A 54,578-nucleotide genomic window follows, 5' to 3' on the forward strand; every position below is an offset into this window, starting at 1 on the left:
CGCTGCTTCAGCCGGCGGATCAGGGTATCGGCCAGACCGCGCTTCTGCGGGCCGACGGCGGCGGTGTTCCACTCGTCCGATTCGAAATCGTCGACCGAGACGAAGGTCGGCTCGCCGCCCATGGTCAGCCGCACGTCGCCCTCGCGCAGGGTCTCGTCGACCTTGCGGCCAAGCGCGTTGAGCCGCTCCCAGGCCTCGTCCGAGAACGGCTTGGTGATCCGCGGGTGTTCGGCCACGCGCTTGATCTTCATGTCGAAATCGAAGCTGACCTCGGGCGTGCCGATGGCCGAGAAGCCGCCGACGATCGGCGCGGCGTTGCGGAAATGCGGGGTCGCTGCCAGCGGGATGTGACTTTCGCCGGTGAGCAGCCCCGAGGTCGGGTCGAGCCCGATCCAGCCGGCGCCAGGCAGGAACACCTCGCACCAGGCGTGCAGGTCGGTGAAGTCGTGGTCGGTGCCCGCGGGCCCGTCGAGCGAGACCACGTCGGGCTTGAGCTGAATGAGATAGCCCGAGACGAAACGTGCGGCAAAGCCGAGATGGCGCAGCGCCTGCACCAGGAGCCACGAGCTGTCCCGGCACGAGCCCGAGCGCAGCGCAAGCGTCTCGTCAGGGGTCTGCACGCCCGGCTCCATCCGGATCGTGTAGTTGATCCCGTTCGCGATCCGGGCATTCAGCGCGACCAGGAAGTCGACGGTGCGGGTCTTGCTGTAATCGATCGTGCCGAGGAGCTGGGCCAGCAGCGGGCCTTCGGGTTCGGGCGTGCGATAGATCGACAGGTCGTCACGCAGCTCTTCGGGATACTCGAAGGGCCAGTATTCGGCGCTTTCCTCGACGAAGAAGTCGAAGGGGTTGTAGACCGTCATGTCGGCGACGAGATCGACCTCGATCTTCAGCTCGGTCACCGGCTCGGGGAAGACGAAGCGCGCCAGCCAGTTGCCGTAGGGGTCCTGCTGGTGGTTCACGAAATGGCCGCCGGGCGAGACCTTCAGCGAATGCGAGATCACCCGGGTGCGCGAATGCGGGGCGGGGCGCAGGCGGATGATCTGCGGGCCCAGAGTGACGGGCCGGTCATACTTGTAATGCGTCAGGTGATAGATGGATGCGTAAATCGCCATGGTCGCGCCTTCTTCGTTCGGTGCGGCCAGATTAGGCGATGGCGGCAGGGCCACCACCCTTAACGCATGGCCGGCAGCGATGAAAGCGCGGGCGCCGGTGCTTTCGCCTAAAAAAAGGGCGGCAGGTCGCGGGCAGGGGGAGCCGTTCTCCGCCCCGCCAGGGTTTTCCCTTTTGCACTCAAGGCGCTATATCAGGGGACGGGACAGACCGCGCAAAAGGGGCAGGAATGCAGGAAAAGCAGAAGGCTGTGATCCTTGCGGTGGTGATCGGCGCGGTGGGGGCCGGGGTTTTCACCGGGCTCGGTGTGCCGGCGGGGGCGCTGATCGGGGCGAGCCTTGCCGTCGCGCTGGCGGCTGCGGCCAGCCTGCCGGTCGACGTGCCGGCGCGGCTGCGCGATGTCGCCTTCTGCGTGATCGGGATCTCGCTCGGTTCGGGGATCGACCCCGACATCGGGCACCGGGTGATCGCCTGGGGGATGAGCCTCGGTTTTCTCGTGCTGTCGCTGATCGTCACGCTGGCCTGCGGTGCGCTCGTGCTGACGCGGGGCTTTGGTTATTCGCGCGAGACGGCGGTGCTGGCCACGGCGCCGGGGACGATGTCGAACGTGATTGCGCTGGCGCTCGAGGGGCGGGGCGATGTCAACGCCATCATGGTGCTGCAGATCGTGCGGATGCTGGTGCTGGTGGCGCTGGTGCCGCCGCTCGCCACGCTGCTCGACACCGCGCCGGTGGTGCCGGCCGCGCGCGCGGCGATGCCGCTGCTGCCTTTCGCGGGGCTGCTGGCGGCGGCCTATGGGCTTGGCTTCCTCGGTCAGCGCATCGGGGTGCCCGCCGCCTGCCTGCTGGCCGGGCTGGTGCTCAGCGGCGGGGGCCATGCGGCGGGACTGGTGCAGGGGGCGGCACCGGCCTGGGCGCTGTTCGCGGGCTTCACCCTGACCGGTGCGACGCTTGGCACCCGGCTGACCTCGGTCGGGCTGCTCGCCATCCTGCACATGGCGAAGGCGGGGGCGGCGCTGGTCACCACCACGCTCGCCGTTTCCTTCGTCTTTGCGGCGTTGACCTCGGCCGTCACCGGGCTGCCGCTGGCCGAGGTCTGGATCGCCTTCGCCCCGGGCGGGGTCGAGGCGATGGCGGCGATCGGCCTGTCGCTGGGCTTCGACCCGGCCTATGTGGCGCTGCATCACTTCGCCCGGATCCTGACGCTGATCGTTCTCGTGCCGCTCGCCACCCGGGCGCGCTGAGCCCTTGGCCGGGGCGGACGCTGCGATTCGGCCGTTTCCACAAACGAAAAAGCGCCGCGGGAGGCGGCGCTTGTTTCCGGGCAGCGATGTGGGGCGTTTCAGCCGTTCCAGGTGCGGACCTGGCCGCAATCCATATGCACGAAGTTCGAGCGCATGTATTTGCCGACGCCGCCGGCGTGGCAGGCCGTCGCGGCCGAATAGATCTGCGGCACCGAGCGCGACTTCAGCCGCAGGTCGGCGGCCATGCCCTTCATGTGCAGCGAATTCTGTGCAACCCCGCGCGAGCGGGCGCGCAGCATGGCATTCGTCGCGGGCGAGCGATAACCGGACAGCATCATGTAGGGTTCGCTGGTGTCCATCAGCCGGTGCGACGCCGCGGCGATGTCGACGGTGCGCGGGTCGATGGTGATCTTCTGATCGGTCCGCCAGTCGCGCATGAAGTGGTTGATTTCCTTGAGGGCTTCGGGGATGTACTCGCCCTCGATCCAGTACACGGTGTCGATGCTCTCGCCGGTGCGGCCGGAATACATCTTGATGCGTCGGATATCACCGGCGCCGCGCAGAAAGCCGAAGGCGTTCGATGCGGTCGGCGCGGCCGTGACAGCGGTCGCGGCGAAGGCTGCAAGAAGCCCGCGGCGGGAAAGTGTCGTCATGCTCATATCCAGTTCGCCTGTTCTGTCGTTCGAGGGTGCCGTCATTCGACGTGCGGTTGGGACCTGCCTCCCCCTTACCATGGCTCAGTTATGGCACAGGCGCTGTCTTGTTCCAATCGCGGAATCGGGATCGACAGAACACAAGGGGGAAAATCGGCAGGTTTCTGCCCAATTTTCTTGCCTGTTGCGCCGCCGTCGCACCGCTGTGCCTTCGGCGCCGCAACCCGTGCCGCTTTGTTGCGCAGATCTGGACAGTTCCGGGCTTTTGCAGGACGCTGGGAACATTGATGTTTCAGGGGGAACGGGCAGATGTGGGGTGCGATGCGCGGTTTCGGCGGCGCGGCGCTGCTGGCGGCGTTGATGGCGGGCACGGCGATCGGCGGAACGGTGATGCCGACCGATGCCAGCGCGCAGATGATCGACGGGTTTTCGCAGGCGGTGGCCGAGGGCGTGGCCGGCAACGAGGGACTTGCCGCCTTCTATGCCGCGCGCAGCTATGCGCCGATCTGGACGACCGGCGCCGATGCCGACCGCCGCGCCGCCTTCTTTGCCGCCCTCGACGGGGCCGGGGCGCATGGCCTGCCGGTCGACCACTATGATGCCGCGGGGCTGCGCGCGCGCTTTGCCTCGATCCGCTCCGAGCGCGAGCGCGGCCTGCTCGAGGCCGACATGTCCCGCACCTGGGCGGATTATGCGCATGACGTCTCGAACGGCGTGCTCGAGCCGAAGAAGATCGACCCCGGTCTGGTACGCGAGATCCCCCGCCGCGACACCGCCGAGCTGATCGCGGGCTTTGCCGCGGCCGAGGTGCCGGCGCGCTTCCTGCGCGATCTCGCCCCGGGCGCGCCGCAATACGCCCAGCTGATGCGCGCGCGGCTCGACCTTGCGGCGCAGATGGCGGCGGGCGGCTGGGGCGCGACGGTGCCGGCGAAGGTGCTTCGCCCGGGCGAGAGCGGGGCGGCGGTGATCGCCCTGCGCGACCGGCTTCAGGCGATGGGGTATCTCGGCCGCTCGGCCAGCCCGCGCTATGATGCGTCGCTGCAGAAGGCAGTGCAGCAGTATCAGCTCGACCTTGGTCTCAAGTCCGACGGCGTCGCCGGCGAGGCGACGCTTGCCGAGATCAACCGCAGCCCCGAGGAGCGGATGCGGTCGATCCTCGTCGCGATGGAGCGGCTGCGCTGGATGAACGGGATCGACCTCGGCGCGCGCCACATCTGGGTGAACATCACCGATTTCTCGGCCCGGATCGTCGATCACGGCAAGACCACCTTCGAGACGGTGACCGTCGTCGGCCAGAACCAGACCGACCGCCGCACGCCCGAATTCTCGGACGAGATGGAGATGATGGTGATCAACCCGAGCTGGTCGGTGCCGCGCTCGATCACCGTCAAGGAATACCTGCCGATGATGCAGCGCAACCCGAATGCGGCGGCGCATATCAACCTGGTCGACAGCCGGGGCCGCACCGTGCCGCGCTCGGCGGTGAATTTCGCCGCCTACACCGACAAGACCTTCCCCTTCGCGATGAAGCAGCCGCCGTCGGATGGCAATGCGCTCGGGCTGGTGAAGTTCCTGTTCCCGAACAAGTACAACATCTACCTGCACGACACGCCGTCGAAATCGCTGTTCAGCAAGGACGTGCGCGCCTTCAGCCATGGCTGCGTGCGGGTCGGCAAGCCCTTCGAGCTGGCCTATGCGCTGCTCGCGCCGCAGGCGGCCGACCCCGAGGCCTATTTCCAGCGGATCCTCGCCTCCGGGCAGGAGACGACGGTGCGGCTGGAGACGCCGGTGCCGGTGCATCTGGTCTATTTCACCGCCTGGCCGACGGCGAGCGGACGGATGGAATATCGCGCCGATGTCTATGGGCGCGATGCCGCGCTCTTTGCCGCGCTTGAAAAGGCAGGGGTGGAATTGCCCGTGCTCTCGAACTAGATCGGAGGCGGGCGTTCCTTCGGGCGCCGGATTTCGGGGAGGCAGGCATGGCACAGACCGTTGAAACCATTGCGCGGGCGCTGAACGCGCGGGCGGAGGGCGATCTGAGCCTGCCGATCGACGGCGCGTCCGAGCCTGCGGCCGCCGGCCCGCGCCAGCTTGCCCTGGCGATGAGCCCGAAATACGCCGACGGCATCCGGGCCGGCGAGGCGCGTGCGGCGCTTCTGTTCGAGGGGGCGGACTGGCGCTCCTACGGGCTCGAGGCGGCGATCTTCGTCGAGCGGCCGCGGCTTGCGATGGCGGGGCTGTCGAAGGCTTTCGATCCGGGCCCGGAGATCGCGCCGGGCATCCACCCGATGGCGGTGATCGACCCCACGGCCGAGATCGGCGAGAATGCCGCGATCGGCCCCTTCGTGGTGATCGGGCGCGGCGTGAGCATCGGCCCGAACGCCCGCATCGGGGCGCATGCGGTGATCGCCGAAGGCACCCGGATCGGGGCGGATGCGCTGATCCTCTATGGCGCCAGGATCGGTGCGCGGGTGGTGATCGGCGATCGCTTCATCTGCCAGCCTGGTGCGGTGATCGGCGCCGACGGGTTCTCCTTCGTCACCGCCGAGAAGTCGGGCGTCGAGGAGATCCGCGAGACGCTGGGCGAGCGTGCCCATTTCAACGATCAGCACTGGCACCGCATCCATTCGCTCGGCACCGTCGAGATCGCCGATGACGTGGAACTTGGCGCCAATGCCTGCATCGATCGCGGCACGGTGCGCGCGACCTCGATCGGGCGTGGCACCAAGATCGACAACCTCGTGCACATCGGCCACAACGTGCAGGTCGGCGAGGATTGCCTGCTGTGCGGTCAGGCGGGCGTCGCGGGCTCGACCCGGATCGGCAACCGCGTGGTGCTGGCGGGGCAGGTGGGCGTGTCGGACAACATCTTCGTCGGCGACGACGTGATCGCGGGCGGCGCCACCAAGATCATGTCGAACGCCCCGGCGGGGCGTGTGTTGCTTGGATATCCAGCGATCAACATGAAGACCCATGTCGAGGCCTGGAAAAATATCCGCCGTCTGACAAGATTGTTTGCGCAGGTGGCCGAGCTTCGCGAAACTGTTGCAAAGCTGTCCGAAAAGAAGGGCGGAAATTAACGGCAGATGAGGCCAGACGTGCAAGACCAGATCATTTCCATCATCGCCCGCGAGGCGGTGCTCGAGCCTGCGGAGGTGCGCCCCGAGATGACGCTCGAGGAGCTTGGGCTCGACAGCCTCGGCCTCGTCGAGATGATCTTCGCCATCGAGGAGACCTTCGGCGTCTCCGTGCCCTTCAACGCCAACGAGCCGACGCAGACCGACTTCGACGTCTCCTCGGTCGGCGCGATCGTGCGCGCGGTCGAGCGGCTGATCGCGGGGCCGGCGGCGGCGGTTGCCTGAGCCGATGCGGCGCGTCGTCATCACCGGGGCCGGGACGGTCAACGCCCTGGCCCGGGACCTGCCCGGAACCCTTGCGGCCATGGCCGAGGGGCGCAGCGGGATCGGACCGCTCGACCTGCCCGATGTCGAGAGGCTGTCCATCCGGATCGGGGCGCAGGTGACGGGCTGGGAGCCCGAGGCGCTCTTCGACCGAACGAAGCTTTCCCTCTATGACCGCTTCACGCAATTCGCCCTCGTCGCGGCGGGCGAGGCGATGGCGCAGGCGGGGCTGGCCGCGGTGCCGGGCGATCCGGTCCGCTGGGGCTGCGTGATGGGCACGGCGGGTGGCGGCAACGGCACGGTGAACGACGCCTTCCGCGCCGTCTTTGCCGAGGGCAAGAACCGCGTCCATCCCTTCACCGTGCCGCGGCTGATGAACAATGCTGCCGCCTCGCATCTCACCATGGCCTGGGGGCTGATGGGGCCGGCGTTCTCCGTCGCCACCGCCTGTGCCAGCTCGAACCACGCGATCGGTCTGGCCTTCCAGATGATCCGCGCCGGCATGGCCGACGGGATGTTGGCGGGCGGCTCTGAATCGATGCTGAACTTCGGTGGGCTGAAGGCCTGGGAGGGGCTGCGGGTGATGTCGCCCGAGGGCTGCCACCCGTTCAGCCTGGGCCGCACCGGCATGGTGCAGGGCGAGGGCGCAGCGGTCTTCGTGCTCGAGGAGTACGAGGCCGCGCGGGCCCGGGGCGCCGAGATCCTCGCCGAGATCCGCGGTTTCGCGATGACCTCGGATGCGGGCGACATCGTCATGCCCTCGGTCGAGGGCGCGACGCGGGCGATGCGCGGCGCGCTCGCCGATGCCGGGATCGCGCCCGCAGAGGTCGGCTATATCAACGCCCATGGCACCGGCACGGCGGCGAACGACCGCACCGAGGCCGCGGCGATCCGCACGGTTTTCGGGGATGCGCCGCCGCCCGTTTCCTCGACCAAGGCGGCGCACGGGCATTGCATCGGCGCGACCGGGGCGGTCGAGCTGCTCGCCTGTCTTCTGGCGCTGCGCGACGGGGTGCTGGCACCGACGCTGGGCTTTCAGGCGCCTGACCCGGATTGCCCGCTCGACGTGGTGCCGAATGTGGCGCGGACGGCCGAGGTCTCGGTCGCGATGTCGAATGCCTTCGCCTTCGGCGGGCTCAACGCGGTTCTCGTGCTGAGCCGGGCGTGAAATGCAGGACGCCTCCCCGAGGGGAGGCGTCGCAAACCCTTGCAGGTTTTCAGTGGCTGGTCACTGTTTCGGGGCCGGCGCGGGCGAGGTCGAGGTCTGCGCGCTGACCTTGGTCACCGCGTCATAGGCGGCGGTGAAGCCCTTGAGCGAGATCGCCACGGTCACCGGGTGATCGGGCGCGGCGACCGGAACCACCGTCATCGAGACCTTGTTGCCCTTCTTGAAGGCGGCAAGCTCTTCGGCGGTCAGGCCGACGCGGGCGAAGCAGCCCACCGGAGCGCAGAAGGTGAAGGGGTAGGACCGAGCCTCATTGGTGTCGATCTTCAGCGTCACGCCCTGCGTCAGCAGCGTTTCGAGCGGGGTCATGATCGTCGCGCCGGCCACCGCCTTGGCGCTGCCGGTCAGTGCCACCATCGAGATGTCGGCGACGTTGTTGCCCTTCTCGTCCTTCAGCAGCTGGTACATCTGGCACGGGTCATTGCCGTCTTCGGTGTGCACGCATTGCAGCGCCCAGTCGTCGAAGGTCTTGGCGATGTAGGTCGTGCCGGGGCCGTCGGGCTGCTTGTCGGCGGCGGGCGCCGGGGTCTGCGCCGGGGTGGCGGGGGCGGCCGCGGCCGGAGCCTCGGCAGCAGGAGGAGTCGTAGCGGCGCCGTCGGTCGCGGGGGTGTCCTGCGCGAAGGCGGCCGGGGCGGCAAGGCCCAAGGTCAGCGCGATCGCGAGGCGTTTCGTCAGCTCAGTCATTCTAGCCTTCCATGCTGAACAGGTGTCCCCGTCGACCTAGCACGGCCGCAAGCGCCTGTCAGCGGGCAAAACCGCGCGGGGCGCGCGGGCAGAGGGGCGCGGCCCATTACAGTTGCGTGAGCGGGAAGTGAGGCGGGGCAGAAGAAAAGGGCTCCGCATGCGGAGCCCTTTCCATCTTTCCCCCTGTCGGACCGGGCCGACTTTGTCATTGGGGTGAACGCTAAATCGGAACGAAATTTTCGTCAACTGTCAAATGACGCTTCTGTAAATGCCTGTTTTCATGAAAAAATGCCGCACCTTTGCGGGGTGCGGCCAGTCCGACAGGGAGGAAAGCCCCCGGTGCAGGCCCTGCGCGCCGGGGGACAGGTTCAGGCTGGCAGCGAGAGGTTAAATTTGTATTCTGCCCGGTAACGGTGATGCGCGCCCGGACCGGGGCGCAGGGGTGTGAGGGGCGGATGACGGGTGTTCTGACCGAGGCGGGGATCTTCGTGGGCGGCGGCGGCGAGGGGCATGCGCTGCCGCAACAGCTGCTGCTGAAATACGGCAACCGGCACGGTCTGGTGGCGGGCGCCAGCGGCACCGGCAAGACCGTGACCCTGCAGGTGCTGGCCGAGGCGTTCTCGGCCGCCGGTGTGCCGGTCTTCATGGCCGACGTGAAGGGCGACCTTGCCGGCATCGCGATGGCGGGCACGGCCACGGGCAAGCTGCACGAGGCCTTTGCCGCCCGCGCCGCGACGATCGGCTATGACCTTGCCTTTCGCGATTTCCCGGTCACCTTCTGGGATCTCTTTGGCGAGCAGGGCCACCCGGTGCGCACCACGGTCTCGGACATGGGGCCCTTGCTGCTGTCGCGGCTGCTCGGCCTGACCGAGGCGCAGGAGGGGGTGCTGAACATCGCCTTCCACGTCGCCGACAGCGAGGGGCTGGCGCTGCTCGACATGGCGGACCTGCGGGCGATGCTGGTCAATATCGGCGAGCGCGCCGACGAGCTGTCGCTGCGCTATGGCAATATCGCGCCGCAATCGGTGGGGGCGATCCAGCGCGCGCTTCTGGTCCTCGAGAACCAGGGCGCGGTGAAGTTCTTCGGCGAGCCGGCGCTCGATCTCGCCGACATGATGATCCCGGCGCCCGACGGGCGCGGCCGGGTCAACGTGCTGGCCGCCGACAGGCTGATGGGCAGCCCGCGGCTTTACGCGACCTTCCTGCTCTGGCTGCTGTCGGAGCTTTTCGAGCAGCTGCCCGAGGTGGGCGACCCGGACAAGCCGAAATTCGTCTTCTTCTTCGACGAGGCGCATCTTCTGTTCGAGGACGCGCCGAAGGCGCTGGTCGACAAGGTCGAGCAGGTGGCGCGGCTGATCCGCTCGAAGGGGGTGGGGGTCTATTTCGTCACGCAGAACCCGGCGGACGTGCCCGAGGACATCCTCGGCCAGCTCGGCAACCGGGTGCAGCACGCGCTGCGCGCCTTCACCGCGCGCGACCAGAAGGATCTGCAGCGCGCGGCCGAAAACTACCGCGCCAATCCGCGTTTCGACACCGAGGACGCGATCCGCGAGGTCGGCACTGGCGAGGCGGTGACCTCCTTCCTCGAGGCGAAGGGCGTGCCGGGCATGGTCGAGCGTACCCTCGTGCGCCCGCCGCAATCGCGGCTTGGCCCGCTGACGCCCGAGGAGCGTCGCGCGATTCTGGCCGCCTCGCCCTTCGGGCTGAAATACGACAAGGTCATCGACCGCGAGTCGGCCTACGAGATCCTTGCCGCGCGCGCGGCCGCCGCCGCAAAGGATGCGGCCGAGGCCGAGGAGACGGCCGCGCAGGACAAGGCCGCGACGGCCGACGCGGCGCGCGAGTTCAGGAATGCGCGCCGCTATGACGGGGGCAAGACGGCCAAGGCCACGCCCCCGACCCGGCGCAGCAGCTCCTCGCGCAACGACAGCCTGCTCGAGACCTTCGGCAAGAGCCTGGTGCGCCAGCTTGGCACCAAGGCCGGCCAGCAGATCGTGCGCGGCGTGCTGGGCACGCTGTTCCGCGCCCGCTGATCAGGTGCCGGCGCGCGGCAGAAGCCGCGCCTCGGCCATCATCGCGATCAACAGCTCGATGTGGCGCGTCAGACTGTATTGCGCGCCCCCCTCGCGCCGCTGCGCCTCGAGCGTGGCCTCCTCGACGATCAGCGCGCGCAGCGCTGCCTCGGGCGTGGGCACCTGCGCCAGCCGCATCAGCCGCCGCAGGTCGCGCGCGCGGTTGTAGTCGCCCTGGCCACAGCGCGCGGCGCGGATCAGCAGACGTGGCCGGCGCAGGGTGGCAAGGATCTCGTGAAGGTCGGTCATGGCGGGCCCCCGTGCAAAGACCGGCCCAGCTTCACTCAACCTTTACGGGTGTTGCGCAAAGCCGCACTCAACCGTGCGGCGCATTTGAAGATCTTTAGACTTTCTAAAGAAATCTGGGGGTCGCCCGAGCTGTTAACGGACGGGTAATCAAAACAACCCACGGTTGTTAACGACGAAATGGCGGCACGGCGACGGTGCCGGCGCCGATCCGGGGGAAGACATGACGACGATCAGCCCGTTTCTGACGCCGCTTCCTGCATGGCTGCCGGACCATGCGCGGCTCTATCTGCGCCATGTCGAGGAGGGGATCCCGATCCGGCAGCTGGCGCGGGCCGAGGGCTGCGCGGCCTCGACCGTTCTGCGCCGCGTGCGCCGGGTCGAGGCGCGGCGGGACGACCCGCTGGTCGACGAGGCGCTGGCGCGTCTCGGTCATGGCTCCGCCTTCGTCGAGACGGCCGTTCATCGAGAGGACGAGACCGAGATGACCGCACCGATCCGCACCCCGGGCCTGCCCGCGGACGAGGAGCTTGTGGCGCGCGAGGGGCGCCGGATCCTGCGCCGCCTGGCCGAACCCGCGGCCCTTCTCGTCATTGCCGACGACATGGACAAGGCCGTGGTGCTGCGCGGCACGGTGCGCACCGCGGTGACCGAGCGTGCGCTGGCCCGCGCCTTCGCGCTGAAGGACTGGATCCAGGTGCGCCATGCCGCGCGGGTGACGAGCTATGAGATCACCGTCGCCGGGCGCGCCGCGCTGAAGCGGATGATCGAGGAGGAGAACCTGGCCCGCGGTCTGCCGGCGGGCGAGGATCCGGGCTCGACCTTTGCCGGGCAGCACCGCGACTGGGGCGAGCGCGCGGTGGCCGAGGACGGCGCCCGGCCGCGGCGGCTGCGTGCGAACCTTGCCGAAAGCCCGCTTGCGGTGCTGGCGCGGCGGCGCGATGCGCAGGGGCAGCCCTTCCTTGGCGCGGATCTTGTCGCCGCGGGCGAGCGGCTGCGCGAGGATTTCGAGCTTGCCCAGATCGGCCCGCGCGTTGCGCAGAACTGGGAACGCTTCCTGACCGGGGGCGAGCGCACGGGCTATCGTCCCGATCTCGGCCCGGGGGCGGGCGGGTCGGAGCGCGCCCGCGATCGCGTCGCCGCGGCGCTGCGTGACCTCGGGCCGGGGCTCGGCGACATGGTGTTGCGCTGTTGCTGCTTTCTCGAGGGGCTCGAGACCGCCGAGCGGCGGATGGGCTGGTCGGCGCGCTCGGGCAAGATCGTGCTGCGGATCGCGCTGATGCGGCTGAAGCGCCATTACGACGAGACCTATGGCGGGGCCTCGCCGCTGATCGGCTGAGGGGCAGGGGGGCGCTAGCGCCCCCCCATCTCGATCACCAGATGCGGCACGCCGTCCGAGGTGTGGCTGTGCGACCGCCCCTCGGCGTTGATCGTCGCGCGGATCTGCGTGCGCAGGTTCGAGAAACTCTCGAAGCGCACGACATCGACCGGCGTGTCGAAGCGGATCTCGATGTGGCGGTGACTGTCGGGCCCCGAAAGGCCGATGATCCGCCCGGTGAAGGGCTGGCCCAGATAGCGGCCGGACACCGCATCGCCAAGCGCAAGCTCGGGCGGGGCATTGCGCAGGGCAAGGCGCGCGTGCAGCGTGTTCCAGTCCTTCGCGCCCTGCTGGCGCGCGACCAGCTCAAGCGCCTGCGCATGGCTGATTGCCGTGCCCTGCGCCAGAAGCGCCGCGCGCAGGGCCTTGGCCTGCGCCTTGGCCTCGTCGAGGGTCATCATGGCCGTGCCTCCGCGCGGAAGGTCGGCGGGACCGGATGTCGTGGTTGAACGGCGTGTCGGACGGACATCGCTCACTCCTCTGGATCGGCATTTCAGAAGGGATGGGAGCCTGCGTTGCCCACACCGCGAAATGCATCGGGGGGTGAGATGTCGTCTTCTTCCGGGCTTCACCGTGACGTGAGTCTGCAGGCGGCAGGTGCCCGGCACCTTGTCGCAGCACATAGGCGATCGGGCCCTTCGGGTCAACCGTGAGCCGCAGCCTCAGCCCAGCAGCACGACAAGCCAGGCAGCCCCGACCGAGATCGCCGTCACCATCACCATCGCCGAACCGACGTCCTTCGCCTTGCGCGCCATGTCGCTGCGCTCGGGGCTGATCCGGTTCACGATGGTCTCGATCGCGGTATTGGCCAGTTCCGCCGCCAGCACCAGGAAGCCGAGCGCGATGATCAGGGCGCGTTCGCCGGCGCCCATGTGCACGACCAGCGCCAGCGTGATCGAGATCGCCTGCGCCACGGTCCACTGGCGCAGCGACTTTTCGGTGGCCCAGGCGGCGATCCAGCCGTGCCACGACCAGGTGGCCGTGTTGTGAAGCCGCCAGAGCTCGGATGAAAGGAAGCGCAGCATTTGTCCCCTCCTGCCCCTTCCTGCGAAGGGTAAGCGCGCGGGGCGGAGCGGGCCAGATCTTTCTGTGCCGCGGTCGACGAAGTCGCAGGCCACAGAGGCGACAGCGCGGCGAGGGCAGGTGGTCAAAACCGACTCGGCCCTGGCCCCGCCGATGCGGACGAGTCGGGTGGCAGGGCGGCGGAAGTCGGCCACCGGTGTCCGTGGGGGGGCATTGAAAAGGCCATGGGAAACAATGCCGTACCCTTGTTTTCCTGGGGCTTCGCCGCGCGCTGCCGAGGCGTTTCGATGGTGCCGAAAATTCTTGCATAAAACTGTCATTCTGGGGTTGCGTTCCCCCCCGGAAAGAACGATTAAGGCGCCGGACCGGTAGCTCAGTGGTAGAGCAGCTGACTCTTAATCAGCGGGTCGAGGGTTCGAAACCCTCCCGGTTCACCAAACTCCCCTTTCGTGAAGATCGCCGCCGAAAAGGCGGGCCGCCGGGTCCGGTTTCGCGGGCATTTCGGGACGTGTCCCACCCGGAACCGCCGCATGGCGCCCTCCGCGGCGGTTCGTCGATCCGTTTCGGCGGGCCCCGTCATAAAGTCGGAATCTTGGGGTTGCGTTCTGCGCCGGAAAGAACGATTAAGGCGTCGGACCGGTAGCTCAGTGGTAGAGCAGCTGACTCTTAATCAGCGGGTCGAGGGTTCGAAACCCTCCCGGTTCACCAAACTTCCCCTTCGTGAAGACCACCGCCGAAAAGGCGGGCCGCCTGCCCCGGTTTCCCGGGGCATTGTCGTGGCTCGGGGCTTTCGTCGCGGCTCTCCGGGGCCCTCTGGCCGGTCCGCTCAGAACCACTGCACCTCGCCATCCTCGCGCGGCGAGTCGATCCGTGCCGGGACGGCACGGGAGCCGGGCAGGGCAAGGGCATGTGCAAGCCCCTGCAGCCGCAGCTGCGAGGCCAGGATCCGCGCGTCGATCTGCAGATCCTGCGGGATCTCGCGCGACAGCGTGCCCAGCAGCCGCCCGAGATCCTCGAGCGCCTGGGTGATCAGGTCGATCCGTTGCAGACCGCGGATCGCGTCCGGGTCCGTGTGCTCGCAGAAATGGCACAGCGACAGGGCAATCTGCACCTCGCCCGAAAGCTGCGCGAGCCCGTCGATCTCCTCGGCGATGCGGGCGGCCAGCGCATCGAGGGCAAGCGCGCTGCCGGTCGTCGAAACGGGGGCCGCCGGAGGGTGCATCGTCACAGCCTCCCCACCACGGCCTCGATGCAGGCGCGCAGGTCCTGAGGCGTGAAGGGTTTCTTCAGGAAGTTGTTCATCCCGAACCGACGTCCGAGATCGATCAGGCCGGCGTCAGCGCGGCCGGTGATCAGGATGAAGCCGACGCCTTTGGTGCGGGCATTGGCCCGCAGCGCCTGCAGCAGCTGCAGCCCGTCCATCCCCGGCATGTTGTAATCCGAGATCACCAGATGCGCCGGCGCGGTCTCGATCGTCTGCAGCGCGCCTGGCCCGTCGGTGGCGTACCCCACCTGGCGGATTCCCATGCCGTCGAGCGCCTGCATGATCAGCCCGCGGCTCGTCGACATGTCGTCGACCACGAGGACACGCAGCTGGTCTCTCAGTGCCATTCCGTTTCTCCGTTCGCCCCGGCGTCCTGGGGCAGCCTGTAAGTGGTGATTCCCGCGGTTTCGAGCCGGCTTTCGGCACGCGCGATCCGCTCCGAATGGCCGACGAAGATCCAGCCGCCAGGTTCGAGCACCTCCTCGAACCGCGCCCACAGGCGCGCCTGCGCCGGCGGGTCGAAATAGATGACGACATTGCGGCAGAAGATGATGCTGAACTGCCCGCGCATCGGCCAGGGGCCGTGCAGGTTCAGCTCGCGGAAGGTGACGAGGCGGCGCAGGCTGTCGACCACCTGAACGCCCGCGGGCACCGGCTGGAAGAAGCGGGCGCGCAGCGCCGGCGGCACGGTGTCGAGCAGCTGCGGGTCATAGATCGCCGCCTGGCCGCAGGCGATCACCTGCGGGTCGATGTCGGTCGCGAGGATGCGGATGTCGAGCGCCTCGTGATCGGGGGCAAGCTCGGCCAGCACCATGGCGATCGAAAACGCCTCCTGCCCGTTCGACGAGCCGGCCGACCAGATCCGCACCCGCCCGCCGGCCCGTGCCCGCGCGATCAGCGGCGGCAGGGCGCGGCTGCGCAGCATCTCGAAATGGTGTTTCTCGCGGAAGAAATGGGTGACGTTGGTGGTCAGGGCCGAGATCATCGCCTTCAGCTCGTCCTCGCCGCTCGCCGAGGTGACGAGGGCCAGATAGCTGCGATAGTCGCCGATCCCCAGCCGGCGCAGGCGCTTGCCAAGCCGCGACTGCACCATTGCGCCCTTGCCCGGGGCAAGGACGATGCCGGCCCGGCTGTGCAGGATCTGGGCGATGGCCTGCAGGTCGGTCTCGGTCGGGACGTCCGGCGCGAGAAGGCGCGGGATCTCCATCTCAGGCGGCCTCGGCCGACTGGTCGGGCAGCACCGCGCGCAGGTCGAGCACCCGGATCATCCGGCCGTCGACGATGGTCAGCGCCTCGATGAAGCTCTGCTCCTCGTCGGCGAGCAGCTCGGGCGGCGGCTGCAGGGCGCTGCGCGGCAGCGACAGGATGTCGGAGACGGCGTTGACCAGCAACCCGGTGGTCTGGCTGCCGACCTGGACGACGATGATGACATTGCGCGAATCGCCCGGCACCGGCGCCATGCCAAGCCGCACCGAGAGATCGACCACCGGCAGCACCGTGCCGCGCAGGTTGATCACGCCGCGCACATGCGGCGGGGCGTGCGGCAGCGGCGTCGCGCGGGTCCAGCCGCGGATTTCGCGCACCGACATGATGTCGACGCTGTATTCCTCGTCGGCGAGGCGGAAGGACAGAAGCTCGACTTCGGCGGAGGGGCTTTCGGGGGTGCTCATGGCAATCATCCTGCAAGGGCGAGGGGGCGGATCCGGGTGCGGCCGGTGGCGGTCTGGACAAGGTCGGCGGTGTCGAGGATCAGGGCGATACGGCCGTTGCCGAGGATCGTCGCCGCGGCGACGCCCGGGATCCGGCCATAGGCCTGCTGCAACCCCTTGATCACCACCTGCCGCTGCTCGTGGATCGCGTCGACGATCAGCGCGGCGCGCGAGCCGTCCTCCTGCGCGGTGAGCAGCACGATGCCGCCCTCGTAGGAGGGTTTGGGCGCGCGATAGCCAAGCTCGGCGCCAAGGTCGTAAAGCGGCACGAAGGCGCCGCGCAGGTGGATCACGTTGGTCTGCGGCCCAAGCGCGCGGATGTCGCCCTCGGCCAAGGTCGCGGTCTCGAGGATCGAGGCGAGCGGCACCACCAGCGTCTCGTCGGCGACCGACACCACCATGCCATCGAGAACCGCGAGCGTCAGCGGCAGCGAGATCGAGAAGCGGGTGCCCTGGCCCGGGGCCGACTGGATCGTGACGCGGCCACCAAGCGACTGGATCGCCTGGCGCACCACATCCATGCCCACGCCGCGGCCCGACAGCGCCGAGACCTGGCTTGCCGTCGAGAACCCCGGCAGGAACAGCAGCGCGTCGATTTCCGCATCGGTCAGCGCCGCGTCGGCCGGAATCAGGCCGCGGGCGAGCGCGATCTCGCGCACCTTCGGGCGGTTGATGCCGGCGCCGTCGTCGGCGACCTCGATCACGATCCGGCCCGAGCGGTGCTGCGCGCTGAGCGAGATCACCCCCTCGGCCGCCTTGCCGGCGGCAAGGCGCAGCTCGGGGGTCTCGAGCCCATGGTCGACGGCGTTGCGGATCATGTGGGTCAGCGGCTCGGCCAGGCGTTCGATCACCGTCTTGTCGACTTCGGTCGCCTCGCCTTCGGTGTGCAGGCGCACCTCCTTGCCGACGGCGGTCGAGGCCTCGCGCACGATCCGGGCCATGCGCTGGAACAGCGGCTTCACCGGCTGGGCGCGGATCATCATCACGCTGTCCTGCAGGTCGCGGGTCAGCATCATGAAGGCCTCGAGCCCGGTCATCACCGCCGAATTCGGCGGCAGCCCGGCCTCGGCCACGCTTTGCGCCAGCATCGCCTGGTTGATGACCAGCTCGCCCACCAGGTTCACCAGCCGGTCGATGCGGTCGAGATCGACCCGCACCGTGGCGGCGGTCTCGCGCGGTGTGGCGCGGCGCTCGACCGGCCCGGGCGGCGGCGCGGGCTCGGCCGGGGCCTCGGCCACAGCTGGGGGCCGCGCGACGGAGGTCACGGCCTGCGGGGCGACGATGGCGGGGGCGGGCGGCCTCGCGCCGGCCGCCTCGGCCTCGCGCCCGATCTCGAGCGTGCAGACATCCTCGACGAAATCGAACACCTCGCGCAGCTCCTCCTCGGCGATCTCGCCGGGCAGGGTGATGCGCCAGGACAGCAGCGCCGCATCGGGGCGCAGCGCCTCGAGCGCCGGCACGTCCGAGGTGTCGCAGCGCACCTCGGCCGCGCCGAGGGCGGCAAGCGCGCGCAACAGGTGCAGCGGCTCGTTGCCCGAGGCATAGAGCGCGTCCGCGGGGCGGAAGCGGATGATCCAGCGGGCGGGGGCGGGCAGGTCGTCGGGCGCGTCGAAGTCGAGGGCAAGCGGGATCGGCTCGAACGCGAAGGGAACCGGCTGGAACCCGGGCGAGGCCTCGGGCTCCGCCGGGCCGCCGATCAGCGTTTCGAGCGCGCAGAGCACCGCCTCGGCCCCCTCGGGCGCGGGCGTGCCGTCATGGGCGGCGCGGACGTGGTCCTGCAGCAGGTCGGCGGCCTGGAAGAAGCTGCGCACGGCGTCCGGCGTGACCTCGAGCCGGCCCGCGCGCAGCGCGTCGAGCACGGTCTCGTAGCGGTGCGCGAAGGCGACGAGCGCGTCGAGCCCGAAGGCCCCGGCGCCGCCCTTGATCGAATGCACGGCGCGAAAGACGGTGTTCACCGTCTCGCTGTCGCTGCTGCCGTCCTGCAGGGCAGAGAGCGAATCCTGCAGGCTTTCCAGCAGCTCCTCACATTCGACGAAGAAGCTTGCCCGGATCTGCGCCATCGGATCGGTTGCCATCGCGCCCTCCCTCAGCCCGCGACCATGTGCAGCGCCTTGACCAGCTTCGGCGGGTCGAAGGGCTTCACGATCCAGCCGGTGGCGCCGGCCGCACGGGCGCGCGCCTTCAGCTCGGGCGCCGATTCCGTCGTCAGCACCAGGATCGGCGTGGCGCGGTGGCGGTCCTGGCGGCGCACCGCCTCGATGAAGCCGAAGCCGTCGAGGCGGGGCATGTTGATGTCCGAGATGATCGCGTCGGGCTCGATCTCCTTCAGCATCTCGAGCCCCTGCACGCCGTCCTCGGCCAGATGCAGGGTGATCCCGGCCTCGCTCAGGGCAAGGCGCAGCATGTCGCGGATGGTGCGGCTGTCGTCGACGGCAAGAACGGTCAGGCCCATGCGGCGCCCTCCGATTGCAGGGCGTCGAGCGGCAGGCCGAAGAGGGAGAGGGCCTCCTCGAAGGCGGGCGAGCGCGGGGAGATGGTCAGCGCGAGGCCGGCGGCGCGCCAGCTGCGGGCGGCGGCCAGCAGGATCTGCAGGCCGAGCCCGCCCAGATGGGTGACGCCGCCGGCATCGAGGACAAGCGGCTGTCCCTCGCAGGCGCGGATCGCGGTCAGGGCTTGCTCGGCATGGGTCAGGTCGAGGCGGGGGGCGAGGGCAAGAGTGGTCATGCGCCCCCCATGAAATAGACGGTCAGAAGGCTGCTCACCTGTTCCCCTTTCATTCCAGCATGAAAGAGGCATAGCGCCGAGCGGTTAAGATTGCCTTGACGGCGATCGGAGCGGGCTCAGCCGCGCCGCGCCTGCAGGTAGGACGCGCAGCCCGCAAGGGCGGCGTAATCGTCCGCGATGACCGTCACCGGGAAGGCGGCGAGAAAGTCGGAGAACCGGCCCTTGTCGCGCAGCGCAGCGGCAAAGCCGGCCCGGGCAAGATGGGGCGCCACGGCCCGGGCGACGCCGCCGCACAGGAAGATGCCGCCGAAGGGCAGGTGGGTCAGCGCAAGATCGCCTGTGACGCCCGCGAGCAGGCGCACGAAGATCCGCAGCGTGGCCTGCGACAAGGCGTCGCCCATCGCCACCGCGGTCAGGATCGAGGCCGCGTCGCGCGGCGCGCCATGTCCCGTCTCGGCGCGCAGGAAGGCATGGATCGCCGCGATGCCGCGCCCGGACAGCGCATCCTCGACCGAGGCAAAGCCATGATCGGCCTGCAGAAACCGCATCAGGCGGATGTCCTCGTCGCAGCGGACGGGCAAGGTGACATGGCCGCATTCCGAGGCCGCGACGAAGCGTCCGCCCGCGGTCTCGTGCACCGGGGCGGCGTTGAAGCCGGTGCCGATGCCGATCACCAGCGCGCTGGCGCCGGGCAGGGCGGGCGTGCCGGGCAGGATCGGCTGCAGCGCCTCGGGGCCGAGGGCGCCAAGCGCATGGCCCTGTGCCTGCAGGTCGTTCAGCACCGCGACCTGCGCGGCGCCGGTGGTCCTGGCGACGCCCTCGGGCGTGATCCGCCAGTCGAGATTGGTCATCACCGCCACGCCCTCGCGCACCGGGCCCGCGGCCGCGACACAGGCGCCGGTGACCGGCTCCGCGCCTTCCTCGGCCAGATAGGCGCTCAGGATCGGTTCCAGCGCCGGGTGGTGGTCGTTCGGATAGCGACGGATCGTCTCGGGCAGCAGGCGGCCCGCGCGGGCCAGCGCGACGCGGGTGTTGGTGCCGCCGATATCGGCCAGAAGGGTCAGGGTCATCTCAGCGCTCCAGCGCCCGTGCCCAGGCGTGCCACGACGCCTTGGGACTGCGTTTCAGGGTTTCGAAATCGACATGGACGAGGCCGAAGCGTTTCTCGTAGCCAAGCGCCCATTCGTAATTGTCGAGCAGCGACCAGCACATGTAGCCCGCAAGCGGCACCCCCTCGGCGATCGCGCGGCGGCAGGCCGCCAGATGCTCGGCGTAATAGGCGATGCGGCCGGCATCGGCGCAGCTCCCGCCCGCCAGCACATCGGGCGCGGCCATGCCGTTCTCGGTGACATAAAGCGGCAGATCGCCGGTGTAGTCGCGCGCGACACGGGTGAGGAAGGCGTGCAGCCCCTCGGGATAGATCTCCCAGCCCATGTCGGTCTTCGGCAACGGTCCCTCCACCTCGCGATGCGCCGGCCAGGGGCCGTCGCAGGGGGCGATGCGCTTGCAGGTATAGTAGTTCAGCCCGAACCAGTCGAGCGGCGCGCGGATCGTGGCGAAATCGTCCTGCCAGCCCTCGGGCAGGTGCGGCGCAAAGCCCTCGAGCACCTCGTCGGGGTAGCGGCCGAGCATCATCCCCTCGATGAAGAAACGGTTGTAATAGGCGTCATAGAGACGCGCGGCCGAGGCGGCCGCGGGGCTGTCGTTGGCGGGGTGGGCATATTCGAAATTGCATACCGCGCCGAGATTGCCCATCCCCTCGGTCCGCATCACCGAGATCGCCTGGCCATGCGCCAGCAGGATGTGGTGCATCGCCCGCGCGGTCGCGCGGATGTCACGCAGCCCGGGCGCATGGGCGCCGAGGAAATGGCTCAGCCAGCCCACGCACCAGGGCTCGTTGATCGGCGCGGCGGACCAGATCCGGTCGCCGAGCCGGCGCGCGATCACCTGGGTGAACTCGGCAAACCACTGCGCCACGTCGCGGTTGCGCCAGCCGCCCAGATCGGCGAGCGCCGAGGGCATCTCCCAATGATAGAGGGTCAGTGCCGGCTTGATGCCGCGCTCGAGCATGCCGTCGACGAGCCGGTCGTAGAAATCGAGCCCCTCGGCATTCACCGCGCCGCGCCCTTCGGGCATCACCCGCGCCCAGGAGGTCGAGAAGCGGTAAAGGTCGAAGCCCGCATCGGCGACAAGGTCGAGATCCTCGGCCCAGCGGTGATAATGGTCGCAGGCGACCGCGCCGTTTTCGGCCCGCGCGACATTGCCCGGGGTGGCGGCGAAGCTGTCCCAATGCGTCGGGCCGGCGCCGCCGAAGCGGTGCCCCTCGATCTGGTAGGAGGAGGTGGCGGCCCCGAAGAGGAAGCCCTCGGGGAAGTCTCTGCGGCCTGGCAGCATCTTTTGTCCTTCAGTCGGTCATGTCGGAGCGGCGCGGGGCCGGGCCGGTCGAGGCCCCGACCACCAGCGTCGCTTCCATCAGGTCGTTCTCGGGCGCGCTGGCGCCGCTCTCGATCCGGCGCAGCAGCATCGCCGCGCAGCGCCGCCCCGCCTCGCGCACGGAGGAGCGGGTGGCGGTGAAGATCGGTTCGTCGAAGCCGTTGCGCAGATAGCCCAGCTCGTCGTCATGGGTGACGATCGAGACGTCGCGCCCCATCCGCATGCCCCGCTCCCACAGCGCGCGCCGCACCCCCATGGCGGAGAGGAACGAGGCGGTGAGAAAGGCCGTCGGCGGGTCGGGCAGGTCGAGCATGTCGCGCGCCGCGTCATGGCCCTGCGCCTCGGTCATCTCGCCCGAGACCATCAGCGCGGGATCGGCCGAGAGCCCGCGGGCGGCCAGCGCGCGCTCGAACCCGTGCCGGCGGCGGGCGGCGAAGTCCATCGTCTCGATGCCGTTCACCAGCGCGATGCGGCGGTGCCCGAGGTCGAGCAGGAAGCTTGTCGCGCGTTCGAAGGCGCGGGTGTTGTTGACGTCGACCCAGGAATAGCCGGGGTCGGCGCCGAGCGAGCGGCCATGCACGACGAAGGGCAGGCCCAGCTCCTCGAGCAGCGGCAGCCGCGCGTCATGCACCTTCGGCCCGTGCACGATGATGCCATCGACATTGCCCTTCGAGCGGACCTCGCGATAGGCGCGCTCCTCGTCGCTGTCGGGGACGATGGTCAGCACCATGTCATAGCCCGCGCGTGCATAGACCTCGCCGGCGCCGGCGATGAAATCGGCGAAGACCGGGTTGACGATCTCGTGCCGGGTCGAGAGCGGGATGATATGGCCGATCGCCATCGCGCGGCCGGTGGCCAGACGCTTGGCCTGGGTGTTCGGGCGGTAATTGTAATGCCGCGCCGCCTCGGCCACGCGCAGCCGCGTCGCCTCCGAAACCTCGGGATAGCCGTTCAGCGCGCGGCTGACGGTGGTGGGCGACAGGCCCAGTTCGCTGGCGAGTTGCTTGAGGTTCATCTGCGGGCATCCGTGACGGGTGTGACTCGGTGGCGCGTTGGCATCCAAACCGCTTTGAATGTCTGGCACGTTAGCGCTGCCTGTCTGGCGCGTCAATCGGATGCGGCGCCGCAGGCCGAGATGCTGCAAGCGCACAATAATCCATTGAATTACAGTGCAGTTGCAGCATTGCATTCGGTTGACTTTCGTGCCGCGATACCGGAGCTTGCAGCATCCAAAGCGCTTTGACATCGAGTCGCGAGACCGGGGCAGGGGCATCGGACGTGACCTTGGGCGAAAGCCCGTTTTTCGGGAGGGATGCATGAGGAAAAGCCTTTATCTCGGCGTGGCGCTGATCGCGCTGGCCGCCTCGGCCGCGGGCGCGGGCGCGGGCGAGCTGAAATTCGCCCCCGGCAAGGACAGCCGCTTCGACTGGGCAAGCTATGACGCGCTGGCGAAGATGGACCTGAAGGGCAAGAAGCTGACCGTGCTCGGTCCCTGGCTCGGCCCCGACCGCGACCTGTTCGAAAGCGTGATCGACTACTTCCGCGCCGCGACCGGGGCGGATGTGGAATATTCCGGTTCCGACAGTTTCGAGCAGCAGATCGTCATCGACGCCGAGGCCGGCAGCCCGCCCGACATCGCGGTCTTCCCGCAGCCGGGCCTGGCCGCCGATCTGGCGAAGAAGGGGCATCTGAAGCCGCTGGCCGATGGCACCGAGCAGTGGATCAAGGACAATTACGCCGCGGGCGACAGCTGGGCCGCCTATGGCAATTATGCCGGGCCCGACGGGCAGCACCACCAATATGCCTTCCCGTTCAAGGCCGACGTCAAATCGCTGGTCTGGTATGTGCCCGAGAACTTCGCCGATGCGGGCTACGAGATCCCGAAGACGATGGAAGAACTCAAGGCGCTGACCGAGCAGATCGTCAAGGACGGCGGCACGCCCTGGTGCATCGGCATCGGCTCGGGCGGCGCCACCGGCTGGCCCGCGACCGACTGGGTCGAGGACCTGATGCTGCGCCTCAACACGCCGCAGGATTATGACGACTGGGTCTCGAACAAGCTGAAGTTCGACGATCCGAAGGTGGTCGCCGCGATCGAGGATTTCGGCTGGTTCGCGAAGACCGACAGCTTCGTTGCCGGCGGCACAGGCGCCGTTGCCTCGACCGACTTCCGCGACAGCCCGAAGGGGCTCTTCACCTCGCCGCCGCAGTGCTACATGCACAAGATGGCCTCCTTCATCCCGTCCTTCTTCCCGGAAGGCACGGTGATCGGCCAGGACGCGGACTTCTTCTACTTCCCGGCCTATGCCGACAAGGATCTGGGCCAGCCGGTGCTGGGCGCGGGCACGATGTTCGCCAAGCTCAGCGACAACCCGGTGGGCGACGCCTTCATCGCCTTCCTCGAAAGCCCGATCGCGCATGAGGTCTGGATGGCGCAGACCGGCTTCGTCACGCCCTACAAGGGGGTGAACACCGATCTTTACGGCGATTCGACGCTGAAGAAGATGGGGGACATCCTGCTCAATGCCACCACCTTCCGCTTCGACGGCTCCGACCTGATGCCCGGCGCGATCGGCGCGGGGGCGTTCTGGACCGGCATGGTCGACTATGTCGGCGGCAAGCCGGCGCAAGACGTGGCGGGCGCGATCCAGGCAACCTGGAACACGCTGAAATAAGCGCATCGGCCCCGCCGCAGTGCCGGTGGGGCCGTGTCTTTCTGGGGGGAGGACGGATGGAACAGCTCAGCTATGCCGCGGGCACGATCGTCACCGGCGTCTTCGGCTGCGTCGCCTGGTTCTGGGGATCGAACCTGATCCTCGACGGGGTCTGGCCCTCGCGCGGGCCGCATGCCGGCCGCAATATCCTGCGCGCGAACATGGTGCGGCCCTGGCTCTTCATCGGGCCGGCGATCCTGTTCCTTGCGGTCTACCTCGTCTACCCGGTCTTCGACTCGCTCTGGCGCAGCCTGCATGACGCGGGCGGGCGGGCCTGGGTCGGGCTCGACAATTATCGCTGGCTGGCGGGCGACGCGAAATTCCGCGAAGCGATCCTGAACAACCTGCTGTGGCTGCTGGTGGTGCCCGCGGCCGCCACCTTCTTCGGCCTGCTCGCGGCACAGGTCACCGACCGCATCCGCTGGGGCAATGTCGCGAAATCCTTCATCTTCATGCCGATGGCGATCTCCTTCGTCGGCGCCGGGGTGATCTGGAAGTTCGTCTATGACTATCGCGCCGAGGGGCAGGAGCAGATCGGCCTGCTGAACGCGCTCTGGACCGCGCTCGGCCATCCGCCCGAAACCTGGCTGACGATTCCGTTCTGGAACAACTTCTTCCTGATGGCGGTGCTGATCTGGATCCAGACCGGTTTCGCCATGGTGATCCTCTCGGCCGCGCTGCGCGGTATCCCCGAGGAGACGATCGAGGCCGCGATCCTCGATGGCGCCACCCCGTGGCAGCTCTTCTTCCGCATCAAGGTGCCGCAGATCTGGGGCACGATCGCGGTCGTCTGGACCACGATCACCATCACCGTGCTGAAGATCTTCGACATCGTCTTCGTGATGACGAACGGGCAATGGGGCACGCAGGTGCTGGCGAACCTGATGTATGACTGGATGTTCCGCGGCGCGCCCGATTACGGCCGCGGCTCGGCGATTGCGCTGGTCATCATGGCGCTCGTCACGCCGATCATGGTGTGGAACATCCGCAATGCACGCCGGGAGATGATGGGATGAGCCAGATCGCCGGAACCCGTGCGCGTCTTGTCTGGGCGGTGAACCTGGCCGCGCTTCTGCTGGTGCTGCTGTGGACGGTGCCGACCTTCGGCCTGCTGGTGTCGTCGTTCCGCGACCGCGACCAGATCGCGGCCTCGGGCTGGTGGAAGGCCGCTTTCCCCTCGACCGCCTCGGCCTTCGTGCGCGCGGGCGGCGCGGACACGGCGGTGCAGGAGGGGGACCTCTGGGTGATCTCGGGCACTGTCCTTGAAAAGGGCCAGCGGCTCGATGCCTGGGGCGTGACCTCGCGCGAGCCCGAGGCCTATCGCCCGGGCGAGACCGCCGCGCTGAAGGACGGGCAAAGCCTGACCGTCGCCGCCGACGGCAGCTATCGGCTGAGCTCGCCCACGGCCTTCACCGGCGGGCGGGCGATGCGGATCTTCGTCACCACCACCGTGCCGCCGCGCGTCACCACGGAAAACTATGCCCGGGTGATCGGCGCCGAGGGGCTGGGCCAGGCCTTCCTGAACACGCTGACGGTGACGATTCCGGCCACCGTCATCCCGATCCTGATCGCGGCCTTCGCGGCCTATGCGCTCGCCTGGATGGAGTTTCCGGGCCGCGCGCTGCTGATCGCGGCAGTGGTCGGGCTGCTGGTCGTGCCGCTGCAGCTCGCCCTCATCCCGCTTCTCAAGCTGCACAACGACATCGGCATCGGCAAGGGCTACATGGGGATCTGGCTGGCGCATACGGGCTTCGGCCTGCCGCTCGCCATCTACCTGTTGCGCAACTACATGGTCGGTCTGCCGCGCGAGATCATCGAGAGCGCCCGCGTCGACGGCGCGACCGAGTTCCAGATCTTCCGCCGCATCATCCTGCCGCTCTCCTTCCCGGCGCTCGCCTCCTTCGCGATCTTCCAGTTCCTCTGGGTCTGGAACGACCTTCTCGTCGCCACCGTCTTCCTCGGCAACCGCCACGACCAGCTGGTGATGACCGGCGTCCTGCGCGAGCTGATGGGCTCGCGCGGGGGCGACTGGGAAATTCTCGCGGCCTCCGCCTTCGTGTCGATCTCGGTGCCGCTTCTCGTCTTCTTTGCAATGCAGAAATACCTCGTGCGCGGCCTGCTGGCCGGCTCGGTGAAAGGTGGCTGAATGACCATGATGAAAAAGGATGCCGACTGGTGGCGCGGCGCAGTGATCTATCAGATCTATCCGCGCAGTTTCCAGGACACGAACGGCGACGGGGTGGGCGATCTGCTGGGCATCGTGCGCCGGCTGCCGCATGTGGCCTCGCTTGGCGCCGATGCGATCTGGATCTCGCCCTTCTTCACCTCGCCGATGCGCGACTTCGGCTATGACGTCAGCAATTACTGCGACGTCGATCCGATGTTCGGCAGCCTTGCCGATTTCGATCAGGTCATCGCCACCGCCCATGCGCTCGGGCTGAAGGTGATGATCGACCTCGTGCTCAGCCACACCTCGGACGCGCACCCGTGGTTCCAGGAGAGCCGGGCGAGCCGCGACAACCCGCGCGCCGACTGGTATGTCTGGGCCGATCCGAAGCCCGACGGCACGGCGCCGAACAACTGGCTGTCGATCTTCGGCGGTCCGGCCTGGCAATGGGACGCCCGGCGCGAGCAGTATTACCTGCACAACTTCCTCGTCAGCCAGCCGGACCTGAACTTCCATTGCCCGGCGGTGCAGGAGGCGCTGCTGGATGTGGCGCGGTTCTGGCTCGAGCGTGGCGTCGACGGCTTCCGCCTCGACACGATCAACTTCTACATGCATGACGAGCAGCTGCGCGACAACCCGCCGCTGCCGGTCGAGGAGCGCAACGACAACACCGCGCCGAAGGTGAACCCCTACAATCACCAGCGCCACATCCACGACAAGAACCACCCGAAGAACATTGAATTCCTGAAGAAACTTCGGGCAGTGATGGAGCCTTTCCAGGCTGCGGCCGTGGGCGAGATCGGCGACAGCCAGCGCGGGCTCGAGATCCTTGGCGAATATACCGCCGATGGCGTCGGGGTGCAGATGTCCTATGCCTTCGAGCTGCTGTCGGGCCACGAACCGCTCAGCGCCGACTACATCGCCGCGGTCTTCCGCAAGGTCGATGCGGTTGCGCCGCGGGGCTGGGCCTGCTGGGCCTATTCGAACCATGACGTCGTGCGCCACATCAGCCGCTGGGGTCTTTCCGCTGCTGCTGCAAAGGTTTACACGACGCTTCTGATGTGTCTGCGGGGCTCGGTCTGCCTCTATCAGGGCGAGGAGCTGGGCCTGCCGGAGGCCGAGATCGCCTTCGAGGACCTGCAGGACCCCTATGGCAAGGAGTTCTGGCCCGAGTTCAAGGGCCGCGACGGCTGCCGCACGCCGATGGTCTGGGAGAAGGACGCGGTCTATGCCGGCTTCTCCAGCGTCAAGCCCTGGTTGCCGATCTCCTCGGCGCAATCCGCGCTGGCCGTCGATGCCGCCGAGGCAGACCCTGCGGCGCTGTTGCACCATTACCGCCGCGCGATCGCATTTCGAAAGAATCACAAGGCGTTGCGTGCCGGTCTTATGACGGAGATCGAGGCCAGGGACGGCGTGTTGCGGTTCCGGCGGCTGGCCGAGGATGAGACCATCCTGTGCGTCTTCAACCTGACTGATGCGCCCGTCGACACCGATCTGCCGCCCGGGGACTGGGTGACGCTCGCGGGCGAGCTCGGCTCGATCCGGCCCACCGGCGACAACCGTCTTCAGCTCGGCTCCTGGCAGTCGAGCATCCTGCGTCTGAACAGCGGAGCGTGACATGGCCGATCTCTCCCTCACCGGGATTTCCAAAGCCTATGGTGACGTCGACATCCTGAAGGACATCAACCTCGAGATCCGGGCCGGGGAGCTGATCGTCTTCGTCGGCCCCTCGGGCTGCGGCAAGTCCACGCTGCTGCGGATGATCGCCGGGCTCGAGCAGATCTCGGGCGGCGATCTGGTGATCGACGGGCAGCGGGTGAACGACATGCCGCCGGCGCAGCGCGGCATCGCGATGGTGTTCCAAAGCTATGCGCTCTACCCGCACATGACCGTGCGGCAGAACATGGAATTCGCCCTGAAGATTGCGAAGAAGTCCCGCGAAGAGATTGACAAGGCTGTGGAAAATGCCGCGCGCATCCTGCAGCTGACGCCTTATCTCGACCGGCTGCCGAAGGCGCTCTCGGGCGGGCAGCGGCAGCGCGTGGCGATCGGCCGGGCGATCGTGCGCGACCCGAAGGTCTATCTCTTCGACGAGCCGCTCTCGAACCTCGATGCGGCGCTGCGGGTGGCGACGCGGATCGAGATCGCCCAGCTCAAGGAGGCGATGCCCGACCGCACGATGATCTATGTCACCCACGATCAGGTCGAGGCGATGACCCTGGCCTCGCGCATCGTGGTGCTGGCCGACAAGGGCATCGCGCAGGTCGGCTCGCCGCTCGAGCTCTACGAGCGGCCGGAAAACGAGTTCGTCGCGCAGTTCATCGGCTCGCCGCAGATGAACCTGCTGGCGGGCGAGGTGGTGGCGACGGGGCCGCAGACAACGGTGAAGCTGGTCGATGGCGGCACCGCGGTCAGCCATGTGCCGACCACGGCGGCCGATATGGGGCTGAAGGTCAACATCGGCGTCCGGCCCGAGGATCTGGTGCTGACCACGGGCGCGGGGCTCTTCACCGGCACCGTCGAGATCGTCGAGGCACTGGGCGAGGTGACGCTTCTGTATTTCGGCGAGGAGATGGGCGCGCCGCACATGATCGCGAAGCTGCCCGGCATCCACGCCGATCTGCGCCGCAGCCGGGTGACCCTCGCGGCCGATCCGGCGAAGGTGCATCTCTTCGCCGGGGGCCGTTCGCTGCTCTACCGCTGATCAGCCGGCGATCGGCAGCAGCGGCTTGATCTTCAGCGTGGTGATGCGGTTGTCCTTGCGCGTCACCACCTCGAAGCGGAAGCCGTGGAAGGAGAACACCTGGCCTTCCTCGGGGATCGTCTGCGCCTCGTGGATCACCAGGCCCGCGACGGTGTTCGCCTCGTCATCGGGCAACGCCCAGTCGGTCTCGCGGTTCAGGTCTCGGATCGTCATCGCGCCGTCGACCAGGTAATCGCCGGTCTCGGTGGGCTTCAGCTGCCGCTCGGCCTTGGGGTCGAGCTCGTCGGTGATGTCGCCCACGATCTCCTCGAGGATATCCTCGAGCGTGAGCAGCCCCTTCAGGTCGCCATATTCGTCGACGACGAGGGCGAAATGCGTGCGCCGCTTGAGGAATTCGCGCATCTGCTCGTCGAGCGGCGTGGTCTCGGGGATGAAATAGGGCTTCATCGCGACCTTCATCACGTCGAGATCCGAGACGGAATCCAGCTTGCCGTCGCCGGTGCGCAGGAATTTCTCGACCGCGCGCAGCAGTTCCTTGGCGTGGATCACGCCGACCACGTTCTCGCGCTCGCCCTTGTAGAGCGGCAGCCGGGTGTGCGGCGAGGTCAGCACCGCGGTCAGCAGCGTCTCGGGGTCGCTGTCGGCATCGAGCATCTCGATCTGGCTGCGGTGCAGCATGATCTCGTCGACGGTGCGGCTGCCCAGATCGAGGGCCCCCAGCAGGCGGTCGCGGTCCTCCTTGTCGACCGTGCCCTCCGAGGTGCCGATGGCGAGGGCACCGGCGATTTCGTCATGGACCGAGAACATCGACTGGTTGGCGTCGGTGCGCAGACCGAAGGCCCACAGGATGCCGCGCACCACCAGTCGCACAATCGAGACGATCGGGGTCAGCAGATGGATGACCAGCCGCACCAGGGGGGCAACGCGGCTTGCAACGGTTTCCGGGGCCGTAATCGCATAGGTCTTCGGCAACACCTCGGCAAAGATCAGCACGAGCACGGTCATCACCAGCGTCGCCAGCGCGACGCCGCCCTGGCCGAAGATCCGCGTCAGCAGCGCGGTGGCGAGCGAGGCCGAGAGGATGTTGACGACGTTGTTGCCCAGAAGCAGCGCGCCGATCAGCCGTTCGTTGTCCTCGGTGAGGGTCAGGGCGGTCTCGGCGCCGCCATCTCCCTTGTCGGCGCGTGCGCGCAGCTTGGCGCGGCTTGCGGCGGTGAGGGCCGTTTCAGAGCCGGAGAAGAAGGCCGAGAGCAGCAGAAGCAGGACGATCGTGCCCGCGGTCAGCCAGAAGGCGGTGTCGAGAAGGGGCGAAATGTGGTTTTCCATGATCGCGCACTATGGGGAGCCGCGGCGTCCCGTTCAAGAGCCGCCGGCAAGCGGATGGTGGCCGAGGACCAGTTCCTTCAGCCGCTCGTCGAGGACGTGGGTGTAGATCTCGGTGGTCGAGAGGTCGGCATGGCCGAGCAGCATCTGGATCGCGCGCAGATCGGCGCCGCCCTGTAGCAGATGCGTGGCGAAGGCGTGGCGCAGCACATGCGGCGTGACCTTGGCCGGGCTGACCCCGGCCGCGACCGCGATATCCTTCAGCAGCCCGTGAAAGCCCTGCCGGGTCAGGTGGCCTTCCTTGGCGCTTGACGGGAAGAGGAAGCGCGAGGGCGGCACGCGCCGGCTCAGCCGCGCCTCTTCCTCGGCCGCGTCGCGAGTCTTCAGCCACGCGCTCAGCGCCTCGCGCGCAGGCGGGCTGAGCGGCACCATCCGCTCCTTGCCGCCCTTGCCGCGGATCAGCAGCATCGCCGGATTGCCGCGCGCCGCCGCGACCGGCAGCGAGACCAGCTCGCTCACCCGCATGCCGGTGGCGTAAAGCAGCTCCATCAGGCAGCGGTTGCGGATCTGCTCGGACAGCGACTGGCCCTGATCGCGCGCCGCCTCGAGCAGCGCCTCGACCTCGTCGAGCGTCAGCGTCTTCGGCAGCCGCTGCGCCTTGCCCGGGCCGGTGATGCGCAGCGTCGGATTGTCGGCGCGCCAGCCTTCCTCATAGGCGAAGCGAAACAGCTGCCGGATCGCCGAGAGCCGCCGCGCGCGCGTCGATTTCGCCAGCCCCTCGGCCTCGCAGCGCACGAGGTAATCCTCGACCGCCTCGCGGCCGAGCGTGGCGAAGGCCAGATCCTGCGCCTCGACGAAGCCGAGGAAATCGGTCAGGTCGCGGCCATAGCTCAGGATCGTGTTGCGCGCGGCGCCCGCCTCGGCCGCCTGCGCCTCGAGAAAGGTGGCGATCCAGCGCACGTTCGGGGGCGCGCTCATCCGTTGCGCTCCAGGATCACCATTTCAAGGGCGGCGCGCCGCGCGACCTCCTCGAGCCCGCTCAGCCGCATCAGGTCGAGCCCGCTCTCGACGCGACGGTAATCGCCCTTTGCGCCCTCGGTGATGTCATCGACCGCGGCAAGCAGCGCCTCGCCCTGACGGTTCGGCATCATCTCGGCGTAAGGCGCCGGCACGGCGGTGGTGGGGGCATCGAAGACGCGCTTCAACATCAGGCCCAGCTGGTCCTGCGCAGCAATCCCGGCGGTCGAGCCCTGGGCAAGGCCGCACAGAAGCCGCTCGTCGGCATCGGCGGGCTCATGGGTGCGCGCGACCGTCTCATAGGCCGGGCTGAGCAGTCCAAGGCGGAAGGCGATGCCGCCCGCTTCGCCCGGCAGGCCCATCGCCGCAAGCTGCTCGCCATAGATCGTGGCGAGCGCCGGTTCCAGCTCCTGCGCCTGCATCGCGTCCCAGACCCCGGGCAGAAGCTGCGCCACGCGGCCGGGGTCATTTGCACTCAGCGCCGCGTCGAAGGCCGAGATCAGTGTGACCCGGTCCCACACCCCGCCCGAGGCCGCAGCCCGGTCCTGGGTGTAAAGGCCCAGCAGCTGGTTCGGATCGAGCACCCCCATCCGGGTCAGCCGCTCGGCCGCCTCGAGCTGGCTCTTCCAGCCGGTATTCGCGCGCAGGTCGGCCTGGGCGAAGGCGACGGGCAGGGTGGTCGTCGGCATCGGCTGGCCGATCGCCTCCATCATCCGGAAGACGAGCGGCGAGGGACGGCTGGGCGGCGGCAGGTCCTCGGCACCGTCCGCGAGCTCGGGTTCCAGGAAGCGTTCAAGCAGGTCGGCCGTCTCCGGGTCGATCTGGCCAAGCGCGCGGCCGGTGCCAAAGCTCAGCGCCGCCGTCTGCCAGTCGCCCGAGCGGGCCAGGCAGAAGATTCGCGCCGGGAAGGACGGCGCAAGACGCGGCGTCTTCTCCATGATCTCGCAGGCCTTGTTCTCCTCGCCCAGAAGGAGCGCCACATCGAAGCGGCGGCGGAACACCTCCGGGTCGCTCGTGTCGGCCTGTTCCAGAAGCGCCATCGCCTGTTCCAGCGCCCCCATGTCGAGCAGCCGGTCGATGCGGGCGAGGAAGAGCACGTTGTGTCCCTCGGGCGCCGGCACCCGCGGCGGATCGAGCTCGGCCAGCAGCAGCTCCATCACGAAGGCCTGGATCGAGGGCAGGGTGTCGAGACGCTCCTTGCGCAGCGCCGCGGCCAGCTGCGCCTCGGGCGTGTCGCCCCACAGATCGCGCGGCAGCCCGGTGCGCGCCACCGGCACGAGGCCGAGCGCGTTCGCCGGCGGCCGGTCGAGCGACATCACCGAGACGGATTCGTTCGTCACGCCGCTGCTCACCGGCGGCTCGCCCGGGCGCGCGCCGGGCACGGCCCGGCTGCCGGGCGCCATGGCGGCCGGCGTCACCACCGAGCGCGACAGCCAGTCGATCGCCGAAAGCGGTTCGCCTTCGGCGTGCGCCATGCCCGGAAGGGCAAGCGTGCTCAGCAGCAGTGCGGCGCGAATGCGCTCAATTGCCACTCGGGTTCCCCGGCAATGTGACCTCGAGCCGCTGCTCGCCGGTCTGAGGATGCAAGTCGCCGAAATAGGCATAACCAATCACCGCAAGCACGGCAAAAACCAGGAGAATAGCGATGGCCTGAAAGATGCGCCCCATAAGTCCGTCTTTCGTTTCTTCTTGCTCGATGTTTCGTTGTCCGTGTTCCGCCCGCCGGCATCGGCGGAGGCCGCGTTGCGCGGCCGATGCCGCCCCGATACGCCCTGCGGCGGAAACTCGCAAAGATTATATATGGCATTTCGCGGAAGATCACGCCATTCAGGGGACCGGAATTCACGTTTGCGCAAGCGCCGCGCATCGGCGGTACCCCGCCCGGGCGCGTCAGGGAGGACCGCTTGACCGAAGAGAGCCCGCAGCCGGCGCCGGAACCGCGCCCGAAACTGGCCCGGACGATCGTTCTCGTCGGCATGATGGGGGCCGGCAAGACCGCCGTCGGCACGGCGCTCGCGCGCACCCTGGGCGTGCCCTTTCTCGACAGCGACGAGGAAATCGTGAAGGCCGCGCAGATGTCGGTGGCCGAGATCTTCGCCCGCGACGGCGAGCCCTTCTTCCGCGCCCGCGAAAGCGAGGTGATCGCGCGACTGCTCTCGGGCCCGCCCGCCGTCGTCTCGACCGGCGGCGGCGCCTTCATGAGCGCGGCGAACCGCGAGATGATCGCCCGGCTCGGCGTCTCGGTCTGGCTGCAGGCGGGGCTCGAGCTCCTGTGGCAGCGGGTGCGGCACAAGAACACCCGGCCGCTGCTGCGCACGGCCGATCCGAAGCGCACGCTGAGCGAGCTGTTCGAGAAGCGCGAGCCGGTCTATGCGCTGGCGCAGGTGGCGGTCGAGGCCGAGCCGGGCCTCTCGATCGAGGACATGGCACAGAAGGTCGTCGAGGCGCTGCGCGCGCGCGGCGGAGTTTTCGAGGAGGAACGGGATGCGTGAGACGGTTCGGGTCGAGCTGGGATCGAGATCCTATGATGTGCGCCTCGGCGCAGGGCTGATTGCCGGGGCGGGGGCCGAGATCGCGCCGCTGCTGCGCCGCAAGCGGGTCGCGGTGATCACCGACGAGACGGTCGGCGCGCTGCATCTTCAGGCGTTGCGCGCGGGGCTCGGGGACATCGAGATGGTGTCGCTCGCCCTGCCGGCGGGCGAGGGCACGAAATGCTGGGCCTCGCTCGAGCGCGCCTGCGAATGGCTTCTGGAACAGAAGGTCGAGCGCAAGGACGTGGTCATCGCCTTCGGCGGCGGCGTGATCGGCGATCTCGTCGGCTTTGCCGCCGCGATCCTGCGCCGCGGCGTGCGCTTCGTGCAGATCCCGACGACGCTGCTCGCCCAGGTCGACAGCTCGGTCGGCGGCAAGACGGGCATCAACGTCACGGCCGGCAAGAACCTGATCGGCGCCTTCCACCAGCCCTCGCTGGTGCTCGCCGACATCGCGCTTCTGGGCACGCTCACCGCGCGCGATTTCCTTGCGGGCTATGGCGAGGTGGTGAAATACGGGCTGCTGGGCGACCCGCTCTTCTTCGAATGGCTCGAGGACATGGGGCCGAAGCTCGCCGCGGGCGACATCGAGGCGCGGCAGCGGGCGGTGAAACGCTCGGTCGAGATGAAGGCCGAGATCGTCGCGCGCGACGAGACGGAAGAGGGCGACCGGGCGCTGCTGAACCTCGGCCACACCTTCTGCCACGCGCTCGAGGCGGCGACCGGCTATGGCGACCGGCTCTTGCATGGCGAGGGCGTGGCGATCGGCTGTGCGCTCGCTTTCGAGCTCAGCCAGCGGCTTGGCCTGTGCAGCCAGGAGGCACCGTCGCGGGTGCGCGCGCATCTCAAGGCGATGGGGATGAAGACCGATCTCGCCGACATCCCGAGCGATCTGCCCGATGCCGAGGGGCTGATTGCACTGATGGCGCAGGACAAGAAGGTGCTCGACGGCAAGATGCGCTTCATCCTCGCGCGCGGCATCGGCGAGGCCTTCGTCACCTCGGACGTGCCGCGCGACGTGCTGAAGCGGCTGCTCGAGGATGCCCTGGCCACGCGCGGCTGAGAACCGGGGGCGCTGCCCCCTCGGGCTTCGCCCTCACCCCCGGGATATTTGAGGCAATTGGAAGCCAAAGCCCGTTTGCGCGTTCTCCTTGCCCGAAATACCTCGGGGGTGAATTGGCGCAGCCAAGAGGGGGCGGCGCCCCCTTTCTCTGTCGGGTCAGACGAGCGAGGTCACCCAGAGCACCGTCGCATCCTCGTGGCTGACCGAGACGAGGTTGTGGCCCATGCTGGCGTCGTAATAGGCGCTGTCGCCGCGCTTGAGCTCCTGCGGCTCGTAGAACTCGGTGTAAAGTCGGACGATGCCGGTGAGGACATAGAGGAATTCTTCGCCGTCATGGCGCACCCAGCCATGGAACTCCTCGAAGCTGCGTGCCCGGATCCGTGCGCGATAGGGCAGCATCTGCTTGTTGCGCAGCGAATTCGCCAGAAGCTCGTGCTCGTAGGTGGTGGTCAGATGCGCCACGCCCTCGCCCGCGCGGGTCACCGCCATCCGCCCCGTCACCTGTCCCTTCGAGGGCGGGGTGAAGAGCTGCGGCACCGAGATCGCCAGCCCCTCGGCCAGCTTCTTCAGCGCCTCGTAGGTGGGCGACATCTGCCCGTTCTCGATCTTCGAGAGCGTCGAGCGGGCCAGCCCCGCCTGCGCTGCCGCCTGTTCGAGTGTCCAGCCGCGGGCCTTGCGCAGCTCGCGCACGCGAGCGGCGAGGTCGACGGGTTCGGGCACCACTTCCTCGCCGCTCTCGCGCGCGATGCGGATGATCTTCGCGTGTTCGATCTCGCCCATGGCGGCCTCCGGCTTGCAACCCCGCTGCACGCGGCGTAGCAGGAAGCCATGCTCTCTGTCCATGCTTCCTCCTTTGCAGACCCCGCGCCCGCGTCCTTCAACATGGCGGCCCATGTGCTGGCGCCCGCGGCCGAGCGCGCCGATCGCTCGGCGCTGCAGATCCTCAGCCCGACGGGCGCCGAGCGCTGGTCCTGGGCGCGGCTCGAGGCCGCGGTGCGCGGCGCGGGCACGGGGTTCCTGAACGCCGGGCTGGTGCCGGGCGATCGGGTGCTGTTGCGGCTTGGCAATACACCCGAATTCCCGGTGGCCTATCTGGGCGCGATCGCGGTCGGGCTGGTGCCGGTGCCAACCTCGCCGCAGCTGACGGCGGGCGAGATCACCAGGATGGCGGCGCAGGTCGCCCCGGCGGCGATCGTCGCGGGCGAGGGCATCGCGTTGCCCGAGAGCCCCGCGCGGGTGATCGGCGAGGCCGAGCTGCGCAGCTTCGAGGCGCTCGCCCCCTGTGCCTGGGAGATGGGCGCTCCCGACCGGCTGGCCTATGTCGTCTTCACCTCGGGCACCTCGGGGCAGCCGCGGGCGGTGATGCACGCGCATCGCGCGATCTGGGCACGGCGGATGATGCATGCGGGCTGGTACGGGTTGACACCCGCGGACCGGATCCTGCACGCCGGCGCCTTCAACTGGACCTACACGCTCGGCACCGGGCTGATGGACCCCTGGTCGGTCGGCGCCACCGCGCTGATCCCGGCGCCCGGCGTGCCGGTGCAGGCGCTGCCGTTGTTGCTGCGCCGCTTCGACGCGACGATCTTTGCCGCCGCGCCCGGGGTCTACCGGCAGATGTTGAAACATCACGCGACGATCGACCTGCCGCGGTTGCGACACGGGCTCAGCGCCGGCGAGGCACTGCCCGCGCTCACCCGGCAGCATTGGCGCGAGGCGACCGGCGCTGAGATCTACGAGGCGCTCGGCATGTCGGAATGCTCGACCTTCGTCTCGGGCGCGCCGGGGCATCCGGCGCCCGAGGGCTGTGCGGGCTGGCCGCAGGAGGGGCGCACCCTCGCCGTGCTTGGCCCCGAGGGCGCGCCGGTGCCGCGCGGCACCCCCGGCACGCTCGCCGTGCACCGCACCGATCCCGGGCTGTTCCTGGGCTACATGGGCGCGCCCGAGGAGACCGCCGCGCGCTTCAGCGCCGATGGGGAGTGGTTCCTCACCGGCGACACGGTGACGATGACCGAGGCCGGCGCGATCCGCTACGAGGGGCGCGCCGACGACATGATGAACGCCGGCGGTTTCCGTGTCAGCCCGCTTGAGGTCGAGGCGGCGATGACCACCTGCCCCGAGGCGGGCGAGGTTGCGGCCGTCGAGATCCGGGTCAGCGCCGAGGCGAGCGTGATCGCCCTTGCCCATACCGGCACCGCGACGCCCGAGGCGCTTGCCGCCCATGCCGGCGCCACGCTTGCCCGCTACAAGCAGCCCCGCCTGTTCCGCGCCGTTGCCGAGCTGCAGCGCAACCGCAACGGCAAGATCGACCGCCGCGCCCTGCGCGATGCCTGGCCCAAGGAGCCCGACGCATGATCCCGCTCGACATCTTCGCCGACCCCGTCTGCCCCTGGTGCCTGATCGGCAAGGCCAATCTCGACCGCGCGCTCGAGGCGCGGCCGGGCCATCCCTTCGTGCTGGCCTGGCATCCGTTCCGGCTTGACCCGACGATGCCGGCGGCCGGCATGGCGCGCGGCGATTACATGCGCGCGAAATTCGGGGCCGAGGCCGACAGTATCGACATTCCGGTGCTCGAGGCCGCGCGGCGGGCCGGGGTCACGCTGGACCTCGCCGCGATCGCACGGGTGCCGGCGACGCTCGATGCGCACCGTCTGCTGCACTGGGCGGGGATCGAGGGGCGGCAGACCCCGGTGATGTCGGCGCTGATGCGCGCCTTCTGGCGCGAGGGGCGCGACATCGGCGATGCCGGGGTGCTGGCCGGGATCGGTGCCGCCGCGGGGATGGACCGGGCGCTGGTCGAACGGCTGCTCGCCAGCGATGCCGACCGTGACGAGGTGCTCGCCCGTGAGGCCCATGCCCGCGAGCGCGGCATCCGCGCCGTGCCGAGCTTCATCATCGGCAACCAGCACATGGTCGAGGGCGCGCAGCCGGTCGAGACCTGGCTTGCGGTGATCGACGAGCTTTCGGCCGCCCCGGAAGCCGATCCCGAAGCTGAGCACTGACGCACAGCCCCCTGCGCGGTCCCGCGCGGCGCGGGGCTGGCATTCCCGCGCAGGGGGGCTATGGTCGGCGCGAACCTGAAAGGCCCCTCCCGTGACCCAGTCCTCTGTTCCCGCACCGGTGCGCACCCTGTCGCTGCCCGAATTCGTGGCGATGCTCGCCTCGCTCACCGCCACCGTCGCCTTCTCGATCGATGCGATGCTGCCGGCGCTGCCCGAGATCGCCGCGACGCTCTCGCCCGGGGACGTGAACCGCGCCCAGCTGGTGCTGACCGTCTTCGTGCTCGGCATGGGGCTTGGCACCTTCTTCGTCGGGCCGATCTCGGACGCGATCGGGCGCAAGCGCACGATCACCGGCGGCATCGTGATCTATGCGGCGGGCGCGCTGGCCGCCGCGTGGTCGCAGAGCCTCGAGATGCTGCTGATCGCGCGTTTCGTGCAGGGGATCGGTGCCTCGGGGCCGCGGATCGTGCCGATGGCGCTGGTGCGCGATCTTTACGCCGGGCGCGAGATGGCGAAGATCACCTCCTTCATCATGATGCTCTTCATCCTGGTGCCGGCGCTGGCGCCGACGATCGGCGGGGCGATCGCCGCGGTCTTCGGCTGGCGCGGCATCTTCGGCGCCTTCCTGGTGTTCGGCGTGCTCGGCGTGCTCTGGGTGAACCTGCGCCAGCCCGAGACCCTGCCGCCCGAGCGTCGCCGTCCCTTCGTGCCGGGCGCGCTGCTCTCGGGCGCGCGCGAGGTGCTGTCGGATCGCGACGTGCGGTTCTACACCGCGATCCTCGCGCTCGGCTTCGGGCAGATGTTCTCGGTGCTGTCCTCCTCGCAGCAGCTCTACGCCGCCTATGGCGTGCACGAGACCTTCCCGCTGTGGTTCGGTGCGGTGGCGATCCTTGCCGGCACCGGCTCGGTCTTCAACGCGCGCTTCGTGATGCGGCTCGGCATGCGGCGGATCGTGCGCGGCGCCTATCTGATGCAGGTCTGCCTCTCGGCGCTGATGCTGGCGGCGCTGCTGGCGGGCCTTGTGACCCCGGCGGGCGGGCTGCTCGCGGTCTTTGCCTGGAACGTGTCGGTGTTCTTCATCGCCGGCCTCACCTTCGGCAACCTCAATGCGCTGGCGATGCAGAAGATGGGGCATCTGGCCGGCATGACCGCCTCGGTCGTCACGGCGCTCTCGACGGTGGGGGCGGTGTCGATCGCGGCCCCGGTCGGGCTGCTGTTCGATGGCACGGCGCGGCCGGTGGTGATCGCCACGCTGATCTGCTCGGGCCTTGCCTGGGCGCTGATGGGACGCACCAACGATCAGGTCTGAGACGGGACGGGCATCGGATACCCCCCCCGCGGCCCCGCTTCCAGTCGCCGCAAATTTCCCGGGGGTGACTTTTGCCGTCAGGCAAAAGAGGGGGCAGCGCCCCCTGCCTTCGTCTTACTCGTTGTCGCCAAAGCGCGAATCGTCGTCGTACTCGTCCTCGCCCTCGGGCACGAACTTCTCCGACAGCAGGATCGAGTGGTTGTCGTGCAGCGGGTCCATGACGACATCCGAGGGCAGCTCGCCCGTCAGCCAGTCGCGGATCTCGTCGCGTGCCTCGGCCGGGTCCTGCCCGGTCAGCTCGGCGATATAGGTGATGAAGGCGCGCTGGTCGCCGTCGACCTCGTCGAGCCGGTCTTCCTCGGCATCGGGCCAGCGGTTCTGGATCGCCTCATAGAAGGCAGTCCAGTTGTCCTGAACATGGTGCCACTTCATCTCAGTCTCCTTCCCGGCGCAAGCCTCCCGCGCCCGTCCCGACATTGCGCTTCAACGGGGCAGGAGGAAAGGCCTTTCTCCTGTTTCGATTGTTCGGGACGCGGGCCGGTTCAGAACCAGCTCTGGATCGTCCGGGCGCCGCCCGAGACGTCCTCGCCGACGCCGGCGACCGTGTTGCACCCGGTCAGGGCGACCGCAAGCGCGGCCAGAAGGATCAGCTTCTTCATTGCTCTGCCTCATACCACCAGACTTCGGGCTGAAAGCCCGGCCAGTCCCCGTATAGCGGAAGTCTTTCGGGGAAGTGAAGGTTCCGGTCATGGGCGATGCGCGAGATCGGCGCATACCAGCCGGGAATGACGTAGCGCCCCGCGGTCAGCACCCGGTCGAGCGCGCGCACCGCATCGGTGAATTCCTCGGGCGTGCGGGCCTCGAGCATGGCGCGCACCATCGCCTCGGCGGCGGGAGAATTCATCCCCATCCAGTTGCGCGAGCCGGGCTCGCTCACCCCGCGCGATCCCCAGTAGAGCATCTGCTCGTTGCCGGGGCTGAGCGAAAGGGCGCGGGTGTACCACGCCATGCCGAAGTCATAGGTGTTGGTGCGCGCCTGATATTGCGCGTCATCGACCGTCGTCACCTTCGGGAAGATGCCGATCCGGCGCAACGCCTCGACATAGATGTCGACGATCGACTGGGTCTCGGCCGCGCCCTGCTGCAGCACGATCTCGAAGCTGAAGGGCGTGCCCGCGGCGTCTTTCAGCACGCCGTCCGCGCCCACGGCCCAGCCCGCCTCCTCGAGCAGCTTCATCGCCTTGCGGCTGTTCTTGCGGTTGAGCTCGCTGCCGTCCGACACCGGCAGGGCATAGCCCTCGAGCGTGCCGGGCGGCAGGCTTGCGGCAAAGGGGGCGAGCAGCGCCGCCACCTTGCCCTCGGCCGGGCCCGGGCGCATCGCCAGATCGGAGTTCGCGAAATACGAGGTGATGCGCGGCTCGGCCCCGCCGTTCAGCGTGGCGTTGATGAATTCGAAGTTGAAGACGTCGATCATCGCCTCGCGCACGCGCCAGTCGGCAAAGACCGGCAGGCGGGTGTTCATCACCAGCCCGGAAATCCCCGAGGGCCGCCGGTGCGGGATCTCGGACAGCACCACACGCCCCTCGCGCACTGCCGGGAAATCATAGTCACGCGCCCATTTCGCGGCATTGGTCTCGCGGAAGGTGTCGGTCTCGCCGCCCTTGAAGGCCTCGAAGACCACGCCGCCATCGCCGAAGTAGTCCCACCGCATCTCGTCGAGATTGAAGCGGCCGCGGTTCAGGGGCAGGTCCTTCGCCCACCAGTCGGGGTTGCGGCGAAGCGTGATGAAGCGCCCGGTCTCGACCCGGTCGATGACATAGGGGCCCGAGCCCACCGGCGCGACCTGCGTCGCCTGGGCGAAGTCCTTGCCTTCCCATTGCGCCTTTTCCAGCACCGGCCGCATCCCCATCAGCAGCGCGAGTTCGCGGTCGGGTTCGGTGAAAGTGATGCGCAGGCTGCGCGGGCCGGTCTGCTCGATCGACTTCACCTTGCGCCAGGCGTTCTGATAGCGCGGATGCCCCTCGGTGCCGAGGGTCTGATAGGACCAGATCACATCCTCGACCGTCACCGGCTTGCCGTCCGAGAACCGCGCCTCGGGGCGCAGGGTGAAGGCGACCCAGCTGCGCGCCGCGTCGGTCTCGACGCTTTCGGCGAGCAGGCCATAGAGGGTGAAGGGCTCGTCGATCGAACGATCCATCAGCGATTCGGTCACGAAGGTGGCGATGCCCTGCGCCGGACGGCCCTTCAGGATCCAGGGATTGAGCGAATCGAAGCTGCCGGATTCGCCGAAACGGATGCGGCCGCCCTTCGGCGCGTCGGGGTTCGCATAGGGCAGGTGGGTGAAACCCGCGGGCAGGGCGGGCGCGCCATACATCGCGATCGCGGGCGCGGGCTCGGCCGCGACCGGCCCTGCAAATACAGGGAGAAAGGCGAGCGCCGCCGCTCCGAGACGGCTGAAAAAGACAGATCGCATCATCGCAACAATCCCCGGTTTGCCTGTATTTTCAGGCGGCAAGCTAACGATGCTGAGACGGGGGCGCAAACTTTTCCCTTGGATTGCAGCGGCATCAGGCTTATAAAGATCTCACTGCTCGATAGGTTTCTTGCCTGTATGAAACCTGCCTCATGACTTGACGCCCGCCTTGCGCGGGCGTCTTTTTCTTTTGCATCAAGGCATTGATGGCGCGATCCGGCTCACGGCATTGTGCGCTTCGGACGTGGACCTTCGTTCGCGCTCCGCTAATCTTTCGGGCATCTCTTTCGGTTTTCAGGAGTTGAACATGAGTCTCAAGGGCAAGACGGCCATCATCACCGGCTCGAATTCCGGTATCGGCCTTGGTGTGGCGCGCGAACTGGCGCGGGCGGGCGCCGATGTGGTGCTGAACTCCTTCACCGACCGCGACGAGGACCACGCGCTTGCCGCCGAGATCGGCCGCGAGTTCGGCGTGACCGGGCGCTACATCAAGGCCGACATGTCGAAGGGCGAGGAGTGCCGTGCCCTGATCGAGCAGGCGGGGGCCTGCGACATCCTGGTGAACAACGCCGGCATCCAGCATGTCGAGCCGATCGACACCTTCCCCGCCGCCACCTGGGACCGGATCATCGCGATCAACCTCTCCTCGGCCTTCCACACCACCGCCACGGCGCTGCCGCTGATGCGCAAGGCGGGCTGGGGCCGGATCGTCAACATCGCCTCGGCGCATGGGCTGACCGCCTCGCCGTTCAAATCGGCCTATGTCGCGGCCAAGCACGGCGTCGTCGGCTTCACCAAGGTCACCGCGCTCGAGACCGCCGAGGAGCCGATCACCGCGAATGCGATCTGCCCGGGCTATGTGCTGACGCCGCTGGTCGAGGCGCAGATCCCCGACCAGATGAAGGTGCACAACATGGACCGCGAGACGGTGATCCGCGAGGTCATGCTGACGCGCCAGCCCTCGAAGCAGTTCGCCACCGTCGAGCAGCTCGGCGGCACTGCGGTCTTCCTGTGCTCGGAAGCTGCCGCCCAGATCACCGGCACCACGATCTCGGTCGACGGCGGCTGGACCGCCCTCTGATCGCGCGCCGTGACGCAAGGTGAAACGGGCCTGCCCGTCACCTTGCCCTAAATACCTCGGGGGGAGTCTGCGCAGCAGACCGGGGGGCCGCGCCCCCCGGCGACGCATCTCGAAAGGACGACCGATGGAAACGAAGCGGATCAACCTCGCGCTGCAGGGCGGCGGCGCGCATGGCGCCTTCACCTGGGGGGTGCTCGACCGGCTCCTTGACGAGGACTGGCTCGAGATCGCGGCGATCTCGGGCACCTCGGCCGGCGCGCTGAACGGTGCGGCGCTGAAGGCGGGGCTTGGCCGGGCCGAGGGCAAGGCTGGCCGGCGCCATGCGCGCGAGAACCTCGACTGGCTCTGGTCGCAGGTCTCCGAGGTGAACGACCTGCGCCTCGACCGCTGGGTCTCGGCGCTGTTCCCGCAGCCCGAGGCGATCAACCGCTGGATCGAGGCCTTCGCACCGGCCGCCTGGATGGATCAGCTGACGCGGATGATCTCGCCCTATGACACCGGTCCCTTCTACATCAACCCGCTCGAACACATCGTCGAGCGCTTCGAATACGAGCATGTCTGTTCCGAGACCGGCCCGGCCTTCTTCGTCGCCGCCACCAATGTGCGCACCGGCAAGATCCGGGTGTTCTCCGGCAAGGAGATCACCGCGAAGGCGATCCTCGCCTCGGCCTGTCTGCCGAACCTGTTCCGCGCGATCGAGTTCTATGACCCGCAGACCGGGCAGGGCGAGGCCTTCTGGGACGGCGGTTTCACCGGCAATCCGCCGCTCTTTCCGCTGTTCGAGCCCGAGCTGCCGCGAGACATCGTGATCGTCAACATCAACCCGCTCTACCGCGAGGGGGTGCCGAAGACGCCCACGGAAATCGACGAGCGGATCAACGAGATCTCGTTCAACTCTTCGCTCCTGCGCGAGCTGCGCGCGATCAGCTTCGTGCGCCGGCTGATCTCGGAAAGCCGGCTGGCCGAGGGGGCGATGAAGGATGTGCTCGTCCACATGGTGGCCGACGACAAGACGATGACGGGCCTTGGCGCGGCGACCAAGGTCACGCCCACCACCGGCACGCTGAAGCGGCTGAAGGCGGCGGGACAGGACGCGGCGGACCGCTTCCTCGGCCAGCACGCCGACGCGATCGGTCAGCGTGCCTCGGTCGATCTGGCTGCCTTGTTCGCCTAGGCCGGGAGCCGCGCCGGCTGGGATTTCTCGGCCGGGTAGACAAGGCCTGCCGAGATGATCAGCTTGGCCGCGTCCTCGACCGACATGTCGAGATAGGTGACCTGGCTTTCCGGCACGAACATCAGAAAGCCTGTGGTCGGGTTCGGGGTGGTCGGCATGAAGACGGAAATCAGCGGATCGTTCGCCGGGCCGGAGCGCGCGATCTCGCCCTTGGCCCGCGCCGAGACGAAGGCCAGCGCTTTCGATCCGGTCAACGGGTAATCGACGAGGCAGGCGCGATCGAACTTGGTTTCGCCCTGGGCGAAGACCGTCTCCGCAATCTGCTTCAGCCCGTTGTAGACCGAGCGCACCACCGGCATCCGGTCGACGAGGCTTTCACCAAAGCGCAGCACCGAGCGGCCGATGATGTTCTTGGCCAGCCAGCCGACGATCACGGTGAAGATCAGGAAAAAGATCACGCCGAAGCCGCGGATGTTCACCCCGATGTAGCGTTCGGGCTGGAACTCGGCGGGCACGAAGGGCAGCACCCAGCCGTCGACCCAGCCCGCGACGGTCCACATCAGGTAGAGCGTCAGCCCGATCGGCGAGATCACCACGAGCCCGGTGAGGAACGAGCCCCGCAACCGGGCCAGAAAACCACGCTTGCGGGCATGGGCCGCCGTGTGATCCGGATGGGTTTCGGTCGGTTCGGTCATGCTGTCCCTCTTGCGTTCGTTCGCCCCTACCTAGGCGCGCGCTGCTGCCGCCGCAATGCAGGCGCTAACGGAGCGCGACAATTTCCCGTGCGATGGCACTCGCAAGCCGCGCATTGTTCAGAACGAGGGCAATATTCGACTCGAGCGAGCGGCCATCGGTCAGCTCGAAGATGCGCTGCAGCAGGAAGGGCGTGACCGCCTTCGCCGCGACATGCTGCGCCTCGGCCTCGGCCAGCGCCGCCTCGATCACCGGCACGATCACCTCGCGCGCGATCTCGGCCTCGGGCGGGATCGGGTTCGCGACCAGCGCGCCGCCCGCAAGGCCGAGCCGGCCGCGCATCAGATGTGCCGCGGCGATCTCGGCCGCGGTGTCGGCGCGCAGCGGTGCCTTCAGCCCAGAGCTGCGCGACCAGAACGCCGGGAAGTCGTCCTGGCCATAGGCGATCACCGGCACGCCGTTCGTTTCCAGAACTTCCAGGGTTTTCGGAAGATCCAGAATTGCCTTGGCGCCGGCCGCGACCACGATGACCGGGCTCAGCCCGAGCTCGGCCAGATCGGCCGAGATGTCAAAGCTCGTCTCGGCGCCGCGGTGCACGCCGCCGATGCCGCCGGTGGCAAAGACCGAAATCCCGGCCAGCGCCGCGCAGATCATCGTTGCCGCGACCGTGGTCGCGCCGGTCGCGTTCGCGGCAAGGCAGACGGCCAGATCGGCGCGGCTGACCTTCATCACCCCGGTCGCCTGCGCCAGCCGGTCGAGCTCGGCATCCGTGAGCCCGATATGGATATGTCCGCCCATCACCGCGATCGTCGCGGGCGTGGCGCCATGGGCGCGGATCTCGGCCTCGACCCGGCGCGCGGTCTCGACATTCTGCGGGAAGGGCATCCCGTGGGTGATGATCGTCGATTCAAGCGCGACGACGGGCCGGCCGGCATCGAGCGCGGCGCGGACCTCGGGGGCGAAGGTGAGGGGGGCGGTCATGTGGCGATGTCTCCCGAAACATAGCGCGCGGCGGCCTCGAGGGCGCGGGCAAGCGCTGCCTCGCGGCCAAGCCCGGCGCGTTCTGCCACCAGATGGGCGGCCATGAAAGTGTCGCCCGCGCCGGTGACGCGGGTGACGAGAACGGTGGGCGGGGCGCGGCAGATCACTGCGGCGCCGCGCGTGCCATCGGCGGCGGCCCGGCCGCCGTCGGTCACGAGGACATGGGCGGCGCCGCGGGCAAGCAGCCCCTCGGCCGCGGCCGTGGCATCGGGGAAGTCGGTTCCGCACAGGATGCCGGCCTCCTCGAGATTCACGTAAAGCGTCGCGCCCGGATGGGCGAGAAGCGGGGTCAGGCGGGCGGCCTTGCCCGGGCTTGCCGGCGCAACGCGCAGATCGGCCCGGGCGAAAAGCGGCGAGCGCGCGATCTCGGCCAGCAGCGCCTCGGTCAGGTTGCCGTCCAGTGCGACGGGCCCGTCCCAGGGCGCATGCGCGCCGCCAAGCCGGCCGTCCGCCAGCGGGCGCAGGATCTTGTCCCCCGCCGCCTCGAGCGAATGGGCATCTGCCACCGCCGCCACCAGCCCGTTCGCCCCCTCGATCGCCATGTAGCGGTCGGTGGGCAGGTCGTCCGAGCGGTAGAGAAAGCGGCAGTCGATGCCGTGCAGCTCGGCCGCGCCGATCAGTTCGGTGCCCTGCGGGTCGCGCCCGATCGCGGTCAGGATCGCCGGACGCAGGCCGAAGCGGGTGAGGGTCATCGCGATGTTCATCGCGACACCCCCCGGCAGGCGGATGATCCGCCCGGGCACATCGGCGCCCGCACGCATGTGGACCGGCGCACGGCCGATGATGTCCCACAATACGGAGCCGATGCAGAGGATGTCTGGTGTCTTGTCCATGGCTCTTGGTGCCCTGACGGGGCGCGCGACGCAAGAGGCAGAGGGAGGCGCGGCCCGCTGTCCTGCGGGCTCCCCCCGGCGTATTTCGGCCAGGAACGGCGGGGACAGGCGTTTTCCTGGCGAAAATACTCCCGCCGGAGGCATCCGCCGCTTGCCAGCCGGGAGATGGGCGGTTATACGGCGCGCACTTCACAGGCGGAGGCGGGCTTTCGGGGGAGACATCCCTGACAGTCCACCGGTTGGGAGAGATCCCTGATCCTCCGCCAAGGCGCAAACCGGAAAGGAAATGGAACATGGCGCTTCCCGATTTCTCGATGCGTCAGCTGCTCGAAGCTGGCGTTCACTATGGCCACCAGACGCAACGCTGGAACCCCCGCATGGGCGAGTTCATCTATGGCGAGCGCAATGGCATCCACATCATCGACCTGACCCAGACCGTTCCGATGCTGGACGCGGCGCTGCAGGTGGTGCGTGACACCGTCGCCAAGGGCGGCCGTGTGCTCTTCGTCGGCACCAAGCGTCAGGCCTCGAAGGCCGTCGCCGAAGCCGCCGAGAAATGCGCGCAGTACTACATGAACCACCGCTGGCTCGGTGGCACGCTGACCAACTGGAAGACCGTCTCCCAGTCGATCCAGCGCCTGAAGAACATCGACGAGGTTCTGGCCTCGGGCGCCGAAGGGCTGACCAAGAAGGAACGCCTGCACATGGAACGCGAGCAGACGAAGCTTCAGGCTTCGCTCGGTGGCATCCGTGAAATGGGCGGCCTGCCGGATCTGCTCTTCGTCATCGACGTGTCGAAGGAAGACCTCGCCATCCTCGAAGCGCAGAAGCTGGGCATCCCGGTCGTGGCCGTGGTCGACACCAACTGCTCGCCGAAGGGCGTGGATTACGTGATCCCGGGCAACGATGACGCCGCGCGCGCCATCTCGCTCTACTGCGACCTCGTCTCGCGCGCTGCCCTCGACGGCATGACCGCGCAGATGGGCGCCGCCGGCGTCGACCTCGGTGCTCTCGAAGAGGCGCCGGTCGAGGAAGAAGTCGAGGCCTGAGGCCTCACCCGACGGGGCCGGCGATGACGCCTGGCCCCGTCATGTCATTCCGCTGACATGACGGCGTGGTTCAACCGCGCCGAGATTCCAAAAGATTTCGAGGAGGCCGAGATGGCGATCACCGCTGCGATGGTGAAGGAACTGCGCGAGACCACCGGCGCAGGCATGATGGACGCGAAGAAGGCGCTGACCGAGACCGACGGCGACATGGAAGCCGCGATCGACTGGCTGCGCACCAAGGGCCTGGCGAAGGCCGCGAAGAAGGCTGACCGCGTTGCGGCCGAGGGCCTCGTCGGCGTCGCCGTCGACGGCGGCAAGGGCGTTGCGGTCGAGCTGAACTCGGAAACCGACTTCGTTGCCAAGAACGCCGACTTCCAGAAGCTCGTCTCGGACATCGCGACCGCCGCGCTGACCGCTGCCGACGTCGAGGGCCTGAAGGTCGCCGAAGTGAACGGCAAGTCGGTGTCGGAAGCGATCAACGGCGCCATCGCCGTGATCGGCGAGAACATGACCCTGCGCCGCATGGCCTCGGTCGAGGGTGACGTCGTCGTCTCCTACGTGCACAACGCCGCCGCTCCCGGCATGGGCAAGATCGGCGTTCTCGTGGCGCTGAAGGGCTCGGACAACGGCATCGGCAAGCAGATCGCGATGCACATCGCCGCGACCGCGCCGGCCTCGCTCGACGAAGCCTCGCTCGATCCGGCCGTGCTGCAGCGCGAGCTGGAAGTGCAGACCGCCAAGGCGCTCGAAGAGAACGCGACCTCGGCCAAGCCGAAGCCCGAGCAGGTGATCCACAACAACATCATCCCGGGCCGGATGAAGAAGTTCCTGGAAGAGAACACCCTTCTCAACCAGAAGTTCGTCATCAACCCGGACCTGACCGTGGCGCAGGCCGCCAAGGAAGCCGGTGTCGAGATCGTCGCCTACGAGCGCATCGCCGTCGGCGAAGGCATCGAGAAGAAGGAAGAGGATTTCGCCGCCGAGGTCGCCAAGACCATGGCCGGCGCCTGATCCGACCTTTTCGCGAAAGCGATGCAGCGCCGTCCCCCCGGGGGCGGCGTTTGCCATTTCAGGGATGAAATCCCCGCCTTTTCAGCGCATTGCAATTCGCGCAGCGCGGAATGCGCAGGTTCGGCGGGGCGTCGATGGCAAAATAAAACGGCCCGGACGAAGTGAAAATGCACCCGTCCGAGCCGCGACCGGAAAACCGGTTGGAGCCTTCGCCGGCAGTATACCCGGCCCTTGCCCCTGTTCCTGGCCGAAGCCACCACTCACGGAACAGTGACAGAAAACCCGAATGTGCAGATTCACGCCAGTCCGGTTTTCCTTACTTAAAGGAAAAATTATCACCGTTGCGTCCGGATGGCGGTGCGGCGCCGTCGATATAGGCACCATCAAAGAAGATCTGCCGCTGCAGCGAGGCCTTGAGCACCGCCTGCGCGGTGGTCTCGACATCGAGTGCTTCGCGGGCAAGCCGCAGGTGTTTTTCCACCGTGGCGATGGTCAGGCCCATCAGCATGGCGATGTCGGCGGTAGTCTTGCCGTCGGCCACCCATTCCAGCACTTCGCGCTGGCGCCGGGTCAGCGCGCGATGCGCAGTGATAAAAGGCATGGTCGAGATCCGGAGATGGGTGATCGAGTTCACCACCATCAGCTCGCGGCCGTGGCGTTCCCAGATCTCGTCAACATCGCTTTGCCGCAACCCGCGCTCGGCGCACAGGCCGATGCCGCCCCGCGCCCGGCTGGAGCCGTCGATGAACGAGATCGAATAGCCCGCGCGCACCCCGTGCCGGTGATTGACATCAAGGACATGCAGTTCCTGCGGGGTCAGCAGGCCGGCGCGGGCGCGCTCCTCGACCCAGCTCCAGGAGCAGGCTCCGACATTCTCGGCCGTCCAGCGCACCATCGGCGCATGCATGAACAGCCCGCCGCGCAGGAATTCGTTCAGGTAGGGCTCGTCATGGTTCGACAGGATCAGCGTGTCTTCGAGCCGCCCGAGCCCCGCGCCGGTGCGGAAGGGAGTGAAGGCATAGATCAGCCGGTCGAATCCATAGTTTGACATGAGCTCGCAATGGAGCTCCCAGATCTGTTCAATATCTTGGAGAGAAAGAAGTTTTTCGAGATGATTGATCATCTGTTTCCCAATTTGCGGTTCTCGCGGCGCCGTGGAAGCGCGGCTTGACGCATCCGTGATACTGGCATGAGGCAAGGTTGCGGTGCAAGCCTTGTTGCGCCGGGGGAAACAGTGCCATCCGCGATGGCTCAGCGCACGGTTTCGCAGCGCGGCTGTGCCAGTGTCTCGCTGGTGAGCGCCGGGGCGAGTGTGCTCATCGCGTCGAATTGGGTCAGGAAGACCTGGCCGCCAAGCGCGCCGAGCAGACCCGAGCGCAGCAACCGGTCCATCACCGGACCCTTGACCTCGCTCAGGTGCAGGCAGACGCCGGCATCCGTCAGGCGCGCGTTCACCTCCTCGAGCGCCTCGAGCGCCGAGGCGTCGATGGCGTTGATCGCCGGGCAGTTCAGAACGAGGTGACGCACCTCGGGGTCGGCCGCGACAGCGTCGTAGATCATGTCCTCGAGGAAGCGGGCATTGGCGAACCACAGGCTCTCGTCGATGCGGATCGAGAGCACGTCGGGCGCCAGCACCACGCGGTGGCGGCGGACGTTGCGGAAATGCTCGGTCCCCGGGACCTGGCCGATCACCGCGTAATGCGGCCGCGACGAGCGCCACAGATGCAGCCCGATCGACAGCGCGACACCGGTGGCGATGCCGGTCTCGACCCCCTCGATCAGGGTGACGACGATCGTCGCGAACATCGCGACGCCGTCGCTGCGGCTGTAGTGCCAGACCCGGCCAAGCGCACGCAGGTCGATGAGCGAGGCGAGCGCGACGAAGACCGTGGCGGCCAGCGTCGTCTGCGGCAGATGGGAAAGCGCCGGCGTCAGCAGCAATGTGGCAAGCGCCATACCGAGGGCGGTGAAGGCGCCTGCCGCCGGGGTGGCGGCGCCGGCGTCGAAATTCACCACCGAGCGGGCAAAGCCGCCCGAGATCGGCATGCCGCCCGAGAAGGCCGAGGCGAGGTTGATGCCGCCCTGCGCGATCAGCTCCTGATCCGGGTCGATGCGCTGGCGCCGTTTCGCGGCGAGGGTCTGGGCGACCGAGATCGTCTCGACATAGCCGATGATGGTGATGAGCAGCGCGGGGAGCGCGAGTTCGCGCCAAAGCGCGAAGTCGAGCGGGGGCAGCGCGAGGCCGGGCAGGCCCTGCGGCACATGGCCGACGACGGCGAGGCCATACTGCTCGAGGTCAAGGGCCCAGGTGGCCGCGGTGCTGCCGGCGACGGCGACCAGCGGCGCCGCGCGCGCGAGCACTCCGGCAAGCCGCGGGGGCAGGCCGCGCGCCTCAAGAAAGGGCTTCAACTGATTGCGTGCCCAATACAAAAAGCCAAGCACAAGGGTCGAGACCAGCACAGTCACCGGTTTGATCCCCCCCAGGTGCTCGAAAAGGCCCAGTGCCATCGGCGGCAGGGTCTTGGCCTCGACACCGACGCCGAGGAAGTGCTTGATCTGTCCGGCGGCGATCAGGATGCCGGTGGCCGAGATGAAGCCCGAGATCACCGGATGGCTGAGGAAGGCGGCGATGAAGCCAAGCCGCAAAAGCCCCATGGCGACGAAGATCAGCCCGGAGAGGAAGGCGAGCGCCACCGCTACGCCCAGATATTCGGGGGTGCCGCGGGCGGCAAGCCCGCCGACGGCGGTCGCGGTCATCAGCGAGATGATGGCGACCGGGCCCACGGCGAGCGTGCGCGAGGTGCCGAGAAGCGTATAGGCGAGAAGCGGCGCGATCGAGGCATAAAGCCCGACCTGCGCCGGCAGACCCGCCAGCAGCGCATAGGCCAGCGCCTGCGGGATCAGCATGATGGTGACGATCAGCGCCGCCACCAGATCTGCCTCGAACGTCGCGCGGCCGTAGTCGCGCCCCCATGTCAGGATCGGAAAATATCTTTTCAGCATGGGGGCTTGCGGCTCATTCTTTAGCGCCTTTCAGCGTGCATCCGAAGCAGGGGCACAAGCCCCGTGTGGTCGTATCCGGCCTCGGCGGCAAGGGTGACGATTTCGTCCACCGGCCGGGTGCCCGCCTGCGACATCGCCCACAGATGCGACGAGCGCGTGCCCGAGCGGCACCAGGCCAGAACCGGCGTCTCGATCACCGCCATCGCCGCCTCGAACTCGGCGACCAGATCGGGCGTCATCGCGCCCGGGTAATAGGGCAGGTAGTGGAAGGCGAGCCCATGCTCGGCCGCCGCCGCCGCCATCGCCGCGCTGTCGAGCTCGTCGCCGGCCTCCTCGTCGGGGCGGTTGTCGATCAGCGTGCGGAATCCCATCCGCGCCGCCTCGGCGACATCCTCGAGGGTGATCTGCGGCGCCACCGCGAATTCCGGTGTGATCTGCCGAACGTCCATCTGTCTCTCCTGCTCGACCGGAGTGCCGGCCGGGTCAGAGCCCGTTCACCGGCACCTTCAGATAGGTCCTGCCGTCATCCTCTGGGGGCGGCATCTGACCGGCGCGCATGTTTACCTGCAAAGACGGGATGATCAAGCGCGGCATCGACAGGGTGGCGTCCCGCGCCTCGCGCATCTTGACGAAATCCTCGCGCGAGGTGCCGCCGCCGATGTGGACGTTGCGCGCCTTCTCCTCGGCGACCGTCGTTTCCCAGGCATAGCTGTCGCGGCCCGGCGCCTTGTAGTCATGCGCGACGAAGATCCGGGTCGCGTCGGGCAGGGTCAGGATCTTCTGGATCGAGGCATAGAGCGCATCGGCCGATCCGCCCGGAAAGTCGCAGCGCGCCGTGCCGTAATCGGGCATGAACAGCGTGTCGCCGACAAAGGCCGCATCGCCGATGACATAGGTCAGGCAGGCGGGCGTGTGGCCCGGGGTGTGCAGCACATGGCCCTCGAGCGCGCCGATGGCGAAGCGGTCGCCCTCGACGAAGAGCTTGTCGAATTGCGAGCCGTCGCGCTGGAACTCGGTGCCTTCGTTGAAGATCTTGCCGAAGGTGTTCTGCACCACGGTGATGCGGTCGCCGATGCCGATCTTGCCGCCAAGGCGTTCCTGGATATAGGGCGCGGCCGACAGGTGATCGGCGTGGACATGGGTTTCGAGGATCCAGTCGACACGCAGCCCCTCGGCGCGGATCCAGTCGATCACCGCATCGGCCGAGCGGGTGTCGGTGCGGCCCGAGGCGTAATCGAAGTCGAGCACGGAATCAATCACCGCGCAGGCGTCGCCGCCGGGATCGCGCACCACGAAGGTGGCGGTGTTCGTGGCCTCGTCGAAGAAGGCCCTCACCACTGGGGTCGCCATGTCGCTCATCGCATCCTCCTGATTTCGCCAGATATAGGCAGTTCCAGACATATCGCAAGCGTTGAATGTATCAGGGCGACGCGGGGTCAGCCTGCCAGGGCCAATGCGCGACGATGCCGGGCAGCATGGCGAAGTCGGAAAAGGCGATGGCATGGGGCAGGGCGCTGACCGGAGCCTTGCGATAGCCCTCGGTGAACAGCAGGAAGGGCAGGCCCGCGCGCTGCGCGGTCTCGGCGTCGACCTCGCTGTCACCGACATAGAGCGCGCGGCCGCCGCCCAGCATCTGATGCGCCTTCAGGAGCGGCGCGGGGTCGGGCTTGCGCGCGGGCAGGCTGTCGCCGCCGATGATCGTGGCGAAGAGCGGCTCGATCTCGAAATGGCGCAGCACCGCCGAGGTCGGGGCGAGCGGCTTGTTGGTGCAGATCGCCAGCGGATGACCCGCGGCGCGGAACGCGGTCAGCGCCTCGCGCACGCCCGGGAACAGCGCGGTCAACCCGACGGCGCCGTCATAGCGGGCGATGAAGGCCGCGGTCAGGCGGGCCTGCAGCAGCTCGTCGCCGCCCGCGCCCGAGGCCTCGAGCAGGCACTGCACCAGATGCGGCACGCCGCGGCCGATGAAGCCGCGCACCTGCATCAGGGTGAGCGGGGCGAAACCGTTCTCGGCCAGCACCTCGTTCGAGGCGGCGTGGATATCGGGCACGGAATCGATCAGCGTGCCGTCGAGGTCGAAGATCAGGGCGGGCAGGGTCATCAGGCGTCCTTCCACTTGATCGAGCAGCCCATCGAGGCGACCTGCTCGGCCGGGCCGTGCCCGGTTGCGGCGACCTGGAGCATCGCCTCGTAAAGCTCGCGCTTCGCGTCTACGGGCCCCGCGGTGCGGCCCGAGGCATCGAGCCGGCCGCGATACTGAAGCTCATCCGCGGCGTTGAACCCGAAGAAGTCCGGTGTGCAGGCCGCGCCGTAAGCCTTGGCCACCTCTTGCGTTTCGTCAAAGAGGTAGGGGAAGGGGAAGGCCCGGTCGCGGGCCAGCCGCACCATGTTGTCGAAGCTGTCCTCGGGATAGGCCGCGACATCGTTCGCCGAGATCGCGGCGACGCCGATCCCGGCCTCGATCAGCGCCGCGCCGTCGCGCAGGATCCGGTCGAGCACCGATTGCACATAGGGGCAATGGTTGCAGATGAACATGACAAGCGTGCCCTTCGGCCCGCGGATCGTGTCGAGAGACCAGTCGCGACCGTCCGTGCCGGGCAGGGTGAAGGCGGGCGCCTTCCAGCCGAAATCGCAAACCGGGGGGGTGACCGCCATCCGAACCTCCTGCACTCAAGGACGCCCGCACAGTAGCGCAAGCGGGCCCCGAGGCAAGGCGTTGCGGCCTCAAGGGCGGCAAAAGAAAACCTGCGGCACATCAGACATGTGCCGCAGGTCCTTGAAGAGACTTGTTTTCTCTCAGCGGGCGGCTTCTGCCGCGGCGCGGATCGCGCGGATGTTCGCGCCATAGGGGGCCGGGTTCTCGACCGAGCCGCCCTTGAACACCGCCGAGCCGGCGACCAGCACATCGGCGCCCGCGGCGGCCATCAGCGGTGCCGTTTCCGGAGTGATGCCGCCGTCGATCTCGATATGGATCGGGCGGTCGCCGATCATCGCGCGCAGCGTCTTCACCTTGTCGATCTGGCTGTGGATGAACTTCTGCCCGCCAAAGCCCGGGTTCACCGTCATCACGCAGACAAGGTCGATCATGTCGAGCAGATACTCGACGTCATCGAGCCCGCTGCCCGGGTTGATCGCGAGACCGGCCTTGCAGCCCGCGCCGCGGATCGCCTGCAGCGTGCGGTGGATATGCGGGCCGGCCTCGAGATGGGCCGAGATCACATC

The 54,578-nt window shown here is 68.3% G+C and carries 55 protein-coding genes and 2 tRNA genes (2 of these 57 cut by a window edge); 23 read left to right on the plus strand and 34 right to left on the minus strand.

From position 1 onward, the window contains the following. On the minus strand, nt 1-1,115 hold the 5' end (the start) of the coding sequence (locus tag DYS74_RS06690; RefSeq protein ID WP_121532152.1) for a transglutaminase family protein. The gene continues 2,326 nt to the left of window position 1, outside the view; 1,115 of the gene's 3,441 nt are visible here — the first part of the coding sequence; its start codon is at nt 1,113-1,115; its stop codon lies off the left edge, out of view. A 227-nt stretch (nt 1,116-1,342) separates the two neighbouring features. Between DYS74_RS06690 and DYS74_RS06695 the strand changes: the two genes are divergently transcribed. Then, nucleotides 1,343-2,356 carry an AbrB family transcriptional regulator gene (locus DYS74_RS06695; protein ID WP_121532154.1) on the plus strand — a complete coding sequence of 338 codons (1,014 nt, stop codon included), beginning with the start codon at nt 1,343-1,345 and terminating at the stop codon, nt 2,354-2,356. Nucleotides 2,357-2,454: 98 nt separating this feature from the next. Here the strand turns inward: DYS74_RS06695 and DYS74_RS06700 are convergent, their stop codons facing one another. Next, nucleotides 2,455-3,009 (minus strand): YcbK family protein, encoded by a 555-nt coding sequence (locus tag DYS74_RS06700; protein WP_394342941.1) that lies wholly within the window; start codon nt 3,007-3,009, stop codon nt 2,455-2,457. A 309-nt stretch (nt 3,010-3,318) separates the two neighbouring features. Between DYS74_RS06700 and DYS74_RS06705 the strand changes: the two genes are divergently transcribed. Genes DYS74_RS06705 through DYS74_RS06720 form a run of 4 tightly spaced genes read left to right on the plus strand, consistent with a single transcriptional unit; the run spans nt 3,319 to nt 7,578 of the window. After that, entirely contained in the window at nt 3,319-4,941 is a 1,623-nt protein-coding gene (locus tag DYS74_RS06705) for a L,D-transpeptidase family protein (RefSeq protein ID WP_121532158.1), read from the plus strand. A gap of 47 nt (nt 4,942-4,988) precedes the next feature. Continuing rightward, nucleotides 4,989-6,089: a UDP-3-O-(3-hydroxymyristoyl)glucosamine N-acyltransferase gene (locus DYS74_RS06710; RefSeq protein ID WP_121532160.1), complete on the plus strand. Its 1,101-nt coding sequence runs from the start codon at nt 4,989-4,991 to the stop codon at nt 6,087-6,089. A 6-nt stretch (nt 6,090-6,095) separates the two neighbouring features. After that, a complete protein-coding gene (locus tag DYS74_RS06715) occupies nt 6,096-6,371 on the plus strand; it encodes an acyl carrier protein (protein WP_121532162.1) in 276 nt (91 codons plus the stop codon). Nucleotides 6,372-6,375: 4 nt separating this feature from the next. After that, nucleotides 6,376-7,578, plus strand: a complete 1,203-nt coding sequence (locus tag DYS74_RS06720; protein WP_121532163.1) for a beta-ketoacyl-[acyl-carrier-protein] synthase family protein — start codon at nt 6,376-6,378, stop codon at nt 7,576-7,578. A gap of 60 nt (nt 7,579-7,638) precedes the next feature. Here the strand turns inward: DYS74_RS06720 and DYS74_RS06725 are convergent, their stop codons facing one another. After that, nucleotides 7,639-8,319, minus strand: coding sequence for an invasion associated locus B family protein (locus tag DYS74_RS06725; RefSeq protein WP_121532165.1), 681 nt, complete (start codon nt 8,317-8,319; stop codon nt 7,639-7,641). A gap of 455 nt (nt 8,320-8,774) precedes the next feature. On the opposite strand from DYS74_RS06725, the gene DYS74_RS06730 reads away from it, so the two are divergent. Continuing rightward, a complete protein-coding gene (locus DYS74_RS06730; RefSeq protein ID WP_121532167.1) occupies nt 8,775-10,352 on the plus strand; it encodes a helicase HerA-like domain-containing protein in 1,578 nt (525 codons plus the stop codon). On the opposite strand, the gene DYS74_RS06735 is transcribed toward DYS74_RS06730, so the two are convergent. Continuing rightward, nucleotides 10,353-10,640 carry a DUF6477 family protein gene (locus DYS74_RS06735; RefSeq protein ID WP_121532169.1) on the minus strand — a complete coding sequence of 96 codons (288 nt, stop codon included), beginning with the start codon at nt 10,638-10,640 and terminating at the stop codon, nt 10,353-10,355. Between the two features lie 220 nt (nt 10,641-10,860). Here DYS74_RS06735 and DYS74_RS06740 point away from each other — a divergent pair, with 220 nt between their 5' ends. After that, the gene (locus DYS74_RS06740) at nt 10,861-11,976 is read left to right on the plus strand and encodes a DUF6456 domain-containing protein (protein ID WP_121532171.1); all 1,116 of its coding nucleotides are present in this window, start codon (nt 10,861-10,863) and stop codon (nt 11,974-11,976) included. A gap of 14 nt (nt 11,977-11,990) precedes the next feature. Here DYS74_RS06740 and DYS74_RS06745 read toward each other — a convergent pair whose 3' ends face one another. Both DYS74_RS06745 and DYS74_RS06750 read right to left on the minus strand, forming a co-directional pair. Next, complete coding sequence (locus tag DYS74_RS06745; RefSeq protein ID WP_220668830.1) at nt 11,991-12,416, minus strand: glyoxalase superfamily protein; 426 nt, start codon at nt 12,414-12,416, stop codon at nt 11,991-11,993. A gap of 261 nt (nt 12,417-12,677) precedes the next feature. Continuing rightward, a complete protein-coding gene (locus tag DYS74_RS06750) occupies nt 12,678-13,040 on the minus strand; it encodes a diacylglycerol kinase (RefSeq protein ID WP_121532173.1) in 363 nt (120 codons plus the stop codon). A gap of 360 nt (nt 13,041-13,400) precedes the next feature. Between DYS74_RS06750 and DYS74_RS06755 the strand changes: the two genes are divergently transcribed. Then, a tRNA-Lys gene (locus DYS74_RS06755) sits at nt 13,401-13,475 on the plus strand. Between the two features lie 196 nt (nt 13,476-13,671). Then, a tRNA-Lys gene (locus tag DYS74_RS06760) sits at nt 13,672-13,746 on the plus strand. Nucleotides 13,747-13,864: 118 nt separating this feature from the next. Here the strand turns inward: DYS74_RS06760 and DYS74_RS06765 are convergent. The 10 genes from DYS74_RS06765 to DYS74_RS06810 form a co-directional block, all read right to left on the minus strand. Beyond that, a complete protein-coding gene (locus DYS74_RS06765) occupies nt 13,865-14,260 on the minus strand; it encodes a hypothetical protein (protein WP_121532175.1) in 396 nt (131 codons plus the stop codon). A gap of 2 nt (nt 14,261-14,262) precedes the next feature. Next, complete coding sequence (locus tag DYS74_RS06770; protein WP_121532177.1) at nt 14,263-14,649, minus strand: response regulator; 387 nt, start codon at nt 14,647-14,649, stop codon at nt 14,263-14,265. Continuing rightward, on the minus strand, nt 14,640-15,509 hold the full coding sequence (locus DYS74_RS06775; protein ID WP_121532179.1) for a CheR family methyltransferase: 870 nt from the start codon (nt 15,507-15,509) through the stop codon (nt 14,640-14,642). Before DYS74_RS06775 ends, DYS74_RS06770 begins: the two co-directional genes overlap by 10 nt. A gap of 1 nt (nt 15,510) precedes the next feature. Beyond that, nucleotides 15,511-15,972, minus strand: a complete 462-nt coding sequence (locus DYS74_RS06780) for a chemotaxis protein CheW (protein WP_121532181.1) — start codon at nt 15,970-15,972, stop codon at nt 15,511-15,513. A gap of 5 nt (nt 15,973-15,977) precedes the next feature. After that, nucleotides 15,978-18,086 (minus strand): chemotaxis protein CheA, encoded by a 2,109-nt coding sequence (locus tag DYS74_RS06785; RefSeq protein WP_121532183.1) that lies wholly within the window; start codon nt 18,084-18,086, stop codon nt 15,978-15,980. Nucleotides 18,087-18,097: 11 nt separating this feature from the next. Further along, entirely contained in the window at nt 18,098-18,463 is a 366-nt protein-coding gene (locus tag DYS74_RS06790; RefSeq protein ID WP_121532185.1) for a response regulator, read from the minus strand. After that, a complete protein-coding gene (locus DYS74_RS06795) occupies nt 18,454-18,735 on the minus strand; it encodes an STAS domain-containing protein (protein ID WP_183077478.1) in 282 nt (93 codons plus the stop codon). Before DYS74_RS06795 ends, DYS74_RS06790 begins: the two co-directional genes overlap by 10 nt. A gap of 116 nt (nt 18,736-18,851) precedes the next feature. Next, the gene (locus tag DYS74_RS06800) at nt 18,852-19,805 is read right to left on the minus strand and encodes a glucokinase (RefSeq protein ID WP_121532189.1); all 954 of its coding nucleotides are present in this window, start codon (nt 19,803-19,805) and stop codon (nt 18,852-18,854) included. A 1-nt stretch (nt 19,806) separates the two neighbouring features. Continuing rightward, the gene (locus DYS74_RS06805) at nt 19,807-21,129 is read right to left on the minus strand and encodes a GH1 family beta-glucosidase (RefSeq protein WP_121532191.1); all 1,323 of its coding nucleotides are present in this window, start codon (nt 21,127-21,129) and stop codon (nt 19,807-19,809) included. Nucleotides 21,130-21,139: 10 nt separating this feature from the next. Further along, nucleotides 21,140-22,183 carry a LacI family DNA-binding transcriptional regulator gene (locus DYS74_RS06810; RefSeq protein WP_121532192.1) on the minus strand — a complete coding sequence of 348 codons (1,044 nt, stop codon included), beginning with the start codon at nt 22,181-22,183 and terminating at the stop codon, nt 21,140-21,142. Nucleotides 22,184-22,484: 301 nt separating this feature from the next. Between DYS74_RS06810 and DYS74_RS06815 the strand changes: the two genes are divergently transcribed. Genes DYS74_RS06815 through DYS74_RS06835 form a run of 5 tightly spaced genes read left to right on the plus strand, consistent with a single transcriptional unit; the run spans nt 22,485 to nt 28,753 of the window. After that, nucleotides 22,485-23,843 (plus strand): ABC transporter substrate-binding protein, encoded by a 1,359-nt coding sequence (locus tag DYS74_RS06815; RefSeq protein WP_121532194.1) that lies wholly within the window; start codon nt 22,485-22,487, stop codon nt 23,841-23,843. Between the two features lie 56 nt (nt 23,844-23,899). Further along, on the plus strand, nt 23,900-24,898 hold the full coding sequence (locus DYS74_RS06820) for a carbohydrate ABC transporter permease (RefSeq protein WP_121532196.1): 999 nt from the start codon (nt 23,900-23,902) through the stop codon (nt 24,896-24,898). Next, nucleotides 24,895-26,028: a carbohydrate ABC transporter permease gene (locus DYS74_RS06825; protein WP_121532198.1), complete on the plus strand. Its 1,134-nt coding sequence runs from the start codon at nt 24,895-24,897 to the stop codon at nt 26,026-26,028. Before DYS74_RS06820 ends, DYS74_RS06825 begins: the two co-directional genes overlap by 4 nt. Then, the gene (locus DYS74_RS06830) at nt 26,029-27,666 is read left to right on the plus strand and encodes an alpha-glucosidase family protein (protein ID WP_245965218.1); all 1,638 of its coding nucleotides are present in this window, start codon (nt 26,029-26,031) and stop codon (nt 27,664-27,666) included. A 1-nt stretch (nt 27,667) separates the two neighbouring features. Continuing rightward, the gene (locus tag DYS74_RS06835; RefSeq protein WP_121532200.1) at nt 27,668-28,753 is read left to right on the plus strand and encodes an ABC transporter ATP-binding protein; all 1,086 of its coding nucleotides are present in this window, start codon (nt 27,668-27,670) and stop codon (nt 28,751-28,753) included. Here the strand turns inward: DYS74_RS06835 and DYS74_RS06840 are convergent, their stop codons facing one another. Genes DYS74_RS06840 through DYS74_RS18625 form a run of 4 tightly spaced genes read right to left on the minus strand, consistent with a single transcriptional unit; the run spans nt 28,754 to nt 32,761 of the window. Continuing rightward, the gene (locus DYS74_RS06840) at nt 28,754-30,079 is read right to left on the minus strand and encodes an HlyC/CorC family transporter (protein WP_121532202.1); all 1,326 of its coding nucleotides are present in this window, start codon (nt 30,077-30,079) and stop codon (nt 28,754-28,756) included. It abuts the gene before it with no gap. A gap of 33 nt (nt 30,080-30,112) precedes the next feature. After that, nucleotides 30,113-31,054 (minus strand): site-specific tyrosine recombinase XerD, encoded by a 942-nt coding sequence (locus DYS74_RS06845; RefSeq protein ID WP_121532204.1) that lies wholly within the window; start codon nt 31,052-31,054, stop codon nt 30,113-30,115. Further along, complete coding sequence (locus DYS74_RS06850) at nt 31,051-32,625, minus strand: hypothetical protein (protein ID WP_245965219.1); 1,575 nt, start codon at nt 32,623-32,625, stop codon at nt 31,051-31,053. The genes DYS74_RS06845 and DYS74_RS06850 overlap by 4 nt, the downstream gene beginning before the upstream one ends. Beyond that, on the minus strand, nt 32,615-32,761 hold the full coding sequence (locus DYS74_RS18625; protein WP_183077479.1) for a hypothetical protein: 147 nt from the start codon (nt 32,759-32,761) through the stop codon (nt 32,615-32,617). The genes DYS74_RS06850 and DYS74_RS18625 overlap by 11 nt, the downstream gene beginning before the upstream one ends. A gap of 236 nt (nt 32,762-32,997) precedes the next feature. Here DYS74_RS18625 and DYS74_RS06855 point away from each other — a divergent pair, with 236 nt between their 5' ends. Together DYS74_RS06855 and aroB are read left to right on the plus strand one after the other, a co-directional pair. Further along, entirely contained in the window at nt 32,998-33,585 is a 588-nt protein-coding gene (locus DYS74_RS06855) for a shikimate kinase (RefSeq protein WP_281272455.1), read from the plus strand. Continuing rightward, nucleotides 33,578-34,687, plus strand: coding sequence for a 3-dehydroquinate synthase (gene aroB / locus DYS74_RS06860; protein WP_121532206.1), 1,110 nt, complete (start codon nt 33,578-33,580; stop codon nt 34,685-34,687). The genes DYS74_RS06855 and aroB overlap by 8 nt, the downstream gene beginning before the upstream one ends. Nucleotides 34,688-34,843: 156 nt before the next feature. On the opposite strand, the gene DYS74_RS06865 is transcribed toward aroB, so the two are convergent. Next, nucleotides 34,844-35,467, minus strand: a complete 624-nt coding sequence (locus DYS74_RS06865) for a helix-turn-helix domain-containing protein (RefSeq protein ID WP_121532208.1) — start codon at nt 35,465-35,467, stop codon at nt 34,844-34,846. Nucleotides 35,468-35,515: 48 nt separating this feature from the next. Here DYS74_RS06865 and DYS74_RS06870 point away from each other — a divergent pair, with 48 nt between their 5' ends. The 3 genes from DYS74_RS06870 (at nt 35,516) to DYS74_RS06880 (ending at nt 38,998) form a co-directional block, all read left to right on the plus strand. Beyond that, complete coding sequence (locus DYS74_RS06870) at nt 35,516-37,042, plus strand: class I adenylate-forming enzyme family protein (RefSeq protein ID WP_121532210.1); 1,527 nt, start codon at nt 35,516-35,518, stop codon at nt 37,040-37,042. Next, nucleotides 37,039-37,689 carry a DsbA family oxidoreductase gene (locus tag DYS74_RS06875; protein ID WP_121532212.1) on the plus strand — a complete coding sequence of 217 codons (651 nt, stop codon included), beginning with the start codon at nt 37,039-37,041 and terminating at the stop codon, nt 37,687-37,689. Before DYS74_RS06870 ends, DYS74_RS06875 begins: the two co-directional genes overlap by 4 nt. Before the next feature lie 151 nt (nt 37,690-37,840). Then, entirely contained in the window at nt 37,841-38,998 is a 1,158-nt protein-coding gene (locus DYS74_RS06880; protein WP_121532525.1) for a multidrug effflux MFS transporter, read from the plus strand. 114 nt (nt 38,999-39,112) lie between these two features. Here the strand turns inward: DYS74_RS06880 and DYS74_RS06885 are convergent, their stop codons facing one another. The 3 genes from DYS74_RS06885 to DYS74_RS06895 form a co-directional block, all read right to left on the minus strand. Next, nucleotides 39,113-39,430: a hypothetical protein gene (locus tag DYS74_RS06885; protein ID WP_121532213.1), complete on the minus strand. Its 318-nt coding sequence runs from the start codon at nt 39,428-39,430 to the stop codon at nt 39,113-39,115. Between the two features lie 110 nt (nt 39,431-39,540). Further along, nucleotides 39,541-39,657 carry a lipoprotein gene (locus DYS74_RS06890; RefSeq protein ID WP_121532215.1) on the minus strand — a complete coding sequence of 39 codons (117 nt, stop codon included), beginning with the start codon at nt 39,655-39,657 and terminating at the stop codon, nt 39,541-39,543. Further along, complete coding sequence (locus tag DYS74_RS06895) at nt 39,654-41,471, minus strand: extracellular solute-binding protein (RefSeq protein ID WP_121532527.1); 1,818 nt, start codon at nt 41,469-41,471, stop codon at nt 39,654-39,656. Before DYS74_RS06895 ends, DYS74_RS06890 begins: the two co-directional genes overlap by 4 nt. A gap of 307 nt (nt 41,472-41,778) precedes the next feature. On the opposite strand from DYS74_RS06895, the gene DYS74_RS06900 reads away from it, so the two are divergent. Both DYS74_RS06900 and DYS74_RS06905 read left to right on the plus strand, forming a co-directional pair. Continuing rightward, on the plus strand, nt 41,779-42,552 hold the full coding sequence (locus DYS74_RS06900; RefSeq protein WP_121532217.1) for a 3-hydroxybutyrate dehydrogenase: 774 nt from the start codon (nt 41,779-41,781) through the stop codon (nt 42,550-42,552). A 124-nt stretch (nt 42,553-42,676) separates the two neighbouring features. Then, entirely contained in the window at nt 42,677-43,726 is a 1,050-nt protein-coding gene (locus DYS74_RS06905; protein ID WP_121532219.1) for a patatin-like phospholipase family protein, read from the plus strand. Here the strand turns inward: DYS74_RS06905 and DYS74_RS06910 are convergent. The 3 genes from DYS74_RS06910 to DYS74_RS06920 all read right to left on the minus strand — a co-directional run bounded on the left by DYS74_RS06910 (nt 43,723) and on the right by DYS74_RS06920 (nt 46,293). Next, complete coding sequence (locus DYS74_RS06910) at nt 43,723-44,421, minus strand: DUF502 domain-containing protein (protein WP_121532221.1); 699 nt, start codon at nt 44,419-44,421, stop codon at nt 43,723-43,725. The genes DYS74_RS06905 and DYS74_RS06910 overlap by 4 nt on opposite strands. A 64-nt stretch (nt 44,422-44,485) precedes the next feature. Further along, nucleotides 44,486-45,400, minus strand: coding sequence for a pseudouridine-5'-phosphate glycosidase (locus DYS74_RS06915; protein WP_121532223.1), 915 nt, complete (start codon nt 45,398-45,400; stop codon nt 44,486-44,488). Continuing rightward, on the minus strand, nt 45,397-46,293 hold the full coding sequence (locus tag DYS74_RS06920) for a PfkB family carbohydrate kinase (protein ID WP_121532225.1): 897 nt from the start codon (nt 46,291-46,293) through the stop codon (nt 45,397-45,399). Before DYS74_RS06920 ends, DYS74_RS06915 begins: the two co-directional genes overlap by 4 nt. Before the next feature lie 293 nt (nt 46,294-46,586). Here DYS74_RS06920 and rpsB point away from each other — a divergent pair, with 293 nt between their 5' ends. Both rpsB and tsf read left to right on the plus strand, forming a co-directional pair. Further along, on the plus strand, nt 46,587-47,342 hold the full coding sequence (gene rpsB / locus DYS74_RS06925; protein WP_121532227.1) for a 30S ribosomal protein S2: 756 nt from the start codon (nt 46,587-46,589) through the stop codon (nt 47,340-47,342). Nucleotides 47,343-47,453: 111 nt separating this feature from the next. Continuing rightward, the gene (tsf, locus tag DYS74_RS06930; protein ID WP_121532529.1) at nt 47,454-48,353 is read left to right on the plus strand and encodes a translation elongation factor Ts; all 900 of its coding nucleotides are present in this window, start codon (nt 47,454-47,456) and stop codon (nt 48,351-48,353) included. Nucleotides 48,354-48,669: 316 nt separating this feature from the next. On the opposite strand, the gene DYS74_RS06935 is transcribed toward tsf, so the two are convergent. The 7 genes from DYS74_RS06935 to rpe all read right to left on the minus strand — a co-directional run. Beyond that, nucleotides 48,670-49,476: a LuxR family transcriptional regulator gene (locus tag DYS74_RS06935; RefSeq protein ID WP_121532229.1), complete on the minus strand. Its 807-nt coding sequence runs from the start codon at nt 49,474-49,476 to the stop codon at nt 48,670-48,672. Nucleotides 49,477-49,604: 128 nt separating this feature from the next. Then, entirely contained in the window at nt 49,605-51,356 is a 1,752-nt protein-coding gene (locus DYS74_RS06940) for a SulP family inorganic anion transporter (protein ID WP_121532231.1), read from the minus strand. Between the two features lie 20 nt (nt 51,357-51,376). Beyond that, on the minus strand, nt 51,377-51,805 hold the full coding sequence (locus DYS74_RS06945) for a TIGR01244 family sulfur transferase (protein WP_121532233.1): 429 nt from the start codon (nt 51,803-51,805) through the stop codon (nt 51,377-51,379). A gap of 34 nt (nt 51,806-51,839) precedes the next feature. Further along, entirely contained in the window at nt 51,840-52,706 is an 867-nt protein-coding gene (locus tag DYS74_RS06950) for an MBL fold metallo-hydrolase (protein ID WP_121532531.1), read from the minus strand. Between the two features lie 70 nt (nt 52,707-52,776). Next, nucleotides 52,777-53,457, minus strand: a complete 681-nt coding sequence (gph, locus tag DYS74_RS06955) for a phosphoglycolate phosphatase (RefSeq protein WP_121532235.1) — start codon at nt 53,455-53,457, stop codon at nt 52,777-52,779. Continuing rightward, nucleotides 53,457-54,011: a thioredoxin family protein gene (locus tag DYS74_RS06960; protein ID WP_121532237.1), complete on the minus strand. Its 555-nt coding sequence runs from the start codon at nt 54,009-54,011 to the stop codon at nt 53,457-53,459. The genes gph and DYS74_RS06960 overlap by 1 nt, the downstream gene beginning before the upstream one ends. 141 nt (nt 54,012-54,152) lie before the next feature. Then, nucleotides 54,153-54,578: the 3' portion of a ribulose-phosphate 3-epimerase gene (rpe, locus tag DYS74_RS06965; protein ID WP_121532239.1), read on the minus strand. 267 nt of this gene lie beyond the right edge of the window; the window shows 426 of its 693 coding nt (coding positions 268-693); the start codon falls outside the window, past its right edge; it ends in the stop codon at nt 54,153-54,155.

Origin of the sequence: Paenirhodobacter hankyongi (assembly GCF_003664585.1) — a bacterium.
Taxonomy (GTDB): Bacteria; Pseudomonadota; Alphaproteobacteria; order Rhodobacterales; family Rhodobacteraceae; genus Rhodobacter; species Rhodobacter hankyongi.

Bases quoted from the DNA above. Each gene is read 5' to 3' on its own strand.
- DYS74_RS06825 (WP_121532198.1), top strand. From the start codon at position 24,895: ATGAGCCAGATCGCCGGAACCCGTGCGCGTCTTGTCTGGGCGGTGAAC.
- DYS74_RS06810 (WP_121532192.1), bottom strand. From the start codon at position 22,183: ATGAACCTCAAGCAACTCGCCAGCGAACTGGGCCTGTCGCCCACCACC.
- DYS74_RS06915 (WP_121532223.1), bottom strand. From the start codon at position 45,400: ATGACCGCCCCCCTCACCTTCGCCCCCGAGGTCCGCGCCGCGCTCGAT.
- tsf (WP_121532529.1), top strand. From the start codon at position 47,454: ATGGCGATCACCGCTGCGATGGTGAAGGAACTGCGCGAGACCACCGGC.
- DYS74_RS06875 (WP_121532212.1), top strand. From the start codon at position 37,039: ATGATCCCGCTCGACATCTTCGCCGACCCCGTCTGCCCCTGGTGCCTG.
- DYS74_RS06745 (WP_220668830.1), bottom strand. From the start codon at position 12,416: ATGATGACCCTCGACGAGGCCAAGGCGCAGGCCAAGGCCCTGCGCGCG.
- DYS74_RS06750 (WP_121532173.1), bottom strand. From the start codon at position 13,040: ATGCTGCGCTTCCTTTCATCCGAGCTCTGGCGGCTTCACAACACGGCC.
- DYS74_RS06960 (WP_121532237.1), bottom strand. From the start codon at position 54,011: ATGGCGGTCACCCCCCCGGTTTGCGATTTCGGCTGGAAGGCGCCCGCC.
- DYS74_RS06895 (WP_121532527.1), bottom strand. From the start codon at position 41,471: ATGCGATCTGTCTTTTTCAGCCGTCTCGGAGCGGCGGCGCTCGCCTTT.
- DYS74_RS06785 (WP_121532183.1), bottom strand. From the start codon at position 18,086: ATGGCAACCGATCCGATGGCGCAGATCCGGGCAAGCTTCTTCGTCGAA.
- DYS74_RS18625 (WP_183077479.1), bottom strand. From the start codon at position 32,761: ATGGGGCGCATCTTTCAGGCCATCGCTATTCTCCTGGTTTTTGCCGTG.
- DYS74_RS06890 (WP_121532215.1), bottom strand. From the start codon at position 39,657: ATGAAGAAGCTGATCCTTCTGGCCGCGCTTGCGGTCGCCCTGACCGGG.
- aroB (WP_121532206.1), top strand. From the start codon at position 33,578: ATGCGTGAGACGGTTCGGGTCGAGCTGGGATCGAGATCCTATGATGTG.
- DYS74_RS06870 (WP_121532210.1), top strand. From the start codon at position 35,516: ATGCTCTCTGTCCATGCTTCCTCCTTTGCAGACCCCGCGCCCGCGTCC.
- DYS74_RS06830 (WP_245965218.1), top strand. From the start codon at position 26,029: ATGACCATGATGAAAAAGGATGCCGACTGGTGGCGCGGCGCAGTGATC.
- DYS74_RS06740 (WP_121532171.1), top strand. From the start codon at position 10,861: ATGACGACGATCAGCCCGTTTCTGACGCCGCTTCCTGCATGGCTGCCG.
- DYS74_RS06815 (WP_121532194.1), top strand. From the start codon at position 22,485: ATGAGGAAAAGCCTTTATCTCGGCGTGGCGCTGATCGCGCTGGCCGCC.
- DYS74_RS06950 (WP_121532531.1), bottom strand. From the start codon at position 52,706: ATGGCGACCCCAGTGGTGAGGGCCTTCTTCGACGAGGCCACGAACACC.
- DYS74_RS06820 (WP_121532196.1), top strand. From the start codon at position 23,900: ATGGAACAGCTCAGCTATGCCGCGGGCACGATCGTCACCGGCGTCTTC.
- DYS74_RS06700 (WP_394342941.1), bottom strand. From the start codon at position 3,009: ATGACGACACTTTCCCGCCGCGGGCTTCTTGCAGCCTTCGCCGCGACC.
- DYS74_RS06780 (WP_121532181.1), bottom strand. From the start codon at position 15,972: ATGAGCACCCCCGAAAGCCCCTCCGCCGAAGTCGAGCTTCTGTCCTTC.
- DYS74_RS06935 (WP_121532229.1), bottom strand. From the start codon at position 49,476: ATGATCAATCATCTCGAAAAACTTCTTTCTCTCCAAGATATTGAACAG.
- DYS74_RS06770 (WP_121532177.1), bottom strand. From the start codon at position 14,649: ATGGCACTGAGAGACCAGCTGCGTGTCCTCGTGGTCGACGACATGTCG.
- DYS74_RS06695 (WP_121532154.1), top strand. From the start codon at position 1,343: ATGCAGGAAAAGCAGAAGGCTGTGATCCTTGCGGTGGTGATCGGCGCG.
- DYS74_RS06880 (WP_121532525.1), top strand. From the start codon at position 37,841: ATGCTCGCCTCGCTCACCGCCACCGTCGCCTTCTCGATCGATGCGATG.
- DYS74_RS06905 (WP_121532219.1), top strand. From the start codon at position 42,677: ATGGAAACGAAGCGGATCAACCTCGCGCTGCAGGGCGGCGGCGCGCAT.
- DYS74_RS06790 (WP_121532185.1), bottom strand. From the start codon at position 18,463: ATGGGCCTGACCGTTCTTGCCGTCGACGACAGCCGCACCATCCGCGAC.
- DYS74_RS06865 (WP_121532208.1), bottom strand. From the start codon at position 35,467: ATGGGCGAGATCGAACACGCGAAGATCATCCGCATCGCGCGCGAGAGC.
- DYS74_RS06910 (WP_121532221.1), bottom strand. From the start codon at position 44,421: ATGACCGAACCGACCGAAACCCATCCGGATCACACGGCGGCCCATGCC.
- DYS74_RS06840 (WP_121532202.1), bottom strand. From the start codon at position 30,079: ATGGAAAACCACATTTCGCCCCTTCTCGACACCGCCTTCTGGCTGACC.
- DYS74_RS06765 (WP_121532175.1), bottom strand. From the start codon at position 14,260: ATGCACCCTCCGGCGGCCCCCGTTTCGACGACCGGCAGCGCGCTTGCC.
- DYS74_RS06730 (WP_121532167.1), top strand. From the start codon at position 8,775: ATGACGGGTGTTCTGACCGAGGCGGGGATCTTCGTGGGCGGCGGCGGC.
- DYS74_RS06835 (WP_121532200.1), top strand. From the start codon at position 27,668: ATGGCCGATCTCTCCCTCACCGGGATTTCCAAAGCCTATGGTGACGTC.
- DYS74_RS06715 (WP_121532162.1), top strand. From the start codon at position 6,096: ATGAGGCCAGACGTGCAAGACCAGATCATTTCCATCATCGCCCGCGAG.
- gph (WP_121532235.1), bottom strand. From the start codon at position 53,457: ATGACCCTGCCCGCCCTGATCTTCGACCTCGACGGCACGCTGATCGAT.
- DYS74_RS06735 (WP_121532169.1), bottom strand. From the start codon at position 10,640: ATGACCGACCTTCACGAGATCCTTGCCACCCTGCGCCGGCCACGTCTG.
- DYS74_RS06920 (WP_121532225.1), bottom strand. From the start codon at position 46,293: ATGGACAAGACACCAGACATCCTCTGCATCGGCTCCGTATTGTGGGAC.
- DYS74_RS06800 (WP_121532189.1), bottom strand. From the start codon at position 19,805: ATGACCCTGACCCTTCTGGCCGATATCGGCGGCACCAACACCCGCGTC.
- DYS74_RS06845 (WP_121532204.1), bottom strand. From the start codon at position 31,054: ATGAGCGCGCCCCCGAACGTGCGCTGGATCGCCACCTTTCTCGAGGCG.
- DYS74_RS06900 (WP_121532217.1), top strand. From the start codon at position 41,779: ATGAGTCTCAAGGGCAAGACGGCCATCATCACCGGCTCGAATTCCGGT.
- DYS74_RS06720 (WP_121532163.1), top strand. From the start codon at position 6,376: ATGCGGCGCGTCGTCATCACCGGGGCCGGGACGGTCAACGCCCTGGCC.
- DYS74_RS06885 (WP_121532213.1), bottom strand. From the start codon at position 39,430: ATGAAGTGGCACCATGTTCAGGACAACTGGACTGCCTTCTATGAGGCG.
- DYS74_RS06805 (WP_121532191.1), bottom strand. From the start codon at position 21,129: ATGCTGCCAGGCCGCAGAGACTTCCCCGAGGGCTTCCTCTTCGGGGCC.
- rpsB (WP_121532227.1), top strand. From the start codon at position 46,587: ATGGCGCTTCCCGATTTCTCGATGCGTCAGCTGCTCGAAGCTGGCGTT.
- DYS74_RS06705 (WP_121532158.1), top strand. From the start codon at position 3,319: ATGTGGGGTGCGATGCGCGGTTTCGGCGGCGCGGCGCTGCTGGCGGCG.
- DYS74_RS06795 (WP_183077478.1), bottom strand. From the start codon at position 18,735: ATGACCACTCTTGCCCTCGCCCCCCGCCTCGACCTGACCCATGCCGAG.
- DYS74_RS06940 (WP_121532231.1), bottom strand. From the start codon at position 51,356: ATGCTGAAAAGATATTTTCCGATCCTGACATGGGGGCGCGACTACGGC.
- DYS74_RS06775 (WP_121532179.1), bottom strand. From the start codon at position 15,509: ATGGAGATCCCGCGCCTTCTCGCGCCGGACGTCCCGACCGAGACCGAC.
- DYS74_RS06945 (WP_121532233.1), bottom strand. From the start codon at position 51,805: ATGGACGTTCGGCAGATCACACCGGAATTCGCGGTGGCGCCGCAGATC.
- DYS74_RS06710 (WP_121532160.1), top strand. From the start codon at position 4,989: ATGGCACAGACCGTTGAAACCATTGCGCGGGCGCTGAACGCGCGGGCG.
- DYS74_RS06725 (WP_121532165.1), bottom strand. From the start codon at position 8,319: ATGACTGAGCTGACGAAACGCCTCGCGATCGCGCTGACCTTGGGCCTT.